Consider the following 56,719-nt stretch of genomic DNA (forward strand, 5'->3'; position numbering starts at 1 on the left):
GCTTCCGAGGGCCCTGAGGCGTCCGGTCCCTACGGATCTCGAAGTCCATCGCATCCCCTGAACTGGGATGTTGCAACGACTCCTAGAACCCAAGGAACGGGTCGCGCCCCTCAGCTGGTCACACCACGGGCGTCAGCCCGCCTCGGAACCCCCGAAGCGCTCCCGGTACGACTCCAGGTCCTCTTCGGTGATCTTCGCGAAGAGGACCGGCGGCACGGTGAACGGCGTCCCCGCCGGAACCGCGTCGAGTGCCCTCGCCTGCACCGGGGTCACCCACGCCGCCGTGTCGTCGGCGAGCGTGAAGGCGGAGCGCATCGCACGGGCCGAGGCCGGGATGAACGGCTCGGAGACCACCGAGTAGAGGTGGATGAGGTTCATCGCGGTGCGCAGGGTGAGCGCCGCGCCCTCAGGGTCGGTCTTGATCTCCAGCCACGGGGCCTTCTCCTCCAGGTAGGAGTTTCCGGCCGACCACAGGGCGCGCAGCGCGGCCGCGGCCTTGCGGTACTGGAGGGACTCCATGTGGCCCTCGTACTCGGCGAGCAGCTCGGCGATCTGCTCGCCGAGCTTGGCCTCCGCCTCCCCGGCGGCGTTACCGGCGGGCACGTCGTCGCCGAACCGCTTGCGGGAGAAGGACAGCACACGGTTGACGAAGTTGCCGAGGGTGTCGGCGAGGTCCTTGTTGACCGTGGTGGTGAAGTGCTCCCACGTGAAGGAGGAGTCGTCGGACTCGGGCGCGTTGGCGATGAGGAAGTACCGCCAGTAGTCGGCCGGGAGGATCTCCAGCGCCTGGTCGGTGAAGACGCCGCGCTTCTGCGAGGTGGAGAACTTGCCGCCGTAGTAGGTCAGCCAGTTGAAGGCCTTGACGTAGTCGACCTTCTTCCACGGCTCGCGGGTGCCCAGCTCGGTGGCGGGGAACATCACGGTGTGGAAGGGGACGTTGTCCTTGGCCATGAACTCCGTGTAGCGGACGTCGTCGGCCTCGTACCACCAGGACTTCCAGTCCCGGGCGGCCGGATCCGTGGCCGGCGCGGCGTCCGACCACTCCTTCGTCGCGCCGATGTACTCGATCGGGGCGTCGAACCAGACGTAGAAGACCTTGCCCTCGGCGGCCAGCTCGGGCCAGGTGTCGGCCGGGACGGGGACGCCCCAGTCCAGGTCACGGGTGATCGCGCGGTCGTGCAGGCCCTCGGTCAGCCACTTGCGGGCGATGGAGGACGCCAGCTGCGGCCACTCCTCCTCGTGCCGGGCCACCCAGGCCTCGACCTCGACCTGGAGCTTGGACTGGAGGAGGAAGAGGTGCTTGGTCTCGCGGACCTCCAGCTCGGTGGAGCCGGAGATGGCGGAGCGGGGCTCGATCAGGTCCGTGGGGTCCAGGACGCGGGTGCAGTTCTCGCACTGGTCGCCGCGGGCCTTGTCGTAACCGCAGTGGGGACAGGTGCCCTCGACGTAGCGGTCGGGCAGGAAGCGGCCGTCGACCGGCGAGTAGACCTGCCGGATCGCGCGCTCCTCGATGAACCCGTTCGCCTGGAGCCGGCGCGCGAAGTGCTGCGTGATCTCCACGTTCTGCGCGGAGGAGCTGCGGCCGAAGTAGTCGAAGGACAGCGCGAAGCCGTCGTAGACCGCCTTCTGGGCGTCGTGTGCCTGCGCGCAGAACTCGGCGACCGAGAGGCCGGCCTCCTTGGCGGCGAGCTCGGCGGGGGTGCCGTGCTCGTCGGTGGCGCAGATGTAGAGGACGTCGTGGCCGCGCTGGCGGAGGTACCGGGAGTACACATCCGCCGGAAGCATCGACCCGACCATGTTGCCCAGGTGCTTGATCCCGTTGATATAGGGAAGCGCGCTGGTGATCAGGTGTCGAGCCATCCTCGGATGCTCCATTTCATATATGCCGGTACAACATGACGTGCGTGACGGATTGTGATCCGGTTCATCGTATCGAACCGCCGAAACGCCACGCGCAGCACTTTCAAGGGGTGGACGCCATGCCGGCCGCCGCCCGCCGTGTGGCCGCAATGCAAAAGCGAGGACAGTGACCTCTCCGTCACGGCCCTCGCGATGGGGCCCATGCTACAGCCGCGGCGGTTCGCCCCCGACCGCCGGTCGCGGGGCGCTCGGAGGGGGTGCGGCCCCGGTGTGCGCTCCCGCGAGGGGCGGCATATGCATACGGGTCCGACCGGGCACTCGGCATGATCAAGATCGATCACGAGTCGATCATCACCGACCGTTATGCCTCCAGCTTTCTCTTCTGCGCCCCCTGGGTGCGCCCGCGCTGATTTGCTGACACCGGACAGGGGATGAGGTGGAGCGGTGAGCGATGGCGGACCGGAGGAGTCCGGTGGGGCCGTGGGAGTGCCGAGCCGGCGCCGGCGGCCGACTCCCATGAGCCAGTGGAATGCGACGGCGCGCCTGTCGTACTGGGCGTTCCACGGCAACCGACGGCCCGCGTACATGCGCTTCGCGTATCTGCAGCTGGGCTCCGACTCCGCCGCCGAGGAAGCGGTGGACGCGACCTTCGATTCGATCATGAACGAGTGGCTCAGAATGCTCCACATGGACCGGCTGGACGCCTACGCCTGGACCGTCCTCAAGCACTGCATCGTCGACCGGCAGCCCCGGCGCGATCCCTCGCCCGGGCCGATGGACATCAGCGCCTTCGAGGCCGCCCTCAAAGAGGCCCACGCCGACCAGTACGAGGTGCTGAGCGACACCATCCGCTTCTACTCCGCGGTCTCCCGGCTCGCCGAACGCCAGCGCGACTCCGTGCTGCTGCGCTACGGGCTCCGGTGCAGCCCCGGTGAGGCGGCCGCGGTGATGGGGGTCGACGAGGCCACGGTCCGCTCGTACCTCGGCCAGGCCCACCGCCGGCTCTCCCGCCTGCTCGACGCGTCCGCCGAATCATGAGGTGGCACGAACGGCATGAGCGGCCCGAGGGCGACGCCGCCCCCCGCTCCCTGGCCGAGTTCCTGTCCCGCGCCGGCGTCCGCGACCGCTACCCGCACTACGACCTCGGCGCGGCCGAGGCCCGGCTGCTGCGTGCGCCGCACCACCCTCCCCCGGGCATCCGGGGCCGGCGCCGTTCCTACGGCTGGAGCGACCCGGCCCGCGACTGCCCGCTCGACGCCGAACGGGCCCGGCGCGACCTCAAGGCCGCCTGCCTGGCCGCCGTATGCTCGCCCCGGGCCGCCGCCCGGCTCGGTTCCTTCATCGACGACGGCCACGCCGACCTGCCCGGCGCCGTCGTCTTCGGCTGCCTGCTGCACCTCGCCGGGCTGCGCGAGGGCGCGCGTTTCTGGTGGCAGTTCGCCGCCGGTTCCGGGGGCCCGCGGACCGCGCCGGCCGCGTACTGCCTCTTCCTCGACCACTCCCGGCGCGGTGAGCACCACGACGCCCGGCACTGGGCGCGCGAGCTGGCCCGCCGCGACTTCCGGCCGAGCGGGCGCCGCGATCTGCGGGAGGTGCGGCTGTGCGCGCAGGCGGCCGTCCTGCGCTACGTCGACCAGCGCGAGGATCCCGATCTGGGCCCGGTGCCGCTGCCGCTGCCGGGACTGCCGGAGACGCTGGCCGCGTTCCTGCCGCTGCCCGCCCCCACCGTCCGGCCCGCCGTCCCGGTGGTCCCGCCCCGCCCGGGCGCCCGGGCGCCGCGCCGCCCCGCGGTGATGTCGGCAGCCCGTCGGAGCACGCCGGCAGAAGGTACCGGCGAGGCCCTGGCGGAGGCCCGGCGCGCGCTGGCCCTCGTACGGGTCCTCGAACGGCACCCGCTGGGGGTGCGGGCCGCGCAGCTCGGCCGGGAGGCGGGCCTGGCCGAAGCGGAACTGGGGCCGCTGCTCTCGATGTTGTGCGAGGAGGAGTACGCGTACCGCCCGGGCGAGGACGTGTACAGCGGCGGGCCGGCCCTGGACCGGCTCGCCGCCCCCGGAAACAGCGGCCTGGTGGGGCAGCTCCAGCGCACTCTGGCCCTGGCCCGGGACAGCGCGGGCGCCGCCGTCTACCTCAGCCGGTACGCCGAGGGCGAGGTCCGGATCACGCAGATGGCCGACGGGCCCGGGGCTCCGCGGGTGCGGGAGTGGGTGGACTTCCGGGCCGCCGCCCATGCCAGCGCGGTCGGAAAGTGCCTGTTGACCCAGCTCGACCACGACGGGCGTCGCGATCACGTGGCCCGGCACCGGCCCGCACGTCTCACCGCGCAGACCATCACGGACAGCCGGGCACTGTTCTCCGCCCTCGATGCGGTGGCCCCGGGCGCGCCCGTCTTCGACCTGCTGGAGTACTCCCCCGGGGTCGTCTGCTCGGCGGTTCCGATCGCGATCGGCGGCGCCGCCGGGAGTCTCGCGCTCTCCCTGCCCGCGGCCCGTGCGCACCGCCTGCCCGCCGCCACGGAGGCCCTGCGCCGCAAGGCGGTCCCCGTCCTGCTGGCGCTGCTGCTGACGGGCGCGATCCCGCCGGACGCCCCGGAGACCCCGAACGCCCTGGACCCGCGTACGCCGCTCACCCGGACCCCGGCCGGGCCGCAGACGCGGATCCCGACGAAGGCTCCGCTCACCCCGGAGACCCTGCGCCACCTGCGCCGCCTCTTCCGCACCCCGGTCAGCCGCACGGCGGCGGCCTCACCGGCCGGAGGCCCACACCTGGTCAGCGACACCACGGCGGCAGCGGCCTACCTCTTCGACGCCCTTGAGGACACCGACCCGCCCCGCCTGTCCCTCCCGCACACCTTCACCCAGGTCACCCCCGGCAGCCTGACCCCCCCAACCGGCCTGGTGGTCCTCCACACCTGACCCCCCACAACACCCGCGCCGCCCGCCACCACGGCGGCGCGGCCGCCATGCCACGGCCACCGGAAAACAAGAAGAACCCCACACATCGTGTGGGGTTCTTGCTGGTGTCCGAGGGGGGACTTGAACCCCCACGCCCGATAAAGGGCACTAGCACCTCAAGCTAGCGCGTCTGCCATTCCGCCACCCGGACCAGGTGATCGGCCCCGGTTTCCCGCGGCGACATGGACAACAATAGCAAAGGATCGGCCGGGCTCCGACCACTTATCCGACCGGCGGTAGTCCCGCCACGCCGCGCTGACCTGCACGCATGCGTCACACTCCGCCGCGGGGACGCGGCGTCTCGCCGGGCCTGCGCGGGCGCGGTGGCGCGGTCAGGGGATTACGGGCAGCGGATGACCTGGCCGGCGTAGGAGAGGTTGCCGCCGAAGCCGAAGAGGAGGACCGGGGCGCCGGAGGGGATCTCGCCGCGTTCCACCAGCTTCGACAGCGCCATCGGGATGCTGGCGGCCGAGGTGTTGCCGGAGTCCACGACATCGCGCGCGACGACCGCGTTGACGGCGCCGATCTTGTGCGCGAGGGGTTCGATGATGCGCAGGTTGGCCTGGTGGAGCACGACCGCGGCCAGCTCTTCCGGCGTGACGCCGGCCTTCTCGCACACCTTGCGGGCGAGCGGCGGGAGCTGGCTGGTGGTCCAGCGGTAGACGGACTGGCCCTCCTGGGCGAAGACCGGCGGCGAGCCCTCGATCCGGACCGCGTTGCCCATCTCCGGAACCGAGCCCCACAGCACCGGGCCGATGGCGGGCTCGTCGCAGGCCTCCACGACGGCGGCGCCGGCCCCGTCGCCGGTCAGCACGCAGGTCGTGCGGTCGGTCCAGTCGGTGATCTCGGTCATCTTGTCGGCGCCGATGACCAGGGCGCGGGTGGCGGAGCCGGCCCGGATGGCGTGGTCGGCGGTGGCCAGGGCGTGCGTGAAGCCGGAGCAGACCACATTGAGGTCCATCACGGCGGGCCCGCTGCCCATGCCCAGCTTGGCGGCGACGCGGGCGGCCATGTTGGGCGAGCGGTCGATCGCCGTGGAGGTGGCGACCAGGACGAGGTCGATGTCGTCGGGGCTGAGCCCGGCGCTCGCCAGGGCCTTGCCCGCGGCCTGGAAGGCCAGCTCGTCCACCGGCTCTTCGGGGCCCGCCATGTGGCGGGTCTTGATGCCCACGCGCGACCGGATCCACTCGTCCGTGGTGTCGACCATGACCGCGAGGTCCTCGTTGGTGAGCACTTTCGCGGGCTGGTAGTGCCCTAGCGCCACCACGCGTGAACCGGTCATGGGCGGGGTCCCCCCTCGTAGACAGTCAGGATCACCCAGCTTTGCCTGCTACCGGCTGGTACGTGTGCGCGTGACCCGACAGGATTCGGGGGCTTGAATTTGGAGAGTCCCGAGGATCCGGCTGCCGGGGGCGGGGACGGAAGCGGAACCGGGACAATGGCTCGTGAGCTTCACGATGGGCTACGCGACGAGTACGGATGGGATGGGCTGATCGCCATGGGACGGGTCACCGAGCGCCGCCGCGTCGTGCGGATCCGGAACGGGGTGGTCGGCACCCGCCCGGACACCCTGGTCGCGGAGGAGCCGTTGGAGATTCGGCTGGACGGCAAACCCCTGGCCATCACGATGCGTACGCCGGGCGACGACTTCGCGCTGGCCGTGGGCTTCCTGGTGAGCGAGGGCGTGCTCGGCTCCGCCTCGGACGTACGGGCCGTCACCTACTGCGAGGGCGCGACGGAGAACGGTACGAACACCTACAACGTCGTCAACGTGCAGCTGGCGCCCGGCGTGCCCGTGCCCGACATCTCGCTGGAGCGGAACGTCTACACCACCTCCTCCTGCGGCCTGTGCGGCAAGGCCAGCCTGGACGCGGTCCGTACGGCGACCCGCTTCCCGGGGGCTGCCGCGGCCGACGCGGTACGGATCCCCGCCGGTCTCCTCGGAACGCTCCCGGACCGGCTGCGCGCGGCCCAGAAGGTCTTCGACCGTACGGGCGGGCTGCATGCGGCCGGACTGTTCTCGGGGGAGGGCGAGCTGCTCGACGTACGGGAGGACGTGGGGCGGCACAACGCGGTGGACAAGGTCGTCGGCCGGGCGCTGCGGGCCGGGCGGCTGCCGCTGAGCGGAACGGTCCTGCTGGTGTCGGGCCGGGCCTCCTTCGAGCTGGCGCAGAAGGCCGTGATGGCGGGGATCCCGGTGCTGGCCGCCGTCTCGGCCCCCTCCTCGCTCGCGGTGGACCTGGCGCTGGAGTCCGGTCTGACGCTGGTGGGGTTCCTGCGCGGGGCTGACATGAACGTCTACGCGGGCGAGGAGCGGATCGTCCTGCCGGGAGGCGGGGACCCGGCCCGCTAGAAGGGCGGGCCGGGCCGGGCGCGCGGCGGCGGCACGGGCGTACCGGTACCTACTGGGGCCGGTCGCTCAGCGGCGGCGGGAGCGGCGCGGTGCGGGCTTGGCGGGCGCCGGGGCGGGCGGTTCGATGCGGTGGAGGTCCAAGGTCGGCGGCAGCGGGACGGCGCCCGGGCCGCCGGCCTCGGCCCAGGCGATGATCTCGTCGGTCGCGGTGTCGTCCAGCGCCCAGCCGAACCAGGCCGCGCGGGCGCCGCGGCGGCGGGCCTCGGTGGTGGGCTGCACCACGATGACGTTGGCCTGGGCGCAGGGGCCGAGGCAGTCGCTCGTACGGACGGCCAGCCGCCCTTCGGAGGCCTCGGCGGCCGCGCGCAGGCGGGCGAGCTGGCCGGCGTGGTCCGAGCCGGGGTTCTTGCGGGGGTCGCCGCAGCAGCAGCCGCGGCAGACCACCAGGGTGCAGGGGCGTTCGGCGCGGGCGGCCATCGGGCGTATCCAGGTCACCGCCGCACGTTACCGGGCCTGGGGGGCGGGGTGTTGGGACGACTGGGAGACCTCCGCCACACGCACGGAGGGCAGTTCGGCCCCGCAGCCCTCGGCCGCCGGCTCAAGCGCCTCCGCGTCCGTGGCCGCCGGCTCAAGCGCCTCCGGGTCCGTGGCCGCCGGATCCAGCGCCTCCGGGTCCTGGGCACGGCGGCGGGCCAGCACCGCGCAGACCATCAGCTGCATCTGGTGGAAGATCATGAGCGGCAGCACGGCGAGGGCGGCCTGCGCCCCGAACAGCACGCTCGCCATGGGGAGTCCGGCCGCCAGGCTCTTCTCCGACCCGGCCAGCTGGATGGTGACGCGGTCCGCCCGGCCGAAGCCGAGGCGCGCCGCGCCGTACCAGGTGACGAGGAGCATGACGGCGAGGAGTACGGCCTCCACCGCCATCAGGACGCCGAGGCGCGCGGCGCTGACCTGGTGCCAGATCCCCGCGACCATGCCCGCGCTGAAGGCGGTGTAGACGACGAGCAGTATCGAGCCGCGGTCGACGTAGCCGAGCACCTTCTTGTGGCGGACGAGGAAGCCGCCGACCCAGCGCCGCGTGAACTGCCCGAGCAGGAAGGGCAGCAGCAGCTGGAGGACGATCTTGAGGAGGGAGTCGGGGGAGAAGCCCCCTACGTCGCCGCCCAGCAGAGCGGCGGCGAGGAGCGGGGTGAGCAGGATGCCCGCGAGGCTGGAGAAGGAGCCGGCGCAGATGGCGGCGGGGACGTTGCCCCGGGCGATCGAGGTGAAGGCGATGGAGGACTGGATGGTCGAGGGGACCAGGCAGAGGAAGAGCAGCCCGCTGTAGAGCGGCGGTGTCAGGAGGGTGGGCACGAGGCCGCGGGCGGCGAGGCCGAGGAGGGGGAAGAGGAGGAAGGTGGCGGCGATCACGGTGAGGTGCAGCCGCCAGTGGCGCAGGCCGCCCTGGACCTCGCGGGTCGAGAGACGGGCGCCGTAGAGGAAGAAGAGCAGGCCCACGGCGGCGGTGGAAGCGCCGCCCGCGACGGTGGCGGCCGGGCCGCGGGCGGGCAGCAGGGCGGCGAGGCCGACGGTGCCGAGCAGGGCCAGGACGTACGGGTCCAGGGGCAGCCGGGCGGGGAGGTGCGGGCGGCGCATGGGCGGTGCTCACTTGCTCTCGGAACGGGACGGGGCGGGGCAGTACGGGCGGCGCGGTGACGCCAGGGCGGTACGGGGCCACCAGGGCGGTACGGGGCCACCAGGGCGGGACCGGCGAAAGGGCGGGGCGGCCGCCCTGCCCGTCCCCTGTCATGGTCGGGGGTGGGCCGGTCATCGGGAAACACGTACACCGGACTCACTGCTATCGCGGTCCGCAATAGCATGGGGGCATGTACGACCCCGTTCAGCTCCGTACGTTCCTCACGGTGGCCCAGACCCTCAGCTTCACCCAGGCCGCCGGGCGGCTCGGCGTACGGCAGTCCACGGTCAGCCAGCACGTGCGACGGCTGGAGGAGGCGACGGGACGCCTGCTGTTCGCCAGGGACACGCACCGCGTGGAGCTGACGGAGGACGGTGAGGCGCTGCTCGGCTTCGCACGGACGATTCTGCAGGCGCACGAGCGGGCGGCGGCGTTCTTCGCGGGGACGCGGCTACGGGGACGGCTGCGGTTCGGGGCCTCGGAGGACTTCGTACTGACGCGGCTGCCCGAGATCCTGGAGGGCTTCCGGCACGAGCATCCCGAGGTGGACCTGGAGCTGTCGGTGGAACTGTCGGGGACGCTGCACGAACGGCTCGACGCGGGACGCCTCGACCTGGTGCTGGCCAAGCGGCGCGGCCCGGGGGACGAGCGGGGCCGGCTGGTGTGGCGGGACCGGATGGTGTGGATCGGGGCCGAGGGGCTGCGGGTGGACCCCGAGCGTCCTGTTCCGCTCATCGTCTTCCCGCCGCCGGGCATCACCCGGGCCCGGGCGCTGGAGGTGCTGGAACGCGAGGGCCGGGCCTGGCGGATCGCGTGCACGAGCGGCAGCCTGAGCGGACTGGTCGCCGCGGCGAGGGCCGGGCTGGGCGTGATGGCGCATACCCGGGGGCTGATCCCGCCCGGCCTGGTTCGGGTGGGGGGCCTGCCGGAGCTGGGGCCGGTGGAGTTCGCGCTGCTGCGTGGTGCGCGCGGCGGCGGGCCGGCGGCCGAGGCCCTCGCCGCGGCCGTCCTCTCGGGCGCGGACCGCATCAGCCGACCGGCCTGACCGATCACCTCCCCGTCCCTGACCGGCCACCTCCCCGTCCCTGACCGGCCCGGCACCGGCGCTGGTGGGCGCACCGGCTGAGGAGGTCTTGTGGAGGTATCCGAAGGCTGGTCGACTGCCCTCGGGCGTGGGATAGCGTCGCCGCGCTGGGCGAGAGGAGCGGGCCTTGCGGGAGATCACCGTCCCACCGGTCGTCACGGCCACCGCCGTCGGCGGCCTGGCCGACTCCGTCTTCGCGCATGCCCGTCAGGCACCCGGCCGGGTGGTGCTCGGCCGCAAGACCCACGGCGTCTGGCGGGACGTGACCTCCGGGGAGCTGGCCGCCGAGGTGCTCGCCCTCGCCAAGGGGCTGCTGGCCCAGGGGGTGGGGTTCGGGGACCGGGTCGCCGTGATGTCCCGCACCCGGTACGAGTGGACCCTCTTCGACTTCGCCCTGTGGGCGATCGGCGCCCAGCCCGTTCCCGTCTACCCGACCTCCTCCGCCGACCAGGTCCACTGGATCCTGTACGACTCCCAGTGCACGGCCTGCGTCGTCGAAAACGAGGACCAGGCCATGACCGTCGGCTCGGTCATCGACCGGCTCCCGCTCCTTCGGCTGCTGTGGCAGCTCGACGCGGGGGCGGTCGAGGCACTGGTGGCGGACGGACGCAAAGTCGCCGAGGACGTGGTGCACCGCCATCGCGGCGCCGTGACCCCCGACGCGGTGGCCACCGTCATCTACACCTCCGGCACCACCGGCCGGCCCAAGGGGTGCGTGCTCACCCACGCCAACTTCATGTACGAGGCCGACACGCTGGCGAGCCGCTGGGAGTCCGTCTTCCGGGCCGGGCCCGGTGAGCAGCCGTCCACCCTGCTCTTCCTGCCGCTGGCGCACGTCTTCGGACGGATGGTGGAGGTGGCGGCCGTGAGGTCCCGCGTGAAACTCGGTCACCAGCCCGTGCTGGCCGCGTCCGAGTTACTGCCGGATCTCGTCGCGTTCCGGCCGACCTTCGTGCTGGGGGTTCCGTACGTCTTCGAGAAGGTCTTCGCCGCGGCCCGCCGCGCCGCCGAGTCACAGGGGCGCACCGGCTTCTTCGACCGGGCGGTGGAAACCGCCGTGCGGTACGCCGAGGCGCGCGAGGAGCGGGCGTTCGGCATCGCACCCGGGCCCTCCGCGGGGCTGCGGATGGAGCACCGGCTGTTCGACCGGCTGGTGTACGGGAAGGTCCGCGAGGCGATGGGCGGCCGGGTGCGGCACGCCATGTCGGGCGGATCGGCGATGTCGCGCCGCCTGGGGCTCTTCTTCGACGGCGCCGGGATCACGGTCTTCGAGGGGTACGGCCTCACGGAGACGTGCGCGGCGGCGACCGCGAACCCGCCGGGGGCGACGAAGTACGGCACGGTGGGCCCGCCGATCCCGGGCAGCACCGTCCACATCGCCGAGGACGGAGAGATCTGGCTGCACGGCGGCCACGTCTTCTCCGGCTACCTCAACGACACCCCTTCCACCGAAGCCGTGCTGCGCGACGGCTGGCTGGCGACCGGGGACCTGGGACGGCTGGACGAGGACGGCTACCTCACCATCACCGGGCGCAAGAAGGAGATCCTGGTGACCTCCAACGGCAAGAGCGTCGCTCCGAATGCCTTGGAGGAGCGGGTGCGTTCGCATCCGCTGGTGTCGCAGTGCGTGCTGGTGGGCAATGACCGGCCGTACATCGCGGCCCTGCTCACGCTGGACATGGAGGGCGTGGCCCACTGGTTGTCGATGCGCGGCCGCCCGCAGGTGGTGGCGGCCGACCTGGTGGACGACGCGGAGCTGATGGTGGAGGTCCGCCGGGCGGTGGTGGCCGCCAACACCCTGGTCTCGCAGGCGGAAGCGATCCGCACCTTCCGGGTGCTGGGCGAGGAGTTCACGGAGGACCGGGGCCTGCTGACGCCGTCCCTGAAGCTCAAGCGCCGGGCCATCGAGAAGGTGTACGCGAGGGAGGTGGCGTCTCTCTACGAGCCGTGAGGCCGACCGCGGCGAGGACCCCATGGCGGGCCGGGACCCGTGGCCGGGAAGGGGACGGCAACCGTGGCGGGAACGGTACTCCGTAGCGGGAATACGGCGTGCGCGGGCCCGGTTGTGGCCCCTCGTACGGCGGCACCTCCTACGTATGCACGCAGCCACCCCGACCGTGAGGGAACGATCAGACGTGAACCAGGTCCCCACCATCAAGCTCAACAACGGCACGCTCATGCCCCAGATCGGCTTCGGCGTCTGGCAGGTTCCGGACGCGGATGCGCAACGGACCGTCGCCACCGCGCTGGAGGCGGGCTACCGCAGCATCGACACGGCGGCCGCCTACGGCAACGAAGCCGGCACGGGCAAGGCCCTGGCCGCGTCGGGCCTGCCGCGCGCGGAACTGTTCGTCACCACCAAGCTGTGGAACGGTCCGTCGCGCACCTGGGGCCGGGACGAGGTGCTGCGCGCCTTCGACGACTCCCTCGCCAAGCTGGCCCTGGACCACGTCGACCTGTACCTCATCCACTGGCCGCGCCCGATGCGCGACGACTTCGTCTCCATCTGGAAGACCTTCGAGGAGATCGCCGACAGCGGCCGCGCCAAGGCGGTCGGCGTGTCGAACTTCCGCCCGGCCGACCTGGACCGGATCGCCGCCGAGAGCGCGCTGGTCCCGGCCGTGAACCAGATCGAGCTGCACCCGCTCTTCCCCCAGGCCGAGCTGCGGGCCCTGCACGCCGAACGCGGGATCGCCACCGAGGCCTGGTCTCCGCTGGCCCAGGGCAAGGGGCTGCTGACGCTCCCGGCCGTGGCGGAAGTCGCCGCCAAGTACGGTCGCACCGCCGCGCAAGTGGTGCTGCGCTGGCACCTCCAGCACGGGAACATCGTGATCCCGAAGTCCGTGACGCCCTCCCGCATCCGGGAGAACCTGGACGTCTTCGGCTTCGAGCTGGACGCCTCGGACGTCGCCGCTCTCGAAGCGCTGGGGGCGGGCGGTGCGGGCCGCCGGACCGGGCCGGACCCGGCCGTCTTCGATGCCTGAGAGCCGGGTCGGGGTCCGGGTCCGGGCGCGGGTGCGGCCCGAGTGCGGCTCCGGGCCTGTCCGAACCGGGCGAGAGTGAGACCGCGCGCATGAACGTCCCCGACGGGCGCTACCGGGTCCGCAACGTGGCCAGCGGGCTGCTGCTCCAGGTGGAGAGCAGCAACCGGGTGCGGGTGGGCGCCGAGGTCCTGGTACCGGCGTCACAGGAGTGGCGGATCTCGCCCGTCCACAGCGGCGGCGGGATCTTCCACGTCGTCAGCGTCCACAACGGCAAACGGCTGGATGTCGCCAACGCGTCGACGGAGAACGGCACCCGCGTGCAGGTGTGGAAGGCGAACGCCTTCGGGGCCCAGGAGTGGATCGTCGAGGAGCACCTCGACGCGCCGGGCGTGGTCTCCCTGATCGCCGCCATCAGCGGGCTGTCGCTGGAGGCGGACGAGGAGGGCCGCGCCCGCCAGTGCGAGGACGACGACTCACCGGCCCAGTGGTGGCGCCTGGAACCCCTCTGACCGGCCCCCGGCCCCCTCACCGGCCCGAGCCCTCTCGCCCGGACCGGACGCGGCCGGGCGAGTCGGGGGGCCCTACGTAGGGGCCCGGCACCCGGTGCGGTCTCAGCGCGCGCCGTGGGCCGGGGCGAGGGACTCGACCCGCTCGGCGAGTTTGAAATCCCGCTCGGTGACCGCGCCGCCCACGTCATGGCTGTTCACCGACAGGTGGACCGTGTTGTAGCCGAGCGTGAGGTCGGAGTGGTGGTCCAACTCCTCCTGCACGGCGGCGATGTGCGCGACGAGAGCGCTGGCGGCGACGTGCCCGCCCAGGCGGTAGCGGCGGACGAGGCGCTCGTCCTCGTAGGACCAGCCCGGGAGCTCCCGCAAGCGGTCCTCGATCTCCTTCTGCGAAAGCGGCTCACTGGGCATCTGCAGGCTCCTTCTCGCCGTGACGTGGAGTCAAGGTTCGCACAGCGCGGGGCGCTGCGTTCCTTTCACGCCATAGTGCGCTCGGGTACTCCCGCACCTTCCGCCCCCACCCCGCCCCCCATATGCTCCTGCGCCGGACACGCTGTTACCAGCGGTAACGAGGGGGTACGGAATGGCAGGCACGGGCAGTTCCAGGCGTACGTTCATCACCGGCGCGGCGGCCGCCGCCGGGGCCTTGGGGGCGGCGGGCGCCACGGCTCCCGCGGCCGGGGCCGCCACGGCGGGCGCGCCGGGGGCGGCAGCTCCGAACGGGCGGCGCGTCGCCGTCCTCGGCGGCGGCGTAGCCGGGCTGACGGCCGCGCACGAACTCGCCGAGCGCGGTTACTCCGTCACGGTGTACGAGCGGCGGGCGCTCGGCGGCAAGGCCCGCAGCATGGACGTGCCCGGCACCGCCCGCGGCGGCCGCAGACCGCTGCCCGCCGAGCACGGCTTCCGCTTCATCCCGGGCATCTACCACAACCTTCCCGACACCATGCGGCGCATCCCCTTCCCGGGCAACGCGAACGGCGTATGGGACAACCTCGTCGCGCCGCGCGAGATGATGTTCGCCCGGGCGGGCGGCCGCGAGGACCTGCGCGCGCCCATCCCCTGGCCCGAGCACTCCCCCGCCGAGCTGACGCCCGAGGAGCTGCGGCGCGCCCTCACCGGCATCCTGGAGTCCCTGGTCCGGCTGCCGCCCCACGAGACGGCGTACTTCGTCAACCGCCTTCTCGTCTTCCTCACCAGCTGCGACGAGCGGCGTGACCAGCTCTGGGAGCGGACGCCGTGGTGGGACTTCGTGCGCGCGGCGCAGATGTCGACGGAGTACCAGCGCATCCTCGCCATCGGCATCACCCGCAACATCGTGGCGACCAAGGCCGAGGAGGCCTCCACCCGTACGGTGGGCGCCCTCGGGGAGGCCTTCGTCTTCAACCTGCTGGGCCGCGGCGCGGACGGCCCGCCGGACCGGATCCTCAACCTGCCGACCAACGAGGCGTGGATCGACCCCTGGGAGGCCCATCTGCGCTCCCTGGGCGTCGAGTTCGAGATCGGCTGGATGGTGCAGGAGGTGCGGTACGGGAACGGCCGGATCAGCGGGGTCGCGGTCGTGGACCCGGACGGCGTCCGCAGGACCGTCACCGCCGACCATTACGTCAGCGCCCTTCCGGTCGAGCACGCCCGCCGCACCTGGAGCGCGGGCCTGCGGGCCGCCGATCCGATGCTGGGGCGCTGTGACGCGCTGAAGACCGACTGGATGACCGGCATCCAGTTCTACCTCACGGAGCGGGCGCCGCTCGTACACGGCCACTTCAACTGCATCGACTCACCCTGGTCGTTGACCGCGATCCAGCAGGCCGAGCACTGGCCGGCGCGAAACTTCCCCGCCGATTACGGTGACGGCACGGCGGTGGACTGCCTGTCGGTGGACATCTCGGAATGGGACAAGCCGGGGCTCCTGTACGGCAAGACGGCCAAGCAGTGCACCCGCGAGGAGGTGGCGCGCGAGGTGTGGGCGCAGCTGAAGGCCTCCCTCAACGACACGGGGCAGGCGCTGCTCTCCGACCGCACGCTGCACTCCTGGTTCCTGGACCCGGGCGTGGACGGCCTCGGCACCCCGAACCCCACCAACCAGGACGAGCTGCTGATCCACCCGATCGGCACCTTCCACAACCGGCCGAGCGCGGACACCCGTATCCCCAACTTCTTCCTCAGCGGGGACTACGTCGCGGTCGACATCGACCTGGCGACGATGGAGGGCGCCAACGCGTCCGCCCGGGCAGCCGTCAACGCCCTTCTGGAGCGGGACGGTTCGCCCACCGCGCGGTGCACGGTGCGGCCGATGTACCGGGCGCCGGAGCTGGAGCCGGCCAAGCGGCACGACCTGTGGCGCTACCGGCTCGGCCTGCGCAACGCCTTCGACCTCGGATGATCCGGGTCTCCGGGAGACCCGCCGGCTCCACTGCGGCGCCCGCGCCGGGCAGGGGCGATCGCCGCCTCTGACGTCATGCCCACCTTTCTTGAGCTGGACATCAGGAAGGGTGGGGGTGCGCCTGGTTCGAGGGTGGGTGGGCAGCTAGGCTTCACCCAGCCAGATGGCTCGAACGGCTAGTCGGATTACGGAGGTTCAGCTGGTGGGGACCGCCACCCGAGCCGGCCTCGCCGCAGCCTGGCGCCGCGTGGCGGAACTGTCGCAGCGGTGCGGCCGGGACCCGGCGGAGGTATTGGCCGTTCAGCGGCTGAGTCACCTGTCCGGGGTCGGCCCCGAACAGATTCCCGGGGTGGTGGCGGGTACGGCCCCCGATGTGCCGCTGGAGCGGCGCGTGCACCAGCGTTTCCTGCGTCTGCGCGCCACCCGCCGTGACAAACACGGCCGGGAGTGGCCGCTCGCCGCGATCGCCGCCGACTTCGACGCGCCCGGCGCCTCCCTCGGCCCCCTCAACGCGGGCACCGGGCTGCCCCGGCTGGGTCACGCGGTGGGCGTCCAGCGCTTCTTCGGGGTCTATGCCGGCTTCCTGCTCGCCGACCCCAAGAGCGCGGTGGAACGGGCCCTCGCCCTGTCGGCCGCGCCCGCCGCGGCCGGCCGGGACGACGGGGAGCGGCTGGAGCACCTGTCGTACCTCACCGGCATCACCCCGCAGGCCATCCGCCTCACCCTCGACGGAAGGCCGCCCCCGCTGCCGCTGAGGGAGCAGGTGCGCCTGCGGTTCGAGCACCTGCGCCGCACGCGCGTACGGGCGGACGGGCAGCCCCACTCACTGGCGGCCATCGCCAAGTCCTTCGACGCGTCCGGGCAGTCGCTCACCCGCCTCGCCCAGGGGGAGGGCATGCCCAACCTCGCCGCGGCCGCCGGGATCCAGCGGTTCTACGGCGTCGAGGCGGGCTTCCTGCTGGCCGACGACACCGAGGCGCTCGCCTCCGCCCTCACCGGGATCGAGCGGGAGCTGGAGGCCGCGGAGCGGGCGGAGGAGAACCCGATGCTGGCCGTGATGCGGGCGCACGACGTACGGAGCATCGTCGCGCGGGCCGGGCGGCTCTCCCCCCGGGGCTGGAAATCGCTGGCCGACCACCTGGACGACCTGCTGGCGCGGGAGGGACAGCTGTGCCCGCCGACGGCCGGCGACGGGGCGCCGGGCGACGGCCGTACCGCCGAGGGGGATGCGCCATGAGGACCGACCCGCCCTGAGGAAGCCCGGCCGCGACCTGCCGGCGCACGAGCACCGGCCCGGCCGGTCGGCCGGCCGATGCCACCGAGCTCACTCGCGGGGAGCGCTGAGAGCCGCCCAGGTGGCCGCGCCCCCGTGACCGCGCCCCCGGGGCCGCCCCGCGGCGACCGCACCGGGACCAGCGCTCCCCCGCCGACGCACCTTCCCCGCCGCTGCCCCTCGCACGGCCCTGACAGAGAGCACCACACGATGACCCAGTCTTCCCCGCCCCGCCACGCCGTCGTCATCGGCGGCAGCATGGCCGGTCTCCTCGCGGCCGCCGTCCTCGCCGAGCACGCGACGGTCACGATCATCGACGCGGACACCCTGCCGGACGGTCCGGCGCCGCGCCGCGGGCTTCCGCAGGCCCGGCACGTCCACGTCCTGTGGTCCGGCGGAGCGCGGGCCATCGAGAAGATACTGCCGGGCATCACCGAGGCCTGGACGACGGCCGGCGCGATGCGCCGCAGCCTGCCCACCGACCTGGTCACCAAGACCGCCCAGGGCTGGATGCCGCGTTTCGGTGAGAAGCAGTTCAACATCTCCTGTAGTCGCGACCTCCTCGACTCGGTGGTCCGGGCCCGGGTGAGCGCCCTGAAGGGGGTCACCACGCTCCAGCGCAGCCGGGTCCGGGGCCTGGAGGGCACGGCGGCCCGCGTCACCGGCGTCCGTGTCGACACCCCGGACGAGGAGGGCATGCTCGTCCACGCCGACCTCGTGGTCGACGCGAGCGGGCGGGGCTCCCGCGCCCGGGCCTGGCTGCAGGAGCTCGGTGTGAGCGGCATCAGGCAGGCCCAGGTCGACTCCGGCCTGGTCTACGCGACGCGGATCTTCGAGGCGCCCGCCGGATCCCACGCCTCGGGCTTCCCCATCGTCAACGTGCAGTCGGACCCCCGCGTGCCCGTCCCGGGCCAGACCGCCACGATCGTGCCCATCGAGAACGGCCAGTGGCAGGTCACCCTGTCCGGCACCCGCGGCGGCCAGCCCACCGGTGACCCGGAGGCCTTCATCCCCTTCGCCAAGGGCCTGCGCGACCCGATCGTCGGCGAACTCCTCGACGGCAGGAAGCCCCTCACGGACGTCGCCGTCACCCAGGGCACCGCCAACCGCCGCGTCTACTACGAGAAGGCCGACCTGCCCGACGGCTTCTTCGCCGTCGGCGACTCGGTCGCCACCTTCAACCCGCTGTACGGCCAGGGCATGACGGTCGCCGCGCAGGGACTGCTGGCCGTACGATCCCTGCTCCGCGCCCAGGGGCTCGCCCGGCCCGGTTTCGGCCGGGAGGCGCAGCGCGCGCTGGTCCCGCAGGTGGGCACCGCCTGGGAGCTCGCCACCTCGCAGGACATCCTCTATCCGGGCGCCACGGGGATGAAGCCGCGGGCGGGGGCCGGGCTGCTCAACGCCTACGTCAGCCGGCTGATGACGGGGGCCACCACCCGGGAGGCGCTCACCGCCGCCTTCCTCCAGGTGATCACCATGAGCAGCCCGCCCACGTACTGGCTCCGGCCCTCGGTGATCTGGCACGTCCTGCGGGCTTCGGACCGGGCTGCCCCGAAGGCGCCGCCGCTCACCGCCGCCGAGCGGATGATCGCCGGACTCGACCGGGAGGCCGACGCCACCGGCCCGGTCGGCTCCACCGCTTCCGTGGATCCGCAGGGTCCCCTCGACCCCGTCGATCCCGTCGATCCCGTCGATCCCGTCGGACCCGTGGGCCACTCCCGCTGACGGGCGGCCCCATCCTCCGCGGCCCCCGGCGCGCGCCCACACGCCGAGAACGCCCCGGACCGAAAGGCCCGGGGCGTCCTCCGCGTCGACCGGCACCGGCACCGGCGGCGGCTCAGAGCGATGCGAGGTCCAGCCCGGCCTGCGCGGCGGCCGCCCGGACGGTCTGCTCCAGCAGCACGGCGATGGTCATCGGGCCGACGCCGCCCGGCACGGGGGTGATCAGCGAGGCACGCGCGGCGGCCGACTCGAAGTGGACGTCGCCGACGTTGCCCTCGTTGTATCCGGCGTCCAGGACCACGGCGCCCGGCTTGATGTCCTCACCGCGGATGAACTCGGCCTTGCCGACGGCCGCGACCAGCACGTCCGCCTGGCGCACGAGCGAGGGCAGGTCACGGGTGCGGGAGTGGCAGTAGGTGACGGTGGCGTTCTGTTCCAGCAGCAGCATCCCGGCCGGCTTGCCGAGGATCGCGCTGCGGCCGACGACGACGGCGTGCTTGCCGGTCAGGTCCACGTCGTAGGCGGCGAGCAGGCGCATGATGCCGCCGGGGGTGCAGGAGACGAAGCCCGGCAGTCCGAAGCCCATGGCGGCGAAGGAGTGCATGGTGACCCCGTCGACGTCCTTGCCGGGGGCGATGGCTTCGAAGGCGGCGCGCTCGTCGATGTGGTGCGGCACGGGGTGCTGGAGCAGGATGCCGCTGATCTCGGGGTCCTCGGAGAGCGCGGTGAGGGCCGCCACCAGTTCCCCGGTGGTGGTCGCGGCCGGCAGTTCCACGTGGCGGGAGGTGATTCCGGCCTTGGCGCACCGGTTCTGCTTCATGCGGACGTAGGTCACCGAGGCGGGGTCCTCGCCCACCAGTACGGTGGCCAGGCAGGGCGCGGTACCGGTGCGCTCGGTGATCTTCGCCGCCTGGGCGGCGGTCTGCTCCGAGATGCGGCGGGCGAGGGCGGTGCCGTCCATCAGCTGGGCGCCGGCGGCAGGGGTGGCGGCGGTGTCGGGCTGGGCAGTCGTCACGGGGTCTCCTGAACGTCGCTGCGGATCGCGGATCGCCCAGGCGCGCGGCAGTCGACGTACGCGAGTACGCCGGGCCGCTCCCCGGTGGTGATCCACCCGAACGCCAGTCACGGCCCGCCGCCCACTGTAGTCGACATATCCGATGCCGACCGGTGCCCGACCTGGGACGATCAAGACATGACGCGCACTTTCGACCATCTTGTCGCCGAGGCGGAAACCGTCTCCGTGGACGGCTGGGACTTCTCCTGGCTGGACGGCCGGGCCACCGAGCAGCGGCCGAGCTGGGGCTACCAGCGGCTCCTGCGCGAGCGCCTCGCCGCGGTCGGCTCCGCCCTGGACATCCAGACCGGCGGCGGCGAGGTCCTGGCCGGGGCGGGGCCGCTGCCCCGGCTGACGGCGGCGACCGAGTCCTGGCCGCCCAATGTCGACCGGGCGACCCGGCTCCTGCACCCGCTGGGCGCGGTCGTGGTCGCGGATTGCGACGAACCGCCGCTGCCGTTCGGCGACGAGGCCTTCGAGCTGGTCGCCAGCCGGCACCCGGTGACCGTCTGGTGGGACGAGATCGCGCGGGTGCTGACCCCGGGCGGCACCTACCTGTCCCAGCAGGTCGGTCCGGCGAGTGTCTTCGAGCTCGTCGAGTACTTCCTCGGTCCGCAGCCCGAGGAGGTCCGGCGCCGCCGGCACCCCGACGACGCGGTGGCGGCCGCCGCGAGGGCCGGGCTCCAGGTGGTCGATCTGCGGTCCGAACGACTGCGTACGGAGTTCCACGACATCGGAGCCGTGATCTACTTTCTCCGGAAGGTGATCTGGATGGTGCCCGGCTTCACAGTCGGGCAGTACCGGGACCGGTTGCGCGAACTGCACGAACAGATCGAAAGCGAAGGTCCATTCGTCGCGCACACCGCCCGCTTCCTCGTGGAAGCCCGCAAAAAGGGCTGATGCTGAGGGCGGACGGATCCTCTCGGAAACCGTTGCGCGACCACAGCGTGGCGCAGGTCACTCAATTGAGCGCGTAACGAATGTACTCGGGCGTGCGATGAACCGACAGGTGTCCTCGCGCGGCGCGGAATAAGTACCCCCCTCGGGTCCGTTTCCAGAAGTTCGCGCGATGATGTCCCGCCGACCCCTTATCTGCTCGCAACGAGAGGCTCCTTGTGTCGCTCAGCCCGTCCCGTACGTTCCCTCCGGAGATCGCCGAATCCGAGGCCCTCGTCGCGCTCGTCGAGCGCGGCCGCGAGCAGGGTCACATCAACGGTGACGACGTGCGCCAGGCCTTCGAGGCCGGCCGCATCCCGGTGGACCAGTGGAAGCGGGTCCTGCGCAGCCTGAACCAGGTCCTGGACGAGGAGGGTGTCGCCCTCCACGTCAGCGCGGCCCCTGCCACCAAGGCCGCCGCCAAGAAGCCCCGCAAGGCCGCTGCCGCCCCGGCCCGCACCGTCGCCAAGAAGGCGGTCGCCCCGCCGCGCCCCATCGGCGCGCGCAAGACCGCGGCCGTCCCCGCCCCGGCCCCCGTCGCGGCCGCTGCGGCGATATCGGCCGACGCCGGCGTCGCCGGGGAAGACGTGGCGCTGGACGCCGCGCCCAAGAAGCGTGCGGTCAAGAAGACCGCTGTGAAGAAGACCGCCGTCAAGAAGACGGCCGCGGCGAAGAAGACCAAGGACGACGCCGAGGAAGAGGCCCCCAAGGTCGGCGAGGACTGGGCCGCCGAGGACCTCGCGGACGACGCCGAGGACGAGGCGCCCAAGGTCGGCGGCACGCAGGGCTTCGTCCTGTCCGACGACGACGAGGACGACGCGCCGGCGCAGACGGTCATGGTGGCCGGTGCCACCGCCGACCCGGTCAAGGACTACCTCAAGCTCATCGGCAAGGTGCCGCTCCTCAACGCCGAGCAGGAGGTCGAGCTGGCCAAGCGCATCGAGGCGGGCCTGTTCTCCGAGTACAAGCTCGAAGAGGAGGAGGACCACAAGCCCGCCTTCAAGCGCGAGCTGGAGATCCTGGTCGAGGACGGCCGCCGCGCGAAGAACCACCTGCTGGAGGCCAACCTCCGCCTCGTGGTCTCCCTCGCCAAGCGCTACACCGGCCGCGGCATGCTCTTCCTGGACCTGATCCAGGAGGGCAACGTCGGCCTGATCCGCGCCGTGGAGAAGTTCGACTACACCAAGGGCTTCAAGTTCTCCACGTACGCGACCTGGTGGATCCGGCAGGCGATCACGCGTGCCATGGCCGACCAGTCGCGCACCATCCGCATCCCCGTCCACATGGTCGAGATCATCAACAAGCTCGCCCGCGTGCAGCGCCAGATGCTCCAGGACCTCGGCCGGGAGCCCACTCCGGAGGAGCTGGGCAAGGAGCTCGACATGACCCCGGAGAAGGTCATCGAGGTCCAGAAGTACGGCCGCGAGCCGATCTCCCTGCACACCCCGCTGGGTGAGGAGGGCGACAGCGAGTTCGGTGACCTCATCGAGGACTCCGAGGCGGTCGTGCCCGCGGACGCGGTCTCCTTCACCTTCCTGCAGGAGCAGCTCCAGTCGATCCTGGGCACGCTCTCGGAGCGTGAGGCGGGTGTGGTCTCCATGCGTTACGGCCTCAACGACGGACAGCCGAAGACCCTGGACGAGATCGGCCGCGTGTACGGGGTCACCCGTGAGCGCATCCGCCAGATCGAGTCCAAGACCATGTCGAAGCTGCGACACCCGTCGCGTTCGCAGGTGCTGCGCGACTACCTCGACTGAGCCGGCCGGGCCGGTGGGCCGAGGGGCGGGACGGGCCCCCGGCCCGTCCGGCCCTCGGGTCGGCGCGAGGCTCGCGCTCAGTCTTCGAGCAAGTGCCTGAGCCTCTCCTCGTTCTGCGGCATCTCCTTGCGCGCGTACGGCTTCACCACGAACGGTACGAGCACCCGGCCGATGCCGTGGCTCTCGAAGTCAAGAGCCAGGGTGAGCCTCGACCGGGCACCTCCGTCGAGTGGTTCGATGGTGCCCCGCACGTCGCCCCGGACCGGTCCGTCGATCCCGTGCATGCGCCAGCTTCTGGGCGGGTCCAGTTCGGTGACGGCCATGGTCATGGGGAACTGCCGCTTGCCGATCCGGCGGGTCACGGCGATCCTCGAACCCACGGCCAGCGGCCCGTCGTCCAACGGGACCGCCGCGACGGCGCTCTCCTGCCACTGCGGCAGGCGCAGGGGGTCCGTCGCGTACGCGTAGACCTCCGCGGGAGTGCGGGAAATGTCGATGCTCTCCTTGATCGCAGACATTTCGCCCCCTTAGGGCACTCCGTCTGATGTTTCACCCATATCGTCCCACCGGTCAGGCGGCGATGCGCTCCCTGCGCGCCGAGATGACCGCGTACACGAGCACGCCCGCGAGAAGGAACAGCACGCCCTGATAGACGGCGGCGTACCCGGATCCGGCCACCAGCCACATCGAGAAGGCGAAGGCCAGGCAGGCGAGGGCGGCGTCGCGGGCGAGGCGGCCGCGGTGGACGCGCTCGGCCCGCCCCGAGAGCAGGAAGTACATCTGCGCGGCGGTGGAGAGCAGGTAGGGGACGGTCGCCGTGAAGGTGGTGACCAGGACCAGCATCTCGAAGACGCCGTCCGAGCCGGCCGTGTAGTTGTAGACGGTCAGCGCCGAGGCGAGGACGACGGTGACGACCACGCCGGCCACCGGCACGCCGCGCTTCTTCGTCCCGAACACCTTCGGGAAGAGCCCGTCCTTCGCGGCGGCGTACGGGGTCTGCGCGCTGAGCAGGGTCCAGCCGTTGAGGGCACCGAGCATCGAGATCACGGCGGCGCAGGCGACGACCGTACCGCCCCAGGTGCCGCCGAACATGGCGTTGACGGCGTCCGTGAAGGGGGCCTCGGAGGAGACGAGCCGGTCGTGGGAGACCAGGCCGAAGACGGCGAGGGTGCCGAGCAGGTAGACGGTGGCCGCGCCGACCGTGCCCAGGATCGTGGCCCGGCCGACGTTGCGGGCCGGGTCGCGGACCTCGCCGGCGCTGACGGCCGCGGACTCGACGCCCAGGTAGCTGAAGAGGAGGAGCGCGGCGCAGGCGGAGACGGCGCCGGCCGCGCTCTGCCCGGTGGCCTGGAAGGGGCCGAGGTTGGCGGGGTCGAAGAAGAACAGCCCGCCCACGGCCACCAGCAGCAGCGGGGCGAACTTCAGTACGGTGGCGACCAGTTGGACGGCGCCGACGTACCGGGTCCCGGCCAGGTTGGCGAGCGCGGGGAGCCACTGCACGGCGAGGGCGCCCAGGCACATGGACCACTTGTGCTCGCCGATGGCGGGGAAGAGCACGGAGAGGTAGCCGACCGCCGCCACGGCGAGGGCCGCGTTCGAGACCCAGGTGGTGATCCAGTAGCTCCAGGCCGCCAGGAAGCCGGCGAAGTCGCCGAAGGCCGCCCGGGCGTAGACGTACGGGCCGCCGGTGCGCGGATGCCGTTGGGCGAGGCGCCCGAAGACGAGCGCGAGGGCGATCGCGCCCAGGGTGAGCACGGCGAAGGCCACCAGGCTGACGGTGCCGAAGGGTGCGACCGAGGCGGGCAGGAGGAAGATCCCGCCGCCGATGATGTTGCCCATGACCAGGCAGGTGGCGATCGGGAGGCCGAAGCGCCGTGCGTGCGGACCACCCGGTTCGGCAGCCGCGGGAGTTCCGGCGGCCGCGGCCGCCTCGGTCGGTGGGGCTGCGGCCGGGGCAGCGGTGCTGGTCATGGGTGGTGCGCCTCTGGTTGTCTCACATGATGGGCAGGTCAACACATGGTTGACCAGCGCGGAGGCGGTACCAAATCAGCGGGTTTCGTCCCGCGCGGACACCCCTGCGGAAGGAAACGTTCCGTCTGTGGCCCCTCCCGGCGGGGAATCCTCCACCGCGGCGCGCGTCGGAGTTTCCGCGGACGTCCCCGCCGTGGTCCCCGCCTGCTTCGCGGCCTGCGTCCCGACAACCGTGGCCGCCGACATCCCCACCGGCGTCCCGACGGCCGTCTCCGACCGCCTGGCCGCCGGCGTCCCGCGCGAGGCCGACACCACCGGCACCTGCGGTCCGTCCGCCTCCCGCAGCCAGCCCCGCAGCACCCGGTGCACCGCCTCCGCGCCCACCAGCTCGGCGGGTCCCGGGTCCGACAGCCGCGTCGGCCACATCAGGAACGCGATCCCCTGCTCTCCGCCCAGGCCGCCGTGCGAGCCGATCTGTTCCTCGAAGGCGTGCACCGCGCCCGTCCCGGGGTCGTACGCCGAGTTCACCATGATGTCGGCCACGTGCGGGAAGGAGTCGGTGCGGCGGACGGCCTCGGCCGCGCCCGGCCCGAAGGGCGCGAGCAGTTCCTCCGCCTCGCCCGGGACGTCCAGGCGCGCCGCCGCCCCGTGTGAACCGAGCACCTCCCCGTCCACCAGCAGGAAACCGACCCCGGGGTGGTTGGCCAGCGTCGGCAGCAGAGCGGGGTGAGCGCGCTCGATCCACTCCCGCGAAGCCCGGCCGGGGACGTCCGGGAAGGAGATGAGCCCGAGGTTGCCCGAGGCCAGCACCACCGGGTCGGAGCCGCGCCGAGGATGCGCCTCCTCGCCCTCCTCCACCGGGCGGTGCAGCGCCGCGAGGACGGCCGCCCGGGCCTCGGCTCCGCTGGGGGTGCCGTGGGCCCGGCGCGAGACCGGCAGTCCGCAGCCCGCGCGGACCAGATCCTTCAAGGTCAGCCCGTACCGGCTCAGGAAGGTCTCCCCCGGGCTCTGGCCGTGGTCGGAGAGCAGCACGATCCGGTACTCCCGCGGCGCGTGCTCGGCGACCCGGGCGATCAGGGCGAGACTCCGGTCGAGGCGGGCCAGTACCTGGTCGGTGTCCCGGCCGCGCGGGCCCGAGTGGTGCGCGACCTCGTCGTAGCCGACCAGGTCGGCGTAGACCGCGGCGCGGCCCGCCAGCATGTCGCCGATCACGGCCGCCACCACCACGTCCCGCTCGACCACGGTCGCGAAGGCGCGGATCAGCGGGTACAGCCCGCCGCGCGCCACCCGGGGCCGCTCCCCGCGCATCCGCGCCCGTACCGACTGGCCGATCTCCCGGCCCACCTCGGCGACGAACGACACGGCCGTACGGACGGCGTTGGCCGGATCGGAGAAGTACGCGAAGTAGCCCGCGCGGGACCGGTTCGCCCGGCCCCGGCGGGCCGACACCGAGAGCACCAGCGCCAGTTGGTCGGCGCCGCCGCTGAACAGATTGCCCCTGCTGGCACCGTCCAGGCTGAGCAGTCCGCCGTCCCCGGTGCGCTCGACGGCGCGCCGCTGGAGTTCGGCGGCGCTGGTGGGCCGGTTGCAGACCACCACCTCGCCGGAGTCCTTCTCGTACCAGCGGAAGGCGGGGACGTCGAAGTTGGAGCCGTGCAGGATCCCGAGCTGGCTGGCGCCGGTCTGGCTGGACCAGTCGGTACGCCAGGACGCGATGCGGTGGCTGCCGTCCAGCCAGCCGGCCACGGTGGGCATGAGGCCGCTTCCCGCCGCGTGCCTCAGCATCCCGTACCCGACACCGTCGAGCTGGAGGAAGACCAGCCCGGGCGCGGCCCCGCCGGCGCGGGGCGCGCGCGAGCCGCCCCCACGTCCACGCCCACGCCCCCGGCGACGGCGCCGGCGCCGGTCTGCGAGCCGGTAGAGCCGCCGCCGGTACGCCTCGTCGTCGCGCACGGCGAGCGCGGTGGAGGTCGCCGACGCCACGGCGGACATGACGGCCGCGACCACGACGGCGGTCTCGGGGGCGGCCTCTCCCCGGTCGGCGGGAATCAGGCTGAGCGCTATCAGCAGCAGGGAGCCGTTGAGGAAGAAGACGAGCACCCCCAGCACCAGGGCGGGCACGAGCAGCAGCGCCCGTACGAGCACCGGCCAGACCAGCGCGCTCAGCAGCCCGAAGGCTCCGGCGCCCCAGGCGGCGGTCAGCCCGATCTGGGTGATGCTGTCGCCACCGCTGCCGCCACCGCCGCTGCCGCCCCCGTCGCCGTCGTCGGCCTGGAGCCGGAAGTCCGGCAGGATGCCGGCCAGGGCGAGCATGGTGAGGGTGGACACCGCCCAGACGAGGATCACCCGTACCAGAGCGCTGCCCGCGGTCCGCCACCGTCCTCGCAACACGCCGCACCGCCTCACGTCCCGGCCCGCGACCGACCGCGCGCCCCCCGTACCCGCTTCCCAGGCTCGCACAGCGGTGCACCCCCGGGCGGGAGACACGGGTGGCGCACGGGGGCACGGGACGTGCCGATCAGGTGCCGGTCGGGCGCCGGTGCTGGCCAGGTGGCGGTGCTGGCCAGGTCGCGGTCAGGTGCCGTCGTAGCCGGCGGTCGGCATCGAGAGCCTGCGGTGCACCTCCGCCTTCATCGCGGAGGTGTAGCGCGGCTCGTCCAGTCCGGCCGTCTCCAGCCGTACGCCGCGCCGCTCGCACTCCGCGGTGAACTCCTCGACGGAGCACAGCGCACGGGCCAGCACCCGCTCGTTCGGGGCGACGAACAGGTCGACCTCTCCGGCGTCGATGTCCGACCAGAGGCCGCAGTGGTCGGCGCGCAGCCCGTAGAAGAGCAGTTGCCTCGTCACCACGTAACCCCGGTCGGCCGCCCAGCGCGCGCACATGGCCTGCTGGCTCCGGGTGTCCACGGCGAAGGGGTCGGCGTCCAGCTCTTCGAGCGGGGCCAGGCTGGCGATCGCGGCCACGCGCAGCTCATCCATGCCGCCCGACCCTACTCCGATCTTCCGCCGGGGAGGAGGGGGCGGGCAGGGCCGCCCGCGCCGGCCGCCACCCCCTAAGCTCGTGAAGGAGGCGTGCCGTGCGAGGGAGGGAGGCCGCGTGCCGGTGGACATCACCTGGTGGGGCCATGCCACCTGCACCGTCGAGGACTCCGGAGTGCGGCTCCTGACGGACCCGCTGTTCACGCGGCGGCTCGCGCACCTGCGGCGGCGGCGCGGGGCGGTGCCCCCGCCCGAGGCGGCGGTGGCGGACGTCGTCCTGGTGTCCCATCTGCACGCCGACCACCTGCACCTGCCGTCGCTGGCCCGGCTCGGGCCCGGCACCCGGCTGCTGGTGCCGCGCGGGGCGCGCCGGGCGGTGCCCGCGCTGGCCAGAGTGGCCGGGACGCGAGGGCTGAGGGTGACGGAGGTCGCGCCGGGTGACGAGGTGGCCGTACGGAACGGCGTACGGGTACGGGCGGTGAGCGCGCGGCACGACGGGCGCCGGCTTCCGCTCGGCCCGCACCTGGCGCCGGCACTGGGGTACGTCGTCGAGGGCGCCGCCCGGACCTACTTCGCCGGGGACACCGGGCTGTTCGACGCGATGGCCGAGGAAGTGGGACCGGTGGACGTGGCGGTGCTGCCGGTGGGCGGCTGGGGGCCCTACCTGGGGCCCGGCCATCTGGACGCGGGGCGGGCGGCCCGGGCCGTGGCCGAGCTGGCACCGGCGGCGGCGGTCCCGGTCCACTACGGGACGTACTGGCCGCTCGGGCTGGACGCGGTGCGGCCGCACGAATTCCACGCGCCGGGCGAGGAGTTCGTACGGCGTGCGGGGCGGCTCGCTCCGAAGGTGACGGTGCTCGCGCCGGGGCACGGCGAGCGGGTGCGACTGCCGTGAGGTGGCACGGCATGGCCGCGGCGGCCGGTCAGGTGCCACCGGAGACCACCCAACAGGTGGTGGGCTACCCGGCGTTGTTCGTGCTGGTGGCGCTGGGCGCACTGGTGCCGGTGATCCCGACGGGGGCGCTGGTGAGTTCCGCGGCAGTGGTGGCGTTCCACCAGCAGTCCTGGCCCTTCGGGGTGCTGCTCGTATTCGGGGTGTCGGCGCTGGCGGCGTTCACCGGCGATATCGCGCTGTACTGGCTCGGCCGGCGCGGGGTGCGCTCACGCAACGGCTCGCGGTGGCTGGAGCGGCTGCGGAACCGGGCGACTCCGGAGCGGCTGGCGCAGGCGCGGACCGGGCTGGACCGGCACGGCGTGCTGGTGCTGGTGCTCTCCCGGCTGGTTCCGGCGGGGCGGATCCCCGTGATGCTGGCCTGCCTGCTGGCGCAGCTGCCGCTGCGCCGCTTCGCCCGCGGCGCCGTCCCGGCCTGCCTCGCCTGGGCGGCGACGTACGGCCTCATCGGCATCCTGGGCGGCTCCCTCTTCCCGGAGCCCTGGCAGGGCATCGCCCTGGCGGTGGCCCTGACCCTCCTGATCAGCGCCGCCCCGGCGGCCTGGCGCCGGCTCCGTCCGGAGGGCGGGGGCTAGTACTGCAACGGTCCCAAACCTCGTCAACCCGCCGGATTGACGAGGGAAGCAGAACCGCCTCCAGGCAGACGAGGGAAAACCAGGTGCAGGGCGGCCGCCTTCCCCTCGGCTAGTGACACCTTCGAAAAACGACACGTTCGCCCAACTCGCGCTACGACAGGGCTGGACCTCAAGTGCGGTTTCGGTTTTAGAGTCTTGTCCGTCGGAGATCACGAGCAGCGAACGGAGCGCATTCCCATGGAGTACTCGCACGGCGACGCCGAGCTGGTCCAGCAGCCCATCGGTTACTGGAGCTGGGCCGCCTACGACGCGGTCGTCAACCGTACACGTGGGGAGCTCGCCCGGATCGGCACCACCCAGCCGCAGTGGTGGGTCCTCGCCCAGGTCGCTCTGGCGGCGCAGCCCAAGGCCCGCGAGGAGGTGTCGCGAATCCTGCGGGGCTACCTCGCCGTGGGCGCGGAGACGCTGGACGAGGAGATCGACACGACCGTCGCCCGGGGCTGGATCACGCAGCACGCCGGGGGCCGCCTTGAGCTGACAGCCGAGGGCAGGCGGTTCTACGAGGAAGCCGCCGCGCTGCAGGGGGAACTGTGGGCGGAGCGCCATGCGGGCATCTCGGACGAGGAGTACCTGACCACCCTCAAGGTCCTCCAGCGGTTCATCCACAACACGGGCGGCCGGGCCTGGCATCACTAAGTCGTATCTCTGTGGACGATCCACGTGCCCCCCGATCGATCACGCTGGGGAACACTGGACGGATGAGCTCCGCAGACTCCCAGGCAGCACAGGAACGGGCCCTTCGGCATGTCGCGGAACTGGCGTCGCGGCCTCCTGTGGACCCGACGCTGCGCGTGACCCTCAACTTCCACCCGGACCGTCTGCTGCATGGCAAGCCGATCCTGGACGCCTTGGCCGAGGACGGCGTCTACCGCTCGCAGTTCGTCACGGGAACCAGCAACGGCGGACTGACCGCCTATCCCGGTGGTGACCGATGGCGCTGGGAGAGCCGGATCTTCGACGGGGCGTACCATGCGGGCGGGCGCTCACGAGCGGCCCGTCTACGGAGCGTTGAACTTCCGCCGCAAGGTGGTCGGCGGGGCGCCACGGTTCGGCTCCGCCCACTTCCGGCTGGCTGCTGAGACGCTGGCGCGGACCACCTTCTGCTACCCGGACAGTTTTCTCGAACCTTCGGATTTCGGTGTCGCGGCGCGCATGGGGCTCATCGAGCTTGCCCTCGCCGATCGTCAGGACGAACTGGACGACTACGTCGAGGCGCAGGTACACGGTCCCGTCCGGCTGCAAGGCGATGTGGAGGCGCTGGTCCTGGACCCCTGCTACCGAGGCACAACGGTTGAGGCCGCGGCTCTGCGTCTTGGCTGCCCGGTGGAGTGGCACCCCGGCTTCCGCCTCGGTGTCGGAGAACTCCGCCGCCACCCGGCTACCGCGGCCAGGAATACGTCGACTTGGGCGCGCGAATGGCGGTCGGCGGCGTGTTCGATCCGCGGATCGTCGGAAATGCGGGACGTGCCGGCCGCCACGATTCCCAGGCGGTCAAGAAGGTGTGGCATTACCTGGCACGCTTCGGAGCGCCTCGGAAGGTCACTGACCGACCGGTGACTCGGGCGCCACTGCAGCCGACTGGGCCGGGGCGGAGCGACTGACCATACGGCTCGGCGTCATCACCGTTTCGCCGGTGCGGGCGACGATTCATCAGGGGACGTCGAGGATGCGGGAGGCGCCGATCGGGAGGTCCCAGAGGGCCTCGCGAGGCAGTCCGGCGCGCGACCAGGCCGCCCGGACGCGGTGGAGGGGCTCCATGACCGGTTCCGCGGAGAGGACGAAGGTGGCCCAGTGCATGGGGGCCATCCGGTGCGCGCCGAGGTCCAGGCAGGCCTGGACGGCTTCCTCGGGGTCCGCGTGGACGTCGCTGAGCCACCAGCGGGGGGCGTAGGCGCCGATGGGCAGGAGGGCGAGGTCGATGTCCGGGTGGCGGCGGCCGACCTCGCGGAACCAGTGGCCGTAGCCGGTGTCCCCCGCGAAGTAGAGCTTCCTCTGGTCCGGGCTCGCGGTGTCGGTCAGGACCCAGCCGCCCCACAGGGTGCGGCAGGTGTCGATCAGGGACCGCTTCGACCAGTGGTGGGCGGGGACGAAGTCGAAGCGTACGCCGCCCAGTTCGGCCGCTTCCCACCAGTCGAGCTCGGTGACACGCGTGAAGCCGCGGCGGCGGCACCAGCGGGCGAGGCCGGCCGGGACGAAGAGGGCCGTCTGCCGGGGCAGCCGCCGGAGCGTGGGTGCGTCGAGGTGGTCGTAGTGGTTGTGGCTGATGACCACCGCGTCCACGGGCGGCAGATCCTTCCAGCGCACCCCGACGGGCGTCATCCGGGCCGGGGTGCCGAGGATCCGCCGGGACCAGACGGGGTCGGTCAGTACGGTGAGGCCGCCGATCCGCAGCACCCAGCTGGCGTGCCCGGCCCACGTGGCGCAGACGGTACCTGGAGCCACCGCGGGCAGCGGGGCGGGCTCGAAGGGCAGGTCGGGGATGCCGCGCAGTCCCTCGGCGCCGGGCCGGAAGGCGCCTTCGCGGGCGAGCCGGGCGAAGGCGCGGACGCCGGGCAGCGGGGTGGTCAGCCGGTCCGCGAAGGAGCGGGGCCAGCGGCGGACCTCACCCAGCGGACGGGGCGGAGCCGGATGCGGGGGCGGGGGCGGTGAGGTCGGGTCCGGGTGCCCCTGGCCGGCAGCCGACCGTACGGGCACGGGCGAGGCGGAGGCTGGGAAGGCGACGGCGGAGGGCGCGGAGACCGGGGCGACGGAGGCGGGCGGCGCGGCAGGCGTGGCGTCCCGGACGGGGCCGGGGCCGGGGGCCGGGGCGGGAGCGTCCGTCTGATCCCTCATGGGTGAGTCTCCGTTACCTGCGTCGATTCCGGGAGTCGGGGGCCGAGGCCCGGGGGCGGGGGATGGCGGTCAGGCCAGCTCCGCGAGCACCGATCCGAGGAGGTCCAGGGAGCGCCGTACGTGCGGGAGCCGAAGGGGATCGCGGGCGGTGAGCGCGGCCAGCCCTTCCTCCGGGGTGGCCCCGAGCAGCGGCCACGTCGACAGCCTGACCCGCAGTGCGCCCAGTTCGTCCGCGAACCGCTGCCCGCCGGGCGTGGGCGCCCCGAGCCGCCCGCCCAGCCAGTCCTCCAGCTCCATGGCGTCGGCGACCCCCCGCCGGGCGAGCCCGGCGCGCAGCGGGCCGAGGTCGGCGTACAGGTGTCGGCCGGCCTGCGGGGGCCGGGCCAGCGCCCCGGCAGCGAGCAGTTGGCGGTGCGCGGCGGCGGCCACCGCGCCGTGCAGTGCGACGGCCTCCCGCGCGCGCCCGGCGACGGCTTCCGGTTCGTCCAGGGCGTGTGCGGCGGCTCCGGCGACGGGACCGGCGAGCAGGGCGCCGGTGGCGGTGAGGACGTCGAGGGTGCGGGCGCGCAGCCAGGTTCCGCGCGGGGTGCCGGGGAAGCGGACCACGGCGGCGGGCCACCCCGCGGGCAGCAGCCCCCCGGACAGGTCCACGAGGACGGCGGCCTGGTCGGGGAGCATCTCGGCGGGGCTCAGGACGAGGGTGTCGTGCGGCCGGTGCACGGTGTCGCGCCAGGTCTCGTCGCTGACGACGAACAGCCCGGCGGACTCGGCGGCTTCGCACGCCTCGCGGAGCAGCTCGGGCGGCGGCACGGTGGCGGTGGGGTCGTCGGCGACCGACAGCAGCAGGACGCGCGGGTCGCCACCCTCGGCGCGCACCCGCCGTACGGTCTCCAGCAGGGCGTACGGGTCGGGTACGCCGCCGCACTCCGCCGGTGTCGGCACGTGATAGGCGCGCCGTCCCAGCATCCGCACCTGCGGGGTCCACCATGCGGGACAGGGGCGGGGCAGCATGACATCGCCCCCGTACGCGCCCAGCAGGGCCAGCAGCAGCGCGGGGGCTCCCGGCCCGGCGGCCACGTCCTGCGGGCCGGTGGCGAGCCCGCGCCGTGCCCAGTACGCGCACGCGGCCTCCCGTACGGGCTCGCCGCCGCCCACGGGCTCGGGGGCGGCCCGCCCGGCGGCCGCGGCCAGGACGGAGAGGAGTTCGGGCAGGACCGGCAGGCCGGGCTGGGGCGCCGGTGGACCGTACCGGACCGTGCCGTGGCCCTCCACCGCCGCACGCCGCATCCCCGCCACCGCTTCCTGCCTTCCGCGCTCGCTCCGGCTCCACTCGCCCGCCATGCCCTTTATACGATGATTTATGCGGGTGTGCCCGCTACCGGCCCGGGAGCGGGGGCGGGCGGCCGGGTCCGCACATCCGCCCGGGGCGCCTCTTGTGACTGTGCCCGCACATGCCCCTTACCCGCTCCGCGACGGCGTGCGCGTACTGACGGCGCTGCCAGCCATCCGACCGAAACCCCTTGCCGCATACAGACGCTGTCCACATGTCAAAACGAGGATCTCGGATGGCGGTCGCATCGCCTACGGTGCTCACACGGCTTCGAAGGAAGAGGATCACGCCCATGAACGCGAAAGAGACGGCCGTCTACACCCACGGGCACCACGAGTCGGTTCTGCGCTCCCACCGGTGGCGCACCGCCGCGAACTCGGCCGCGTACCTGATCGGCGAACTGCGCCCGGGCATGTCCGTCCTGGACGTGGGGTGCGGCCCGGGCACGATCACCGCCGACCTCGCCGAACTGGTCGGACCGGGCGGCCGGGTCACCGCCGTCGACGCCTCCGCGGACATCGTCGCCCAGGCCCGCGCCCATGTGGCCGAGCGGGGACTGAGCCAGGTGGAATGCGCCGTGGCGGACGTCCACGCGCTGGACTTCCCGGACGGCTCCTTCGACGTGGTCCACGCCCACCAGGTGCTCCAGCACGTCGGCGATCCCGTACGGGCGCTGCGCGAGATGCGGCGGGTGTGCCGGCCGGGCGGGATCGTGGCCGCACGGGACGCCGACTACGCCGCGATGACCTGGTATCCGGCCGCGCCGGCCCTGGAGGAGTGGCTCGGCCTGTACCGCCGGGTCGCCCGGGCCAACGGCGGCGAACCGGATGCCGGGCGCCGGCTGCACGCCTGGGCGCGCGAGGCGGGACTCACCCGCGTCGCCTGCTCGGCGACGGCCTGGTGCTACGCCACCGCGGAAGAGACGGCCTGGTGGTCGGCCCTGTGGGCGGACCGTACGACGGCCTCCGCGTACGCGTCCATCGCGACCGGGGGCGGCCACGCGAGCCCTTCGGAACTGGCCGCCCTCGGCGCGGCCTGGCGCGCCTGGGGCGCACACCCGGACGCGTGGTTCTGCGTCCCGCACGGTGAAATCCTCTGCCGGGTCTGAACGCCGGGAGCGCGGGCCCGGCGCACATGCCGCCGCAGGGCGCCGCCCCGCTGTGACGACACGGCCGCCCGGGGTGTTTCCCGGTTCTCTCTAGACGGAGGGCCGCATGCGGAAATCGTACCGCGGCGGCAGCGGCCGGTCGGTGAGGGCGGCCCACGCCTCGTTCAGGGTCTCCTCGCCCTCCCGGAGGTCGGGAATCTCGAAGCCGTCCTCGAAGACCCGCAGCGCCGCGGCCACATGGCCCTCCGCCGCCAGCAGCCGCGCGGCGAGCAGCCGGAAGCGGCCGTGCTCGCGCAGCGCGGGCCGCAACCGGTCCCAGACGCTCCGCGCCTGCGGCAGCCGTCCGGCGGCCAGCAGCGCCGTCAGCGCCTCCCGGCCGAGCGCCGACTCCGCCGCCGTCCACGCCGCGCCGCCCGGGCTCTCGGCGGCCAGGTCCTCGAAGGCCTCCGCATAGCCGTCGGCCGCCCGCTCCGCGTCGCCCGCCAGGGCGTCGGCCACCGCCAGGCACCGCAGCAGGGGCCACCGGGAAGGGGCTCGCACCAGCCCGCGCTCCCAGCTCCGCACCGCCTGGGCCACGTCTCCGGCGTGCCACTGGGCCACACCGAGGTGGTATTCGGTCAGCGGATCCGCCGGAGCCATCTCCAGCATGTCCCGCCAGTGCGTGGCGACCAGGCTGGGCCCGGGGAGCGCCGCGCGCCCGGGGGCCGGGAAGACGCCGGTGCGCCACAGCTCCAGCCAGGGGGCCTGCTCCGCGCCGAGTGCCGACTCCTCGAAGGGGGTCCCCGGCAGTTCGAAGCCCCCGCGCAGCACCTCCAGCGCGCCCCAGCCCGAGCCCTCCGCCAGCCGCTCCCCCGGTTCCGTGTCGGCGCACCCGCGCCACGCCTCGTACGCCTCCGCCACCCGCGCGCGGGGCAGTACGGCGTCCAGCGCGCCCTGCGCCGCGCCGCGGGCCCGCGCCCAGTCGGCCCCGTGTACCGCGGCGGGGTCCGCGGACAGCGGCCCGTACGCCTCCAGCCAGCTGAACTCGGCGCCGCCCTCCAGCCGGACGTGCTCCAGCTGGGTGCGGGCCAGTCCGGCCTGGATCTCGGCGTAGCCGCCCGTACCGGGCTCGGTCAGCCACTCCTGCCAGCGCCGGCCGCCGGCCCCCGCTCCCCAGACGAACAGCTTGCGGCCGCGCAGCAAGCCGGTGGAGGTCTGTACGAGCCCCTGCCCCGCGGCGTCCAGCGAGGCGATCCAGGGCCGCTCCCCGTCGTGGACCTCGTAGAAGAAATCGGCCGGGTACTGGCTGCGCAGCGGGTACGTCCGGTCGGCGCCCTGCCATTGCGGTACGGGGATGCGCCGCAGGGAGTGCTCGTAGCCGAAGTGCCAGGCCTCGTCAGCGGGGGCGAGCACCCGGGTGCCCTCGTCCTCCGGGACGGCGATGTTGGACCACCAGTACACGGGGGCGGGCCGCTCGTGCGGATTGCGCACACGGACGCCGACGTACAGGAACTCCGAGTCCCCGGGCAGCCACAGGTCCACCTGGAACGGCAGGTCCCGCAGCCGCTCCCATTCCCACAGCCGCACCATCTCGCCGCCGTCGGGGGCAGGGACGAGGGCGGCGTGCAGCGGGGCGCAGGAGAGGGTGGTGTGGCCGGTGGCGCCGATGTTCCACTCGATGCCGCCGGAGAACCAGGCGCCGTTGAGGGCGAAGTCGGCGGGCTGGAACACCGGGTTGCGGTAGAGCAGTTGGCGGCCGGTCGGCAGGTGTTCGATCGAGTGGAGGCGCCCGCCCAGGCCGGGCAGGACGGTGACGCGCAGGTGGGCGTTCTCGATGACGATCGCGTCGAACTCCCGCTCGCAGCGCTCCCGGTGGTAGCCGTCGCGGATCCGGACGGGCAGCAGGGAGCGCAGCGGCTCGTAACCGATCTGCCGGGCCATGTCGCGCGGCAGCCCACCGCGCGTCCGCTCGTCCAGCGTGTGCACCTCGCGGGGAGCGCGCAGGGCGGGCAGGGGATTCTCGGGGCCGGTGGGGACCGCGGGGAGGGTCAGGACGGCGCGTCGGACGGTGGTGGCCATGAGGGAAAGGAAACACGCCGCAGCCGCCTCCGCACAGGGATTCCGGGGATCCCCACCGGTCAGGATGACCCGAAGGCGCCCACCTCCAGGCGATCTGCGCGGGTACGGTGCCGGGCGCGGGCGGTCGGTGCCGGACGGGCTGGTGCGGGCGGACGGGGGCCCAGACGCAGGGGGATTCGAGGAGCGCCCGGGCCGGGCCCGCACGGCTTCATCCGGGGCGACGCGCGTCCCGGGGCACCGGCATGTCGGCGGTCACGGCCCAGCGTTCGTGGTCGCGCCAGGCCCCGTCGACGTGCAGGAAGTCCGGCGAGAGCCCCTCCAGCCGGAACCCCGCGCCGCGTACGAGCGCGATGGAGGCGGTGTTGCCGGGCTGGATGTTGGCCTCCAGCCGGTGCAGCCCCAGGCCGCCCTCCGGGACGGGGCCGAACGCGTGCGCGAGGACCAGGCCGAGCGCCTCGCGCATCAGCCCGCGTCCGGCGGCGTGCGCGAAGGCTCCGTAGCCGAGGGCCCCGCACTGGAAGGCTCCGCGCACGATGTTGTTGATGTTGACGAAGCCGGCGATGGCCCCGGTCCCCCGCTCGCAGACGAGGAACCCGGCCCGGCCGCCGCCCTCGATCAGCGGCTTCGTGTAGGACTCGTACTCCTCGACGGTGCAGGGCGGGAACAGCCAGGGGTGGTGCAGTGCCCGGCTTTCGCGCGCGCGGGCGGTGAATTCGGCTCCGTCGGCGATCCGGAAGGGCCGCAGACCCACCCGCGCCCCTTCCCGGACGTAGGTGGAAAAGGTCATGCCCCCAGGCTAAGCACTCCCGACAGAATGATCTCCGAGGTGGTCGGATCGCTCCGGGGCCGAAGATTCGGGGCCCGACACCGGACGAGCCCTGTCGACCGGTGATCGCCCGCCGCGGGGCCGAGGCCGGTTCCGGGCGCGGGGCCACGGGGCCGCGGGGCCGTGGGGCCGTGGGGCCGTGGGGCCGTGGGGCCGTGGGGCCGTGGGGAGAAGAAGACGGGCTTCGGACCCACCCCTAGAAGGGCTCGGCGGCCCGCAGGAGGCCCTGCGGAAGGTAGGGGGACTCGACGCGGATGGTCCAGCCCCGGCGGCGGGCGTGGCAGGCCTGACAGGGGGGTTGAGGAGCTAGGCAGCCCAAACCGGCCTGAGGTGGGAGTCCGGCTGGTCCTCGACCCCGCGCCCCGCGGATCAGGCGACGGCATGGGACTCAGGGCATGCTCGTGAGCGGCCAGCGGTTCGGGGCGTTGCGTCGGATCGCCGCGCGTATGTGGACCATGGCCAGGACGGCGCTCATGTGGGTCTTGCCCTCGGTGTGCCGGACGTGATCCTTGCAGAACCACAGGGCGTTCTCGGGATGCCCCTCACGATCGAGTGGTGGGGCTATCGCACGGAAACGTACGAGCGTGAACGTCTCGTAGTCGTGGTCCCCGAGGGACGCGTTGCAGATCGCGCAGTGCGGGGGCATCACGGCCGGTCAACTCCACTTCGCCGAACGAACCATGCTCGAATCCTACGTTCGTCCCCATCACCGGCACGCCCGTCTCGCGCCGCCTCCCGGACTCGCCAGCGCCCGATGTCCGTCGAGCTTCCGCCATCGCCTTTCTGTCACCCCGCGAGGGGTTCCGGCGGTCTCACCGGTTACGCCTCGGTGACGTCCCGGGTTGCCGCCGGGTGGAGGGAGTCGATGTCCTGCATGAAGCTCAGCATCCGGGCGTTGACGAGGTCCGGGTGGTCGATCTGCGGTCCGTGTCCGGTCGCGGCGACGATCTCGGCGCGGGCGCCGGGAATCACCCGAGGAACGCGTTCCAGCTGACGCTTGGGGTGCACCAGCAGGCTGCGCTTGCCCATGATCAGGTAGAACGGCGTCCGGATGGAGCCCAGCTCGGCGTCGGACAGCGGCAGCGGAGCGGGGCGGCGGATCCGAAATGCCTTCACGCCGGCATGGACCCAGGCACGCAGGTCCCGGTCGCAGACGACTGGTTGCTCCAGCCACTTCGCCAGGGCCGGGCGCAGTGCCTTGGGCGCGAAAGTCGCGATGAGGCTGGCGAAGATCCAGACGAAGAAGCGCAGCCCCACCTTCTCCAGCCCGCCCGGGTCGAGGGCGGTGACAGAGGCGAGCCGTTCCGGCCCGCGGTGGGCCTGGTTGATGACCAGCCAGCCGCCGTAGGAGGAGCCGACGAGGTGGACCTTGTCGAGGCCGAGGCCGCCGAGGGCCTGGTCCATCCACTGGGCGGCCCGCTCGGGCTGCCACATCGGCTCGCGCTGGATGCTGCGGCCCGGATCGCCGGGGGTGTCGAGGGCGTAGACGGGGCGGTCGGCGCTGAGTGCGGCCGTGTTGGGGTACCACTGTGCGGAGCATCCTCCTGACCCGTGTATCAGGACGACCGGCGTGCGTGACTCGGCTGCCGGGTTTGAGGAGCCGTACCGGTACACGCGGGTGGTCCCGAAGCTCGTCTCCACGTCGGTCTCGGAGCGGATCGGTGCGCCCTTCGCGTAGAGCACGTCGCAGGCGGCGTAGTAGCGGTCGCGCAGCTCGTCGTTGACGTAGCGGCCTATGTCGCGGCCCGCGCGGGTCGTGTTCTCGGGCATGGGCACCTCCGTGAGATCCATTCTTTGTGATACGACCGTACCATACTGCTGATACAGCGGTACCATGAAATGGGGCGCCGAGCCGAACCGGGCGGCGAACACTCGACCCACCACTCCAACCACGGCCGGAGAACCACGGATGCCCAAGCGCGTGGACCACGATGAACGCCGCACCCAGATCGCTGAAGCACTGATCCAGGTCGCAGGGCGGCAGGGCCTGCACGCGGTCGGCATGCGCGATGTCGCCGCCGAGGCGGGCATCTCGCTGCGCTTGGTGCAGTACTACTTCCAGACCAAGGAGAAGCTGCTCTTCCACGGCCTCCAACACCTGACCGACCGCTTCACAGCACGCGTCGGCGCCCGCCTCGCCGCTGCCGGCCCGGACGGGGGCCCCCGGGCGACCATCGAGGCGCTCCTGCTGGCCTCGCTGCCGACCGACGGGGAGAGCCGAACCTTCCACCTCCTCTACAGCTCCTACGCGATCCTGTCCGTGACCGACGAGGCCCTCGCCGCCCAGCCGTTCATCGACAACCCCGACGCCGCCGAGAACGCCCTGACCGGACTGATCCAACAGGCACAGGAGACCGGCCTGGCCGACCCCGGAGCCGACGCTCGCACGGAGGCGATCAGCCTCCTCGCCATGACGGCAACCCTGGGGACCGGCATCCTCGTCGGGCAGCGGACGCCGGAGTCTGCCATCGCCGCACTCCACTACCACCTCGACAGGATCTTCAACAGCAGTCAGACAGCGCCTGCGACCCGGTGACTTCCGCTCTTGGTCTCACCAGGATCGGCGTGAGGTGCCGGCCCGGCGGATGCTGCGGTCGGTGAGGTCGGCCAGGAGGGAGCGGCGACCGACCTGCGGGCATGTGGGACCCGCCGGCGGTTGCGCTGTGCGGGCCAGTACGGCGGCGTGGAGATCGCTGTGCCGGTAGGTCACGTTGCGGTGCACGTTGGCCGGGGCGCGCAACGGCAGACACGGTGATCGGCGACACCGACGCGGCGTGGGCGGGGGCCCTGGCGGGGATCGCCGCCCGCTGGCCGGAGCTGCCCGTCGTGGGCTACGAATCCGGCGACGACCTGGCGGCCGCCGTCCGCGCCGGCTTCACCCCGGTCGGCCCCCTCCGCGCCTGGCTGCGCACCGCCTGAACCCGGCCGTCAGGCCGCCAGCCGCCAGGCAGTCAGGCCGTCAGCCGCCAGACCGTCAGACCGCCAGACCGCAGACGGTCACGCCCTGCGCGCTCACACCCGCAGCTCCAGCCGCGGCACATCCGTCCGCTCGATCCCGAACACCTGGACGTACAGCGACAGTTCCGCCTCCAGCGCCCGGATCATGGTGTCGGCGCGCCGGAAACCGTGGCCCTCGCCCGCGAAGGCCACGTACGCGTGCGGCACCGACCGTCCCCGCATGGCGGCCAGGAGACGTTCGGCCTGGGCCGGCGGGCAGACCGGGTCGTCCAGCCCCTGGAGCAGTACGAAGGGTGCGGCGATCCGGTCGGCGCGGGCCACGGGCGAGCGCTCACGGGCCAGCACCGCGCGGCGGCCCGGCCAGGCTGTCGGCGTAGTGGGACTCCAGGTCGTGGGTCTCCGCGGCGAAGCCGGCCAGGTCCAGCACCGGGTAGATGATCGCGGCGCAGGCGTACAGATCCGTGGCGGCCAGCGAGGCCGCCGCCGTCCAGCCGCCCGCGCTGGCGCCGCGGATGGCGAGCCGGGCCGGGTCGGCGGTGCCCTCGGCGGCGAGCGTCCGGGCCACCGCCGCGCAGTCCTCGACGTCGACCACGCCCCACTGCTCGCGCAGCCGCTCCCGGTAGGCGCGGCCGTAGCCGGAGGAGCCGCCGTAGTTCACCTCCACGACGCCGATGCCGCGCGAGGTGAAGTAGGCGATGTGCAGGTCGAGCACGGGGGGCACGTGATCGGTGGGGCCGCCGTGCGCCCACACCACGTACGGGGGCAGTTCGTCGGCGGGGGCACGGCAGGCCGGGTGGTGCGGCGGGTAGACGTGCGCGTGGATCTCCCGGTCGTCCGGGCCCGGGAAGATCCGGGTCTGCGGCTCCGGGTAGTAGGCCGGATCCACCCGGTCGACGGCCCGCGCGCCCACCGCGCGGGCGTGTCCGGTGGCGATGTCCAGTTCGACCACCTCGTACGCGCTGCGCGGGCTGGCGGCGACCCCGTAGATCCGCGTGCCGCTCACGGCGAGCGTCGGCTGCCAGTCCGTCCACGGTCCGGCGGCGTCCACGAGGTCGCCGCTGTCCGGGTCGAGGATGCCGAGTACGGAGGCGCCCTGGCCGTGGAGGACCGCGAGGAGCCCTCCGCCGGAGCTTTCGGCCCGGGAGCCGTCCGCGGGGAGGGGGGCGATCCAGCGTGTTCCCGGTTTCCACAGCGGGCCGCCGAACTCCTCTTCGCGCGGGCACAGGTTGACGGCCTCACCGGTCCCCGGGTCCACGCGGTACGGGTTCCACCACCCGCTGCGGTCGCTCACCGCGAGGAGGTCCCCGCCGGCCGTCCATTCCACCTGGGCGATGGCCTCCTCGGGGCCGCCGAGGACCGTACGGACCTGTTCGAAGGCGCCTTCGGGGGTGATCTCGGCCAGTTTCAGCTCGGTTCCCTCCCAGGGCATGCGCGGGTGGTCCCACACCAGCCAGGCGGCGCGCCGCCCGTCCGGGGAGAGCCGGGGGCCGGTGGTGAACCGGTGCCGGTCGTCGGTCAGTTCCCGTACCGCGCTCCGGTCCTCGGCCGCCGACCCGTCCAGCGGTACGGCGGCCAGCACCCGGCGTACATCGGTGGGGGCCGGGCCGGTGAACTCCTCCAGCACGCACCAGACTTCGCCGCCGCGCAGGACCGGGTCGGCCCAGCGCAGGCCGCCGCCGACCGCGGACAGGGGGGTGAGGGGGCGCGGTGCGGCGGCACCGGGCGCGTCGGGTTCGTAGGAGTACAGCCGCTGGTCGGCGAAGTGGACGAAGACGAGGAGGAGTCCGCCGGCGGCCCGGTCCAGGCCGTCCCAGGGCCGGCCGCCGTACTCGGTGACCCGGCTGCGCACGTCCCACGGCGCGGGCAGCTCCGCGGCCGCCGGTCCGCCGTCCACGGTCCTTCGTACGAGGGTCCGGCGGCCCTCCTCCTGCGGCCGGGGCTCGGTCCACCACACGTCGGAGCCGACGGCGGCGATGTAGTCGGGCCGTCCGTCGAGCGAGGCCGCGAGCGCCGCGTCGATGGGTGAGGGCCAGCTTCCGTACGGCAGGGTCGGCGCCACCATCAGGAGGTCCCTTCGCCTTTCAGAGCGTCCGCAACGCGTGGTCGAGGACCCGGACCCCGAAGTGCAGGGCTTCGACGGGGACCCGCTCGTCCACGCCGTGGAAGAGGGACCAGTAGTCGAAACCGGGCGGCAGCTTCAGCGGGGAGAAGCCGTAGCCCGTGATGCCGAGGCGGGAGAACTGCTTGGCGTCGGTGCCGCCCGCCATGCAGAAGGGCACCACGTGTCCGCCGGGGTCGAACCGCTCGACGGACTCGCGCAGGATCCCGTACGTCCGCCCGTCCACGGGCGCTTCGAGCGCCACCTCGCGGTGGTGGAACTCCCACCGGACGTCCGGGCCGGTGAGCGCGTCGAGGGTGGCGATGAACTCGGCCTCACCGCCGGGCAGCATCCGGCCGTCCACGAACGCGGTGGCCTGCCCGGGGACCACGTTGAGCTTGTAACCGGCGCTGAGCATGGTCGGGTTGGCGCTGTTGCGTACGGTGGCCTCGACGAGGGCGGCGGCCGGGCCGAGCCTGGCGAGGACCGCGTCGAGGTCGAAGCCCGGACCGTGCGGATCCACCGACAGGCCGTCCAGGGCGGCGAGTTCGGTGATGCAGGCGGTGACGGTGGCGGTGAGCCGGACCGGCCACTGGTACTCGCCGATCCGTGCCACGGCGGCGGCGAGCCGGGTGACCGCGTTCGCCTTGTTCGGCTTGGAGCCGTGCCCGGCGGTGCCGTGCGCGGTCAGCTTCAGCCAGGCGGTGCCTCGTTCACCGGCCGCGATCGGATAGAGGCTCTGGCCGGGGCGGGGGTGGACGGTGAAGGCGCCCGATTCGCTGATGCCCTCGGTGCAGCCCTCGAAGAGGTGGGGGTGGCGGTCGGCGAGGAAGCCGGAGCCGTCGACCGCGCTGTCCTCCTCGTCCGCGGTGTAGGCGATCACGATGTCGCGGCGCGGCCGGACCCCGGCCCGCGCCCAGGCCCGCACGACGGCCAGCACCATCGCGTCCATGTTCTTCATGTCGACGGCGCCGCGGCCCCAGACCACGCCGTCCCGGATCTCGCCGGAGAAGGGGTGCGTGCTCCAGTCGGCGGCCTCGGCCGGGACCACGTCGAGATGGCCGTGGACGAGCAGGGCATCGGCGGCGGGATCGGTGCCCTCGATCCGGGCCACCACGTTGGTACGGCCGGGGGTGCGCTCCAGCAGGACCGGCTCCAGGCCGATGGCGGCGAGCCGCTCGGCGGCGTACTCGGCGGCGGGGCGCTCGCGGCAGTCGCCGCCGCCCCGGTTGGTGGTGTCGATCCGGATCAGGTCGGCGGTGAAGGCCACCGCCTCTTCGAGCGCGACCTCGTCGACGGCGCCGGCCGGTACGGTGACGGGGGCCCCGGGCCCACGGCCGTCGCCGGGCCCGGCTCCGGTTCCGGCGCTGGCCGCGGCACCGGTCTCGGCACCGGTTTCGGCCCCGGTTTCGGCTCCGGTTTCGGCGCTGACTGCGGACGTACCCACCGTTCTGCTAGCCATACTGCTCCTCCACGGCCGCCGAGACGACCGTCGTGACCGCCTTGAACGTCCGGATTCCCTCGTACATCGTCCCGCTGGTGTACGCGACCCTGCGCTCCGCGCACCGCTCGACCCCGGGGACCACCGTGGCGGCCATCGCCAGGTGCTCGGCGTCGAATTCCAGCTCCACGGTGAAGGGGCCGCCGCTCACCGGTTCCCGGCGGACCGCCAGGGCCGTGGCCTCTTTGGCCGCCGCCCGGATGTCGGCGGCCGTACGGGCCGGAGTGCGGCACACGGCGGCGTAGCGCGAGACGTGGTCCTTGACGGCGACGGTCACCGCGTCGGGGGCGTAGCCGGCGGCGTCGGCGCAGGTCAGGTCGTCTCCGGTGACCAGGACGACCGGGACCCCGTACTCGGCGACGACGTGGGCGTTGAGCAGGCCCTCGCTGGCGCGCACCCCGTCGAGCCACACTCCGGTGATGGAGTTCGCGAGGTAGGTGTGGGCGAGGACGCCTTCGGAGCCGGCCCCCGTGTGATAGCCGACGAAGGCGACGCCGTCGACGTCGCCGTGCTGGACTCCCTCGACCATGGAGAGGGACTTGTGGCGGCCCGTGAGCATCTCCGCGCGGGGGTCGAGCCGCTCCAGCAGCAGATTGCGCATGGTCGCGTGGGCCTCGTTGATGAGGACCCGCTCGGCGCCGCCGTCGTAGAAGCCGAGGACGGCGGCGTTCACGTCGGAGGTGAACAGCGCCCGGCAGCGTTCCCACTGCGGGGCCCCGGGCATCACGTCGTCGGGCCAGGTGACGCCGGTGGCGCCTTCCATGTCGGCGGAGATGAGGATCTTCATCGGGCCCCCGGGCGGTCGGTTGCACACGGTCGGTCGCTCACGCACGCGGCGGTCGGTCCGAACGCTCGCGCCGCTCCCGGACGCTCACCTTGGGTGCGGACGGTCACCTCGGTGGCGGACGGTCGTGTCGGTCGCGGACGCCGGCGGAGGCCGCGGCGCGTCGCGCAGGCGCGCGGACGGACACGCGCCGGGCCCCACCCTAACCGCCCGGAGCGCCGATCGCCTTGGGGCCACGCCCGCTGCCGGCGGCGCGGACCCACCCGGAATTCCACCCGAACCGGTGAGTCGCCGCAGGGCTCCCACCGGCCCGGCAACCCCTGTGGTCAGCCCTCGACTTCGGCGGCCAGGTTGGCCAGCACGGCGTCGTGGATCCGGGCGAGGCCCTTGGGCGCGAAGGTGCGCTCGAAGAAGCCGCCGATACCGCCCGCGCCGTTCCACACGGTGGTGACGACGGCCTTGGACTTGCCCTCGCCGGCCGGGGTGACGGTCCAGGTGGTGACCATGGAGGAGTTGCGGTCCTTCTCGACCAGCTGACCGTCCGTGGGCTCGGTGACTTCCAGCAGGCAGTCGCGGACCCGCTTGCTGGTGGCCTGGAGCTTCCAGTGGACGAGGGTCCCCTCGCCGTCGCCGCCCTCGCGCACCTCGTACTCGCTGAAGTGCTCGGGCAGCAGCCGCCCCCGGGTCCCGGTGTAGTCCGCCAGCGCGTCGAACACGGTCTCCGCGTCGGCCGCGATGATCCGCTCCGTGGTGGCCTCGACCTGCGCCATAGCTGTTCCTCCAGCAGTTGTGATCGCTCGTCGCGGCAAGACAACCACCTCCGGGCCGACCGCCCAAATCCGGGCCGCCGGGGACACCGCGACCAGGGGCGACCGGGTCCGCCGGACCCGTCGGGACCCGCCGGAGCGGCCGCGGGCCGCCGTCCGCGCCGCAACCGGGCCCGGCGGGCGCATCCGTGACACCTCTGGTACTCCATCTGCGCCGGGGCCGCGGAAGTACTTCACCTGCCCGGCCGGGCGAGCACCGTCCGCGTCCCGTGGAGCGGTACGTGCCGCTGTGCGCGGGCGGCTCGTACGGGCCCGCCCCGCACCGGGGGCGGACCGCTCGCCAAGTCCACGCAGCCGCCCCCGGATCCGGCATCGCCTGGGCACGGGGCGGCGCGTGCGTTCGTGCCGCCCGGGCGGCCGGGCTCCCTGCCGGCCGAACCGGCGGCCACCGGGCACCCGGCACACCGCCCGCTGCCCGCTGCCCGCTGCCCGCTGCCCCCGGATGCTCCCTGGCGGGTCATCACATCGGGCCAATAGGCGGCCCAATCCCGTCCTCCCGGCGTGGTTTCCGGGACGATTCCGCCCAGAACCCTCGGCTGGGAGGCCCCATGCTGCACCCGTTGAAGAAGCGCCGCCCGTTGCACAAGCGCGCCGCCGTCCTGCTGTCGATCTCCACCGTCGCCGCCGCCCTCGCGAGCCCGGTCACGGCGGCCCCGGCGGCCGGCCCGGCGGCCCCCGCGGCGTCGGCGGCGCCGAAGGCGGCCCTCCACTGGACCGGCTGCGCTACCACCCGGTTCCCGACCCTCCAGTGCGCCTCCCTGAAGGTCCCCCTCGACCACGGCCACCCCGCGGGCCGGCAGATCACCCTCGCCCTGACCCGGGTCCCGCACACCGCCGCCGCCTCGCAGGGACCGCTGCTGGTCAATCCGGGCGGTCCGGGGGGCAGCGGCCGCACCCTGGCCGGCTACATCGCCTCCGCCCTCCCCAAGGACGTGGCCACCCAGTACGACGTGATCGGCTTCGACCCCCGGGGCGTCGGCAAGAGCGAGCCGGCCCTCGACTGCGCGGCCGGCCACTTCACCCCCGTCCGCCCGGACTCCGTACCGCGCGACCAGGCGACCGAGCGGGCGAACCTGGAGCGGGTGCGGGCCTACGCCGAATCCTGCCGCTCCAAGCACGCCGACGTGCTCCCGCACATCGGCACCGTCGCGGCCGCCCGCGACATCGAGGTGCTGCGCGCCGCCCTGGGCGCGGAGCGGATCAGCTACTTCGGCTACTCGTACGGGACCTACCTGGGCGCGGTGTACGCCAAACTCCACCCGGGCCGGGTCAACCGGCTCGTCCTGGACTCCGTGGTCGACCCGGGCGGGGTCTGGTACGAGGACAACCTCGCCCAGGACCGGGCCTTCGACTCCCGCCACAAGGCCTTCCTGGCCTGGGTCGCGCAGCACGACGCCACCTACCGGCTGGGCACCGACCCGGCGGTGGTCGAGCGGCGGTGGTACGCGGTGCGGGAAGCCCTGCGCGGGACTCCGGCGGGCGGCAAGGTCGGCCCCTCCGAGCTGGAGGACACCTACATGCCGGGCGCCTACTACAACGGCTACTGGCCGACCCTCGCCGCCGCCTTCTCCGCGTACACGGTCGGCAAGGACACGAAGCCGCTGGTGGCGGCGTACGAGCGGTTCGGCGCGGTGGCGGCCGCCGCGGGCAACAGCTACAGCGTGTACTCGGCGGTCCAGTGCCGGGACTCGGCGTGGCCGAAGGACTGGAACCAGTGGCGCGCCGACATGTGGCGCACGCACGCCAAGGCGCCTTTCATGACCTGGAACAACGCCTGGTACAACGCCCCGTGCGCGTTCTGGCCCACGCAGCCGCTGAAGGCCCCGGACGTGACCAACACCGCTCTGCCGCCCGCGCTGCTCCTCCAGGCGACGGACGACGCGGCCACCCCCTTCGAGGGCGCGGTCAGCATGCGGGAGAAACTGGCCGGCTCCGCCCTCGTGGTCCAGGAGGGCGGCGGCAACCACGGCATTTCCATGAGCGGCGACAAGTGCCTCGACGAGAAGGTGGCGGCGTACCTGAGGACGGGCCAGGCCGCGGACGCCACCTGCGCCGCCCCGCCGGCCCCGAAGCCCACCACGGCGACGCGCGCGGCCCAGCCCTCCTCGCGCGGCGCCACCTTGCACGGCCTGCTCGGCTTCCGGGGCTGAATCCCCGCGCCGGTCAGCATGAACGGCCCCGCGGGGCCGACGGGAGCCGCTGACCGGCCCCCGTCGGCCCGTCCGTTCCCGCCGCTGGGGCGGTCAGTCCAGGGCGCGCAGGGCCGCCGTCGCCGCCACGGCCAGGCGGGGGTGGGACTGGGCGCGGGTCAGGAGGTCGCGGGCGCGGGGATCGGCGAGGGCGCCCAGTCCTTCGACGCAGGCCAGGGCGATCCGCCAGTACGGGTCGTGCGGGGAGAGCAGCCGGGACAGCGTGGCCATCAGGGCCGGAGCGGACTCCGGGGCGCGCAGGGCGGTGAGCAGCCGCACCGGCTGGAGGGCGTAGGCGGTGCGCAGGCCGTTGGTGGCGAGGGCCGCCGCGGCCCGGGCGGTGCGGGGATCCCCCAGTACGGCGAGCGCCTCGGCGGCGGCCGCGCAGCGCGGCGGGTCGCGATGGTTGAGCAGCAGCACCAGGGGTTCGAAGGCCCTCCGGTCTCCCCGCAGGCCCAATCGGTACGCCGCCAGCTCGCGCGCCCACAGGGGCTGCCCGGCGGAAGTCAGCGAAGCCGCCAGGCCATCGGGATCCGCCACGAGCAGCGCCTCGTACCGCGCGCGGTCGGACGATCCGGTGGCTTCCGCCCGCAGGCGCTCCAGCACGTCGTTCACGCGCTGAGCCTAGGGCGCCTGCGCGGCGGGCACAGCGGTTCGCGGGGATACGTACCCGATCGCGGCGGGCGGGGGCAAGCCGCGGGGCGGCGTATGTCACATCTCCGTGCGCTGGCCAAGCAGTTACCGAGGAGTTACTGTCCCTTCAACACGTACGAGGCGGCCTGGTGACGCAGCCGCCCCGTGCCGGTCGGTTCGGTGCCTCGGGTACCGCAGCACCTCTCGCATTACCACGGCGTGGCCCCGGGACAGGGCCCGCCGCTTTCGCCCCATGGGCTTCCCCGCACGGCATCCGCACGCCGTGCCCTCAGTCGTCACCCTCTTCCACTGGAGTCCCTCGATGGACCGTCCGTCCAGTCAGTCCACCCTCCAGACCATCGCCGTCGTCGGCCTCGGCACGATGGGCACCGGCATCGCCGAGGTCCTCGCGCAGGCCGGCCACGAGGTCATCGGCATCGACATCAGCGACATCGCCGCCCGCCGGGCCACGGCCGCCCTCGCGGCGGCCACCGCCCGCTCCGTCGCCAAGGAGCGCCTCACCGACGAGGAGCGGACGGACGTCCTCGCCCGCTTCCGCACCTTCACCGACCTCGGCGCCGCCGCCGAGGCCGATCTCGTCATCGAGGTCGTGCCCGAGTCGTACGAGCTCAAGCAGCGGGTGTTCCGGGAACTCGACGCGATCGTGCGGCCCGACGCGATCCTGGCGACGGGCACCAACGCCCTGTCGGTCACCCGGCTCGCCGCCGAGTCCCAGCGCCCCGAGCGGGTGGTGGGCCTGCATTTCTTCAATCCGGCGCCGGCGATGAAGCTGGTCGAGATCGTCTCCTGCGTGCTCACCGCGCCGACCGCCGTGGCGGCGGTCACCCAGCTGGCCCGCGCGCTCGGCAAGGAACCGGTCTCGGTCGGGGACCGCCCCGGTTTCCTCGCGGACGGCCTCCTCTTCGGCTACCTGAACCAGGCCGCCGCCATGTACGAGGCGAAGTACGCCTCCCGCGAGGACATCGACGCGGCGATGCGGCTCGGCTGCGGTCTGCCCATGGGCCCGCTCGCGCTGCTGGACCTGATCGGCGTGGACACCGCCCGCACCGTGCTGGAAGCCATGTACCTCTCCTCCGGGGACCGGCTGCACGCCCCGGCGCCCGTCCTGGGCCACCTCGCCGAAGCCGGGCTGACCGGGCAGAAGTCCGGGCGCGGCTTCTACACGTACGAGGCGCCCGGCAGCTCCGTCGTCGTCCGCGACGCGCAGACCCCGCCGGAGGGCGGCCGCTCCGGCGGCGGCCGGCCGGTCACCTCGGTCGGCGTGGCCGGTACCGGCACCATGGCGAGCGGGATCGCCCAGGTCTTCGCGCAGGCCGGTTTCACCGTGGCCATCGCCGGGCGCAGCCAGGAGAAGGCCGATGCGGCGAAGGCCGCGATCGGCAAGTCCCTGGCCCGGGCGGTGGCCAAGGGCCGGCTGACCGAGGACGCGGCCGCCCGGACGCTGGACCGGATCAGCGCGGCCGGTTCGCTGGAGGCCTTCGCCGAGGTGGACCTGGCCGTGGAGGCGGTCGCCGAGGACCTGGCGGTCAAGCAGGAGCTGTTCGCGGCCCTGGACAAGGTCTGCAAGCCGGGCGCGGTGCTGGCCACCACGACCTCCTCGCTGCCGGTGATCGCGATCGCCCGCGTCACCTCGCGCCCCGAGGACGTGATCGGCATGCACTTCTTCAACCCGGCGCCGGCGATGAAGCTGGTCGAGGTGGTCCGTACGGTCCTGACGGCCGACGACGTGCACGCCACCGTCCGCGAGGTCTGCGCAACGGTGCGCAAGCACCCGGTGGACTGCGGGGACCGGGCCGGTTTCATCGTGAACGCGCTGCTGTTCCCGTACCTGAACAACGCCGTCAAGATGGTCGAGCAGCACTACGCGAGCCTCGATGACATCGACGCCGCGATGAAGCTGGGCGGCGGCTACCCGATGGGGCCCTTCGAGCTCCTCGACGTGGTCGGCCTGGACGTCTCGCTGGCCATCGAGAAGGTCCTCCACAAGGAGTTCCGCGACCCGGGGCTGGCGCCGTCCCCGCTGCTGGAGCACCTGGTGGCGGCGGGATGCCTGGGAAGGAAGACGGGCCGCGGATTCCGTGAGTACGCCCGCCGGTAACCCGCCGGGCCACGAGCCGGATGCGTGGGGAGGGCTGCTCGGGTCCGCCGGACCCTCACGGCGGACGAACCCTCCCGAGCCCAGTGCGGGCTCTCCCCCGCATCCACCCCCGCATCCACCCCCGCCCCCGACCGCGTCCCAGACCCCGCGCCCGCACCCGTCCCCGGCCGCGCACCCACCCGCGCATCCGCCCCGGGATCCACTGGCGCCCCACCCCCCGCAGGCGCACTCCTCGGCGCGAATGAAGTACTTTCGCTCTATGTCCCAGCCCGCCAAGACCTCGCCCCGCGCCGCCACGACCACCGACACACCGGAGAGCGCGGCCGGCACCCGGGCGGCCGCGCAGCGGCTCAAGATGCGCCGGGAGCTCGCCGCGGCGGCGATGGAGCTCTTCGCGACCAAGGGGTACGAGGCAACGACGGTCGACGAGATCGCCGCCACCGCCGGGGTGGCGCGGCGGACCTTCTTCCGGCATTTCCGGTCCAAGGAAGAGGCGATCTTCCCGGATCACGACGACACCCTGACCCGCGCCGAGGCGGTGCTCGACGTGGCCCCGGCGCACGAGCACCCGCTCGACACGGTGTGCCGCGGGATCAAGGAAGTCATGAAGATGTACGCCGCCTCGCCGGCGGTGTCGGTGGAGCGCTACCGGCTGACCCGCGAGGTGCCGGCGCTGCGGGAGCGGGAGATCGCCTCCGTGGCCCGGTACGAGCGGCTGTTCACGCGCTATCTGCTGGCCCACTTCGACGAGCACGAGCCGCACGACGGCAATGACGACCCGCTGCTGGCCGAGGTGGCCGCCTCGGCGGTGGTGACCGCCCACAACCACGTCCTGCGGCGCTGGCTCAGAGCAGGCGGGCAGGGTGACGTGGAGGCGCAGTTGGACCACGCCTTCTCGATCGTACGGAACACCTTCGGCTCGGGGATCGGCGCGGGGCGCACGGCCGGCGCGGCGCCGGCGCCGGCCGCTCCGGCGGCGGCCGGGGTGCGGACACAGGGCGAGGTCCTGGTGGCGGTGGCCCGGACGGACGCGCCTCTGGAGGAGGTCATGCGCACCATCGAAGAGGCACTCAAGCAGAAGTAGGCGACTCACGTCACAGCGGCCGCTCCCGTAAAGGGGGCGGCCGCTTCCGTTTGTCCCACTTGCCCCTACTCGCCGGTAACTCTGATCGATCATCGCTCATGTGCGCAGGTCAGAAGACAAATGAGAGAAAGTTTTGGCACGCGGTGCCTTGCTGAGTGACACGGGGTGCCATACGTTGAAGTCATCCGGATGTCCCCGCGGCCCACGCCCACCCGGCACGGAACGCGCCCCGGACGCCTGCGTCACCAGGCACCGCACACCGGCTTCGCCTCCGAAGCCTTTGCCACGAGCAAAGGGGGAGCGCGGCGAAACCACCCGCGCCGCCCAGCGCCACCGCACCAGCCGGACCGACGGCACCCGCACCATCCGCGACACCTCAGCACTCAGCACTCAGCACCACCGAAGCACCGAAGCACCGTCACAGCACCCCACACGCTCCCGCGCACACAACGCGTATCCCCCAGCGCACCCTCATTCAGCGCTCAGCCGGAGGCTCTACCGTGAAGGACATCCTGGACGCGATTCAGTCGCAGTCCGCCACCGCCGCAGACTTCGCAGCCCTGCCGCTGCCCGACTCGTACCGCGCGATCACCGTGCACAAGGACGAGGCGGAGATGTTCGCTGGGCTCACCACCCGTGAGAAGGACCCGCGCAAGTCCCTGCACCTGGACCAGGTCCCGGTGCCGGAACTGGGCCCGGGCGAGGCCCTGGTGGCCGTCATGGCCTCCTCCGTCAACTACAACTCCGTGTGGACCTCGATCTTCGAGCCGGTGTCCACCTTCAGCTTCCTGGAGCGGTACGGACGCCTGTCGGAGCTCACCAAGCGCCACGACCTGCCGTACCACGTCATCGGCTCCGACCTCGCGGGCGTCGTCCTGCGCACCGGCCCCGGCGTGAACGCCTGGAAGCCCGGCGACGAGGTCGTCGCGCACTGCCTCTCGGTGGAGCTGGAGTCCTCCGACGGCCACAACGACACGATGCTCGACCCGGAGCAGCGCATCTGGGGCTTCGAGACCAACTTCGGCGGCCTGGCGGAGATCGCCCTCGTCAAGTCCAACCAGCTCATGCCGAAGCCGGACCACCTCAGCTGGGAGGAGGCCGCCTCCCCCGGCCTGGTCAACTCCACCGCCTACCGCCAGCTGGTCTCCCGCAACGGCGCCGGCATGAAGCAGGGCGACAACGTCCTGATCTGGGGCGCGAGCGGCGGCCTCGGCTCGTACGCCACCCAGTTCGCCCTCGCCGGCGGCGCCAACCCGATCTGCGTGGTCTCCAGCCCCGAGAAGGCCGACATCTGCCGCGCCATGGGCGCGGATGCGGTCATCGACCGCAACGCCGAGGGCTACAAGTTCTGGAAGGACGAGCACACCCAGGACCCCAAGGAGTGGAAGCGCTTCGGCAAGCGCATCCGGGAGCTCACCGGCGGCGAGGACATCGACATCGTCTTCGAGCACCCCGGCCGCGAGACCTTCGGCGCGAGCGTGTACGTCACCCGCAAGGGCGGCACGATCACCACCTGCGCCTCGACCTCGGGCTACATGCACGAGTACGACAACCGCTACCTGTGGATGTCGCTGAAGCGGATCATCGGCTCGCACTTCGCCAACTACCGCGAGGCGTGGGAGGCCAACCGCCTGATCGCCAAGGGCAAGATCCACCCGACGCTGTCGAAGGTGTACTCCCTGGAGGACACCGGCCAGGCGGCCTACGACGTCCACCGCAACCTTCACCAGGGCAAGGTCGGCGTCCTCGCGCTGGCCCCCGAGGAGGGCCTGGGCGTCCGCGACCACGAGCTGCGCGCCACGCACCTGGAAGCCATCAACCGCTTCCGCAACGTCTGAATCGTCTGAGACCGTTCAAAGGCCAAAGGGACAGCCTGAGATGACAGAGCGCCAGAAGGACCGTCCGTGGCTCATGCGGACGTACGCGGGCCACTCCACGGCCGAGGCGTCCAACGAGCTGTACCGCCGCAACCTCGCCAAGGGCCAGACCGGCCTGTCGGTCGCGTTCGACCTGCCGACGCAGACCGGCTACGACCCCGACCACATCCTCGCCCGCGGCGAGGTGGGCCGGGTCGGGGTCCCGGTCTCCCACCTGGGCGACATGCGGCGCCTGTTCCAGGACATCCCCCTGGAGCAGATGAACACCTCGATGACGATCAACGCTACCGCCATGTGGCTGCTGGCGCTCTATCAGGTGGCCGCCGAGGAGCAGGGCGCGGACATCTCGCAGCTCCAGGGCACCACTCAGAACGACATCGTCAAGGAGTACCTCTCCCGCGGGACGCACGTCTTCCCGCCGGGGCCGTCGCTGCGCCTGACGACGGACATGATCGCGTACACGGTCAACCACATACCGAAGTGGAACCCGATCAACATCTGCAGCTACCACCTGCAGGAGGCGGGGGCCACTCCGGTCCAGGAGATCTCGTACGCGATGTCCACCGCGATCGCGGTACTGGACTCGGTCCGCGATTCGGGCCAGGTCCCGCCGGAGCGCTTCGGTGAGGTGGTGGCCCGGATCTCCTTCTTCGTGAACGCGGGCGTCCGCTTCATCGAGGAGATGTGCAAGATGCGCGCCTTCGGCCGCATCTGGGACCGGGTCACGCGTGAGCGCTACGGCATCGAGGACGCCAAGCAGCGCCGCTTCCGGTACGGGGTGCAGGTCAACTCGCTCGGTCTGACCGAGGCGCAGCCGGAGAACAACGTCCAGCGGATCGTGCTGGAGATGCTGGCCGTCACCCTCTCCAAGGACGCCCGCGCCCGCGCGGTGCAGCTGCCCGCCTGGAACGAGGCGCTGGGCCTGCCCCGGCCCTGGGACCAGCAGTGGTCGCTGCGCATCCAGCAGGTCCTCGCCCTGGAGAGCGACCTGCTGGAGTACGACGACATCTTCGCCGGGTCGCACGTGATCGAGGCCAAGGTGGAGTCCCTGGTCGCCGAGTCCCTGGCCGAGATCGACCGGATCCAGGAGATGGGCGGCGCGATGGCCGCCGTCGAGTCGGGCTACCTCAAGTCCCAGCTGGTCTCCTCGCACGCCGAGCGGCGCGCACGGATCGAGGCCGGCGAGGACAAGATCGTCGGGGTGAACTGCTTCCAGCAGACGGAGGAGAACCCGCTCACCGCGGACCTGGACGCCGCCATCATGACGGTGGACGGGGCGGTGGAGGCGCAGATCGTCGAGCGCATCACCCGCTGGCGCGCCGAGCGGCAGGAGTCCTCGGACCGGCAGGGCGGCGGCGACCCCTTCGTCCACCCCACCGTCATGCAGGCCCTGGACCGGCTGAAGCAGGCCGCGGCCGGGACGGAGAACCTGATGGAGGCCACCCTGGAGTGCGCCCGTGCGGGCGTCACCACGGGTGAGTGGGCCAGCGCCCTGCGCGAGGTGTTCGGCGAGTTCCGGGCACCGACCGGGGTCTCCTCGGCGCCGGTGGCGGTGGCGGCCGAGCCCGGCACGCCGATGGCGGAGGTCCGGGAGAAGGTCGCCCGTACGGCCGAGGAGCTGGGAGCCGGCCGGCTGCGCCTGCTGGTCGGCAAGCCGGGCCTGGACGGGCACTCCAACGGCGCCGAGCAGATCGCCGTCCGGGCCCGCGACGCCGGCTTCGAGGTGGTCTACCAGGGCATCCGGCTGACGCCCGAGGAGATCTCCTCGGCGGCGCTGGCCGAGGACGTGCACTGCGTGGGACTGTCCATCCTGTCCGGCTCCCATTGCGCTCTCGTACCGGACGTCCTGACGCGCCTGCGGGCGGCGGGGGCGGGTGACATCCCCGTCATCGTCGGGGGCATCATTCCGAACGCCGACGCCGTGACCTTGAAGGCAGCGGGAGTGGCCGCCGTCTTCACGCCCAAGGACTTCGGCATCACGGAGATCATCGGCCGTATCGTCGACGAGATCCGCAGAGCCAACAAGCTTCATCCCCTCGACAGCACCGACATCGCTGAAAGCACGGAGGTCCCCGCATGACCACGCCTTCCCACCCGGTGAACCGCCTTCGCCCGCGCCGCTCCTGTCTCGCGGTGCCGGGGTCGAACCCGCGCTTCCTGGAGAAGGCCCAGGGCCTGCCCGCCGACCAGGTCTTCCTGGACCTGGAGGACGCCTGCGCCCCGCTCGCCAAGGAGGGCGCCCGCCACACCATCGTGGACGCGCTGAACAAGGGCGACTGGACGGGCAAGACCCGCGTCGTGCGCGTCAACGACTGGACCACGCACTGGACGTACCGCGATGTCATCACGGTCGTCGAGGGCGCCGGCCAGAACCTCGACTGCATCATGCTGCCGAAGGTCCAGGACGCCCAGCAGATCGTGGCCCTGGACCTCCTGCTGACCCAGATCGAGAAGACGATGGGCTTCGAGGTCGGCAAGATCGGCATCGAGGCGCAGATCGAGAACGCCAAGGGCCTGGTGAACGTCGACGCGATCGCCGGCGCCTCGCCCCGGCTGGAGACCATCATCTTCGGCCCGGCGGACTTCATGGCGTCCATCAACATGAAGACGCTGGTCGTGGGCATGCAGCCGCCCGGTTACGGCGCGGACGCCTACCACTACATCCTCATGCGCATCCTGATGGCCGCTCGCACGCACGACCTCCAGGCCATCGACGGTCCCTTCCTCCAGATCCGCGACGTGGACGCCTACCGCGAGGTGGCCGGCCGGGCCGCGGCGCTGGGCTTCGACGGCAAGTGGGTGCTGCACCCCGGTCAGGTCGACGCGGCCAACGAGGTCTTCTCGCCCTCGCAGGAGGACTACGACCACGCCGAGCTCATCCTCGACGCGTACGACTGGTGCACCTCCGAGGCGGGGGGCAAGAAGGGCTCGGCGATGCTCGGCGACGAGATGATCGACGAGGCCAGCCGCAAGATGGCCCTGGTCATCGCGGGCAAGGGCCGGGCGGCGGGCATGCGGCGCACCAGCAAGTTCGAACACCCCTCGATCGAGAAGACGGCGGAGGCCTGACCCCCATGCAGTTCGGACGCACTTACGAAGAGTTCGAGGTCGGGGCGGTCTACAAGCACTGGCCCGGAAAGACGGTCACCGAGTACGACGACCATCTCTTCTGCCTGCTGACCATGAATCACCACCCCCTCCACATGGACAGCAATTACGCCGAGAACACGACCGATTTCGGCAAGAACGTGGTCGTCGGCAACTACATCTACTCCCTGCTGCTGGGCATGTCCGTACCGGACGTCTCCGGCAAGGCCATCGCCAACCTGGAGATCGAGTCCCTGCGCCACGTGGCGCCGACCTTCCACGGCGACACGCTCTACGGCGAGACCACGGTCCTCGACAAGACACCCTCGAAGTCGA

Annotated in this window: 45 protein-coding genes, 1 tRNA gene, 3 pseudogenes and 1 riboswitch (1 of these 50 cut by a window edge); of the genes and pseudogenes, 26 read left to right on the plus strand and 23 right to left on the minus strand. The window is 72.8% G+C overall.

Annotated features, from left to right (window positions below; translation table 11 throughout):
- Window positions 1-132: 132 nt before the first annotated feature.
- On the minus strand, window positions 133-1,860 hold the full coding sequence (gene metG, locus ACWDX7_RS19910) for a methionine--tRNA ligase (protein WP_451489502.1): 1,728 nt from the start codon (window positions 1,858-1,860) through the stop codon (window positions 133-135).
- Between the two features lie 516 nt (window positions 1,861-2,376).
- Here metG and ACWDX7_RS19915 point away from each other — a divergent pair.
- Together ACWDX7_RS19915 and ACWDX7_RS19920 are read left to right on the plus strand one after the other, a co-directional pair.
- A complete protein-coding gene (locus tag ACWDX7_RS19915; RefSeq protein ID WP_451489501.1) occupies window positions 2,377-2,898 on the plus strand; it encodes an RNA polymerase sigma factor in 522 nt (173 codons plus the stop codon).
- A 755-nt stretch (window positions 2,899-3,653) separates the two neighbouring features.
- Window positions 3,654-4,421 (plus strand): annotated as a pseudogene (locus ACWDX7_RS19920) (IclR family transcriptional regulator domain-containing protein); the annotation flags it as partial.
- Between the two features lie 453 nt (window positions 4,422-4,874).
- Here ACWDX7_RS19920 and ACWDX7_RS19925 read toward each other — a convergent pair.
- Together ACWDX7_RS19925 and ACWDX7_RS19930 are read right to left on the minus strand one after the other, a co-directional pair.
- Window positions 4,875-4,962, minus strand: a tRNA-Leu gene (locus tag ACWDX7_RS19925).
- 189 nt (window positions 4,963-5,151) lie between these two features.
- Window positions 5,152-6,093: a beta-ketoacyl-ACP synthase III gene (locus ACWDX7_RS19930; RefSeq protein WP_451489500.1), complete on the minus strand. Its 942-nt coding sequence runs from the start codon at window positions 6,091-6,093 to the stop codon at window positions 5,152-5,154.
- A 216-nt stretch (window positions 6,094-6,309) separates the two neighbouring features.
- Between ACWDX7_RS19930 and fdhD the strand changes: the two genes are divergently transcribed.
- Window positions 6,310-7,164, plus strand: coding sequence for a formate dehydrogenase accessory sulfurtransferase FdhD (fdhD, locus tag ACWDX7_RS19935; protein ID WP_451489499.1), 855 nt, complete (start codon window positions 6,310-6,312; stop codon window positions 7,162-7,164).
- A 66-nt stretch (window positions 7,165-7,230) separates the two neighbouring features.
- On the opposite strand, the gene ACWDX7_RS19940 is transcribed toward fdhD, so the two are convergent.
- The gene (locus ACWDX7_RS19940; RefSeq protein ID WP_451489514.1) at window positions 7,231-7,641 is read right to left on the minus strand and encodes a (2Fe-2S) ferredoxin domain-containing protein; all 411 of its coding nucleotides are present in this window, start codon (window positions 7,639-7,641) and stop codon (window positions 7,231-7,233) included.
- A gap of 27 nt (window positions 7,642-7,668) precedes the next feature.
- Window positions 7,669-8,799, minus strand: coding sequence for a bile acid:sodium symporter family protein (locus ACWDX7_RS19945; protein ID WP_451489498.1), 1,131 nt, complete (start codon window positions 8,797-8,799; stop codon window positions 7,669-7,671).
- Window positions 8,800-9,029: 230 nt separating this feature from the next.
- Between ACWDX7_RS19945 and ACWDX7_RS19950 the strand changes: the two genes are divergently transcribed.
- From ACWDX7_RS19950 to ACWDX7_RS19965, 4 genes are all read left to right on the plus strand, one after another.
- Complete coding sequence (locus ACWDX7_RS19950; protein ID WP_451489497.1) at window positions 9,030-9,884, plus strand: LysR substrate-binding domain-containing protein; 855 nt, start codon at window positions 9,030-9,032, stop codon at window positions 9,882-9,884.
- Window positions 9,885-10,050: 166 nt separating this feature from the next.
- Window positions 10,051-11,874: an AMP-dependent synthetase/ligase gene (locus tag ACWDX7_RS19955; RefSeq protein WP_451489496.1), complete on the plus strand. Its 1,824-nt coding sequence runs from the start codon at window positions 10,051-10,053 to the stop codon at window positions 11,872-11,874.
- A gap of 184 nt (window positions 11,875-12,058) precedes the next feature.
- Window positions 12,059-12,907: an aldo/keto reductase gene (locus ACWDX7_RS19960; RefSeq protein WP_451489495.1), complete on the plus strand. Its 849-nt coding sequence runs from the start codon at window positions 12,059-12,061 to the stop codon at window positions 12,905-12,907.
- An 89-nt stretch (window positions 12,908-12,996) separates the two neighbouring features.
- Window positions 12,997-13,416 (plus strand): RICIN domain-containing protein, encoded by a 420-nt coding sequence (locus tag ACWDX7_RS19965; RefSeq protein WP_451489494.1) that lies wholly within the window; start codon window positions 12,997-12,999, stop codon window positions 13,414-13,416.
- Between the two features lie 102 nt (window positions 13,417-13,518).
- On the opposite strand, the gene ACWDX7_RS19970 is transcribed toward ACWDX7_RS19965, so the two are convergent.
- Entirely contained in the window at window positions 13,519-13,824 is a 306-nt protein-coding gene (locus tag ACWDX7_RS19970; RefSeq protein ID WP_451489493.1) for a 4a-hydroxytetrahydrobiopterin dehydratase, read from the minus strand.
- Window positions 13,825-13,996: 172 nt separating this feature from the next.
- On the opposite strand from ACWDX7_RS19970, the gene ACWDX7_RS19975 reads away from it, so the two are divergent.
- From ACWDX7_RS19975 to ACWDX7_RS19985, 3 genes are all read left to right on the plus strand, one after another.
- Window positions 13,997-15,793: a hydroxysqualene dehydroxylase gene (locus ACWDX7_RS19975; RefSeq protein ID WP_451489492.1), complete on the plus strand. Its 1,797-nt coding sequence runs from the start codon at window positions 13,997-13,999 to the stop codon at window positions 15,791-15,793.
- A gap of 202 nt (window positions 15,794-15,995) precedes the next feature.
- Window positions 15,996-17,030, plus strand: a complete 1,035-nt coding sequence (locus ACWDX7_RS19980) for a hypothetical protein (RefSeq protein WP_451489491.1) — start codon at window positions 15,996-15,998, stop codon at window positions 17,028-17,030.
- Window positions 17,031-17,276: 246 nt separating this feature from the next.
- Window positions 17,277-18,791, plus strand: a complete 1,515-nt coding sequence (locus ACWDX7_RS19985) for an NAD(P)/FAD-dependent oxidoreductase (protein ID WP_451489490.1) — start codon at window positions 17,277-17,279, stop codon at window positions 18,789-18,791.
- A gap of 112 nt (window positions 18,792-18,903) precedes the next feature.
- Here the strand turns inward: ACWDX7_RS19985 and ACWDX7_RS19990 are convergent, their stop codons facing one another.
- Window positions 18,904-19,749: a bifunctional 5,10-methylenetetrahydrofolate dehydrogenase/5,10-methenyltetrahydrofolate cyclohydrolase gene (locus tag ACWDX7_RS19990; protein WP_451489513.1), complete on the minus strand. Its 846-nt coding sequence runs from the start codon at window positions 19,747-19,749 to the stop codon at window positions 18,904-18,906.
- Between the two features lie 81 nt (window positions 19,750-19,830).
- Window positions 19,831-19,924: riboswitch (ZMP/ZTP riboswitch) on the minus strand.
- A 56-nt stretch (window positions 19,925-19,980) separates the two neighbouring features.
- Here ACWDX7_RS19990 and ACWDX7_RS19995 point away from each other — a divergent pair.
- Window positions 19,981-20,742, plus strand: a complete 762-nt coding sequence (locus tag ACWDX7_RS19995) for a methyltransferase domain-containing protein (protein WP_451489489.1) — start codon at window positions 19,981-19,983, stop codon at window positions 20,740-20,742.
- 215 nt (window positions 20,743-20,957) lie between these two features.
- Window positions 20,958-22,535, plus strand: coding sequence for an RNA polymerase sigma factor (locus tag ACWDX7_RS20000; protein ID WP_451489488.1), 1,578 nt, complete (start codon window positions 20,958-20,960; stop codon window positions 22,533-22,535).
- Window positions 22,536-22,612: 77 nt separating this feature from the next.
- On the opposite strand, the gene ACWDX7_RS20005 is transcribed toward ACWDX7_RS20000, so the two are convergent.
- From ACWDX7_RS20005 to ACWDX7_RS20020, 4 genes are all read right to left on the minus strand, one after another.
- Window positions 22,613-23,053 (minus strand): SRPBCC family protein, encoded by a 441-nt coding sequence (locus ACWDX7_RS20005; protein WP_451489487.1) that lies wholly within the window; start codon window positions 23,051-23,053, stop codon window positions 22,613-22,615.
- A gap of 52 nt (window positions 23,054-23,105) precedes the next feature.
- Window positions 23,106-24,506 (minus strand): amino acid permease, encoded by a 1,401-nt coding sequence (locus ACWDX7_RS20010; RefSeq protein WP_451489486.1) that lies wholly within the window; start codon window positions 24,504-24,506, stop codon window positions 23,106-23,108.
- A 75-nt stretch (window positions 24,507-24,581) separates the two neighbouring features.
- The gene (locus ACWDX7_RS20015; protein WP_451489485.1) at window positions 24,582-26,897 is read right to left on the minus strand and encodes a phage holin family protein; all 2,316 of its coding nucleotides are present in this window, start codon (window positions 26,895-26,897) and stop codon (window positions 24,582-24,584) included.
- Window positions 26,898-27,080: 183 nt separating this feature from the next.
- The gene (locus ACWDX7_RS20020; protein ID WP_451489484.1) at window positions 27,081-27,485 is read right to left on the minus strand and encodes a hypothetical protein; all 405 of its coding nucleotides are present in this window, start codon (window positions 27,483-27,485) and stop codon (window positions 27,081-27,083) included.
- A 118-nt stretch (window positions 27,486-27,603) separates the two neighbouring features.
- Between ACWDX7_RS20020 and ACWDX7_RS20025 the strand changes: the two genes are divergently transcribed.
- The 4 genes and pseudogenes from ACWDX7_RS20025 to ACWDX7_RS20040 all read left to right on the plus strand — a co-directional run bounded on the left by ACWDX7_RS20025 (window position 27,604) and on the right by ACWDX7_RS20040 (window position 30,673).
- Window positions 27,604-28,380, plus strand: a complete 777-nt coding sequence (locus ACWDX7_RS20025; RefSeq protein WP_451489483.1) for an MBL fold metallo-hydrolase — start codon at window positions 27,604-27,606, stop codon at window positions 28,378-28,380.
- An 11-nt stretch (window positions 28,381-28,391) separates the two neighbouring features.
- Window positions 28,392-29,012, plus strand: a complete 621-nt coding sequence (locus ACWDX7_RS20030) for a DedA family protein (protein WP_451489482.1) — start codon at window positions 28,392-28,394, stop codon at window positions 29,010-29,012.
- 237 nt (window positions 29,013-29,249) lie between these two features.
- Window positions 29,250-29,708, plus strand: a complete 459-nt coding sequence (locus ACWDX7_RS20035; protein ID WP_451489481.1) for a MarR family winged helix-turn-helix transcriptional regulator — start codon at window positions 29,250-29,252, stop codon at window positions 29,706-29,708.
- Window positions 29,709-29,770: 62 nt separating this feature from the next.
- Window positions 29,771-30,673 (plus strand): annotated as a pseudogene (locus ACWDX7_RS20040) (DUF3626 domain-containing protein).
- Between the two features lie 49 nt (window positions 30,674-30,722).
- On the opposite strand, the gene ACWDX7_RS20045 reads toward ACWDX7_RS20040, so the two are convergent.
- Window positions 30,723-31,904, minus strand: coding sequence for an MBL fold metallo-hydrolase (locus ACWDX7_RS20045; protein ID WP_451489480.1), 1,182 nt, complete (start codon window positions 31,902-31,904; stop codon window positions 30,723-30,725).
- Between the two features lie 69 nt (window positions 31,905-31,973).
- Window positions 31,974-33,191: an aminotransferase class I/II-fold pyridoxal phosphate-dependent enzyme gene (locus ACWDX7_RS20050; RefSeq protein ID WP_451489512.1), complete on the minus strand. Its 1,218-nt coding sequence runs from the start codon at window positions 33,189-33,191 to the stop codon at window positions 31,974-31,976.
- A 335-nt stretch (window positions 33,192-33,526) separates the two neighbouring features.
- Here ACWDX7_RS20050 and ACWDX7_RS20055 point away from each other — a divergent pair, with 335 nt between their 5' ends.
- Window positions 33,527-34,342, plus strand: coding sequence for a methyltransferase domain-containing protein (locus ACWDX7_RS20055; RefSeq protein ID WP_451489479.1), 816 nt, complete (start codon window positions 33,527-33,529; stop codon window positions 34,340-34,342).
- 90 nt (window positions 34,343-34,432) lie between these two features.
- Here ACWDX7_RS20055 and ACWDX7_RS20060 read toward each other — a convergent pair whose 3' ends face one another.
- The 5 genes from ACWDX7_RS20060 to ACWDX7_RS20080 form a co-directional block, all read right to left on the minus strand.
- Window positions 34,433-36,400, minus strand: a complete 1,968-nt coding sequence (locus ACWDX7_RS20060) for a DUF5107 domain-containing protein (RefSeq protein ID WP_451489478.1) — start codon at window positions 36,398-36,400, stop codon at window positions 34,433-34,435.
- 208 nt (window positions 36,401-36,608) lie between these two features.
- Complete coding sequence (locus ACWDX7_RS20065) at window positions 36,609-37,187, minus strand: GNAT family N-acetyltransferase (RefSeq protein ID WP_451489477.1); 579 nt, start codon at window positions 37,185-37,187, stop codon at window positions 36,609-36,611.
- Between the two features lie 235 nt (window positions 37,188-37,422).
- Window positions 37,423-37,545, minus strand: coding sequence for an Imm49 family immunity protein (locus tag ACWDX7_RS20070; protein ID WP_451489476.1), 123 nt, complete (start codon window positions 37,543-37,545; stop codon window positions 37,423-37,425).
- Between the two features lie 69 nt (window positions 37,546-37,614).
- The gene (locus ACWDX7_RS20075) at window positions 37,615-37,875 is read right to left on the minus strand and encodes a hypothetical protein (protein WP_451489475.1); all 261 of its coding nucleotides are present in this window, start codon (window positions 37,873-37,875) and stop codon (window positions 37,615-37,617) included.
- 170 nt (window positions 37,876-38,045) lie between these two features.
- Window positions 38,046-38,996, minus strand: coding sequence for an alpha/beta fold hydrolase (locus ACWDX7_RS20080; RefSeq protein WP_451489474.1), 951 nt, complete (start codon window positions 38,994-38,996; stop codon window positions 38,046-38,048).
- A gap of 139 nt (window positions 38,997-39,135) precedes the next feature.
- On the opposite strand from ACWDX7_RS20080, the gene ACWDX7_RS20085 reads away from it, so the two are divergent.
- Entirely contained in the window at window positions 39,136-39,762 is a 627-nt protein-coding gene (locus tag ACWDX7_RS20085) for a TetR/AcrR family transcriptional regulator (RefSeq protein ID WP_451489473.1), read from the plus strand.
- A gap of 215 nt (window positions 39,763-39,977) precedes the next feature.
- Window positions 39,978-40,145, plus strand: a complete 168-nt coding sequence (locus ACWDX7_RS20090; RefSeq protein ID WP_451489472.1) for a hypothetical protein — start codon at window positions 39,978-39,980, stop codon at window positions 40,143-40,145.
- A gap of 93 nt (window positions 40,146-40,238) precedes the next feature.
- Here ACWDX7_RS20090 and ACWDX7_RS20095 read toward each other — a convergent pair.
- The 4 genes and pseudogenes from ACWDX7_RS20095 to ACWDX7_RS20110 all read right to left on the minus strand — a co-directional run bounded on the left by ACWDX7_RS20095 (window position 40,239) and on the right by ACWDX7_RS20110 (window position 45,337).
- Window positions 40,239-42,246: pseudogene (locus ACWDX7_RS20095) on the minus strand (prolyl oligopeptidase family serine peptidase).
- Between the two features lie 19 nt (window positions 42,247-42,265).
- On the minus strand, window positions 42,266-43,744 hold the full coding sequence (locus ACWDX7_RS20100) for a M20/M25/M40 family metallo-hydrolase (RefSeq protein WP_451489471.1): 1,479 nt from the start codon (window positions 43,742-43,744) through the stop codon (window positions 42,266-42,268).
- Entirely contained in the window at window positions 43,737-44,570 is an 834-nt protein-coding gene (locus ACWDX7_RS20105; protein WP_451489470.1) for a M55 family metallopeptidase, read from the minus strand. The genes ACWDX7_RS20100 and ACWDX7_RS20105 overlap by 8 nt, the downstream gene beginning before the upstream one ends.
- Window positions 44,571-44,893: 323 nt before the next feature.
- Window positions 44,894-45,337 (minus strand): SRPBCC family protein, encoded by a 444-nt coding sequence (locus ACWDX7_RS20110; RefSeq protein WP_451489469.1) that lies wholly within the window; start codon window positions 45,335-45,337, stop codon window positions 44,894-44,896.
- A 605-nt stretch (window positions 45,338-45,942) separates the two neighbouring features.
- Here ACWDX7_RS20110 and ACWDX7_RS20115 point away from each other — a divergent pair.
- Entirely contained in the window at window positions 45,943-47,544 is a 1,602-nt protein-coding gene (locus ACWDX7_RS20115) for an alpha/beta hydrolase (protein WP_451489468.1), read from the plus strand.
- 93 nt (window positions 47,545-47,637) lie between these two features.
- Here the strand turns inward: ACWDX7_RS20115 and ACWDX7_RS20120 are convergent, their stop codons facing one another.
- Window positions 47,638-48,198: an adenylosuccinate lyase gene (locus ACWDX7_RS20120; RefSeq protein ID WP_451489467.1), complete on the minus strand. Its 561-nt coding sequence runs from the start codon at window positions 48,196-48,198 to the stop codon at window positions 47,638-47,640.
- Between the two features lie 340 nt (window positions 48,199-48,538).
- Between ACWDX7_RS20120 and ACWDX7_RS20125 the strand changes: the two genes are divergently transcribed.
- From ACWDX7_RS20125 to ACWDX7_RS20150, 6 genes are all read left to right on the plus strand, one after another.
- Complete coding sequence (locus ACWDX7_RS20125) at window positions 48,539-50,335, plus strand: 3-hydroxyacyl-CoA dehydrogenase family protein (RefSeq protein WP_451489466.1); 1,797 nt, start codon at window positions 48,539-48,541, stop codon at window positions 50,333-50,335.
- A 259-nt stretch (window positions 50,336-50,594) separates the two neighbouring features.
- Window positions 50,595-51,419, plus strand: a complete 825-nt coding sequence (locus ACWDX7_RS20130) for a TetR family transcriptional regulator (RefSeq protein ID WP_451489465.1) — start codon at window positions 50,595-50,597, stop codon at window positions 51,417-51,419.
- Between the two features lie 500 nt (window positions 51,420-51,919).
- A complete protein-coding gene (gene ccrA, locus ACWDX7_RS20135; protein ID WP_451489464.1) occupies window positions 51,920-53,257 on the plus strand; it encodes a crotonyl-CoA carboxylase/reductase in 1,338 nt (445 codons plus the stop codon).
- 40 nt (window positions 53,258-53,297) lie between these two features.
- A complete protein-coding gene (locus tag ACWDX7_RS20140; protein ID WP_451489463.1) occupies window positions 53,298-55,376 on the plus strand; it encodes a protein meaA in 2,079 nt (692 codons plus the stop codon).
- Window positions 55,373-56,365, plus strand: a complete 993-nt coding sequence (locus ACWDX7_RS20145; RefSeq protein ID WP_451489462.1) for an HpcH/HpaI aldolase/citrate lyase family protein — start codon at window positions 55,373-55,375, stop codon at window positions 56,363-56,365. Before ACWDX7_RS20140 ends, ACWDX7_RS20145 begins: the two co-directional genes overlap by 4 nt.
- Before the next feature lie 5 nt (window positions 56,366-56,370).
- A protein-coding gene (locus ACWDX7_RS20150) for a MaoC family dehydratase (protein WP_451489461.1) crosses the window boundary here: on the plus strand, window positions 56,371-56,719 show its 5' portion. The gene runs 164 nt beyond the window's last position; the window shows 349 of its 513 coding nt (coding positions 1-349); the start codon lies at window positions 56,371-56,373; the stop codon falls past the right edge of the window.

This window comes from Streptomyces sp. NPDC003034 (assembly GCF_053591375.1).

Bases quoted from the DNA above. Each gene is read 5' to 3' on its own strand.
- ACWDX7_RS19995 (WP_451489489.1), top strand. From the start codon at position 19,981: ATGACGCGCACTTTCGACCATCTTGTCGCCGAGGCGGAAACCGTCTCC.
- ACWDX7_RS20115 (WP_451489468.1), top strand. From the start codon at position 45,943: ATGCTGCACCCGTTGAAGAAGCGCCGCCCGTTGCACAAGCGCGCCGCC.
- ACWDX7_RS20145 (WP_451489462.1), top strand. From the start codon at position 55,373: ATGACCACGCCTTCCCACCCGGTGAACCGCCTTCGCCCGCGCCGCTCC.
- ACWDX7_RS20130 (WP_451489465.1), top strand. From the start codon at position 50,595: ATGTCCCAGCCCGCCAAGACCTCGCCCCGCGCCGCCACGACCACCGAC.
- ACWDX7_RS19970 (WP_451489493.1), bottom strand. From the start codon at position 13,824: ATGCCCAGTGAGCCGCTTTCGCAGAAGGAGATCGAGGACCGCTTGCGG.
- ACWDX7_RS20020 (WP_451489484.1), bottom strand. From the start codon at position 27,485: ATGGATGAGCTGCGCGTGGCCGCGATCGCCAGCCTGGCCCCGCTCGAA.
- ACWDX7_RS19945 (WP_451489498.1), bottom strand. From the start codon at position 8,799: ATGCGCCGCCCGCACCTCCCCGCCCGGCTGCCCCTGGACCCGTACGTC.
- ACWDX7_RS20005 (WP_451489487.1), bottom strand. From the start codon at position 23,053: ATGTCTGCGATCAAGGAGAGCATCGACATTTCCCGCACTCCCGCGGAG.
- ACWDX7_RS19975 (WP_451489492.1), top strand. From the start codon at position 13,997: ATGGCAGGCACGGGCAGTTCCAGGCGTACGTTCATCACCGGCGCGGCG.
- ACWDX7_RS20105 (WP_451489470.1), bottom strand. From the start codon at position 44,570: ATGAAGATCCTCATCTCCGCCGACATGGAAGGCGCCACCGGCGTCACC.
- ACWDX7_RS20110 (WP_451489469.1), bottom strand. From the start codon at position 45,337: ATGGCGCAGGTCGAGGCCACCACGGAGCGGATCATCGCGGCCGACGCG.
- ACWDX7_RS19930 (WP_451489500.1), bottom strand. From the start codon at position 6,093: ATGACCGGTTCACGCGTGGTGGCGCTAGGGCACTACCAGCCCGCGAAA.
- ACWDX7_RS20080 (WP_451489474.1), bottom strand. From the start codon at position 38,996: ATGCCCGAGAACACGACCCGCGCGGGCCGCGACATAGGCCGCTACGTC.
- ACWDX7_RS20085 (WP_451489473.1), top strand. From the start codon at position 39,136: ATGCCCAAGCGCGTGGACCACGATGAACGCCGCACCCAGATCGCTGAA.
- ACWDX7_RS20140 (WP_451489463.1), top strand. From the start codon at position 53,298: ATGACAGAGCGCCAGAAGGACCGTCCGTGGCTCATGCGGACGTACGCG.
- ACWDX7_RS20050 (WP_451489512.1), bottom strand. From the start codon at position 33,191: ATGCGGCGTGCGGCGGTGGAGGGCCACGGCACGGTCCGGTACGGTCCA.
- ACWDX7_RS20125 (WP_451489466.1), top strand. From the start codon at position 48,539: ATGGACCGTCCGTCCAGTCAGTCCACCCTCCAGACCATCGCCGTCGTC.
- ACWDX7_RS20100 (WP_451489471.1), bottom strand. From the start codon at position 43,744: ATGGCTAGCAGAACGGTGGGTACGTCCGCAGTCAGCGCCGAAACCGGA.
- ACWDX7_RS20055 (WP_451489479.1), top strand. From the start codon at position 33,527: ATGAACGCGAAAGAGACGGCCGTCTACACCCACGGGCACCACGAGTCG.
- ACWDX7_RS20065 (WP_451489477.1), bottom strand. From the start codon at position 37,187: ATGACCTTTTCCACCTACGTCCGGGAAGGGGCGCGGGTGGGTCTGCGG.
- metG (WP_451489502.1), bottom strand. From the start codon at position 1,860: ATGGCTCGACACCTGATCACCAGCGCGCTTCCCTATATCAACGGGATC.
- ACWDX7_RS19940 (WP_451489514.1), bottom strand. From the start codon at position 7,641: ATGGCCGCCCGCGCCGAACGCCCCTGCACCCTGGTGGTCTGCCGCGGC.
- ACWDX7_RS20045 (WP_451489480.1), bottom strand. From the start codon at position 31,904: ATGAGGGATCAGACGGACGCTCCCGCCCCGGCCCCCGGCCCCGGCCCC.
- ACWDX7_RS19990 (WP_451489513.1), bottom strand. From the start codon at position 19,749: ATGGACGGCACCGCCCTCGCCCGCCGCATCTCGGAGCAGACCGCCGCC.
- ACWDX7_RS20030 (WP_451489482.1), top strand. From the start codon at position 28,392: ATGGCCGCGGCGGCCGGTCAGGTGCCACCGGAGACCACCCAACAGGTG.
- ACWDX7_RS19965 (WP_451489494.1), top strand. From the start codon at position 12,997: ATGAACGTCCCCGACGGGCGCTACCGGGTCCGCAACGTGGCCAGCGGG.
- fdhD (WP_451489499.1), top strand. From the start codon at position 6,310: ATGGGACGGGTCACCGAGCGCCGCCGCGTCGTGCGGATCCGGAACGGG.
- ACWDX7_RS19915 (WP_451489501.1), top strand. From the start codon at position 2,377: ATGAGCCAGTGGAATGCGACGGCGCGCCTGTCGTACTGGGCGTTCCAC.
- ACWDX7_RS19950 (WP_451489497.1), top strand. From the start codon at position 9,030: ATGTACGACCCCGTTCAGCTCCGTACGTTCCTCACGGTGGCCCAGACC.
- ACWDX7_RS20010 (WP_451489486.1), bottom strand. From the start codon at position 24,506: ATGACCAGCACCGCTGCCCCGGCCGCAGCCCCACCGACCGAGGCGGCC.
- ACWDX7_RS20060 (WP_451489478.1), bottom strand. From the start codon at position 36,400: ATGGCCACCACCGTCCGACGCGCCGTCCTGACCCTCCCCGCGGTCCCC.
- ACWDX7_RS20035 (WP_451489481.1), top strand. From the start codon at position 29,250: ATGGAGTACTCGCACGGCGACGCCGAGCTGGTCCAGCAGCCCATCGGT.
- ACWDX7_RS19985 (WP_451489490.1), top strand. From the start codon at position 17,277: ATGACCCAGTCTTCCCCGCCCCGCCACGCCGTCGTCATCGGCGGCAGC.